At 76.3% G+C, this 57671-nt stretch carries 11 protein-coding genes and 1 pseudogene (1 of these 12 running past the window's edge); 8 read left to right on the top strand and 4 right to left on the bottom strand.

Features of this window, described 5'->3' with window-relative positions; genetic code table 11:
- The 5 genes and pseudogenes from LCD33_RS09785 to LCD33_RS09765 form a co-directional block, all read left to right on the top strand.
- Positions 1 to 17778, top strand: partial view of a type I polyketide synthase gene (locus LCD33_RS09785; protein ID WP_374228440.1) — the 3' portion only. The gene continues 9960 nt to the left of window position 1, outside the view; the window shows 17778 of its 27738 coding nt (coding positions 9961-27738); its start codon lies off the left edge, out of view; the stop codon is at positions 17776 to 17778.
- 27 nt (positions 17779 to 17805) lie between these two features.
- A complete protein-coding gene (locus LCD33_RS09780; RefSeq protein ID WP_224977748.1) occupies positions 17806 to 20565 on the top strand; it encodes a type I polyketide synthase in 2760 nt (919 codons plus the stop codon).
- Positions 20460 to 24713 (top strand): SDR family NAD(P)-dependent oxidoreductase, encoded by a 4254-nt coding sequence (locus LCD33_RS09775; protein WP_224977747.1) that lies wholly within the window; start codon positions 20460 to 20462, stop codon positions 24711 to 24713. Before LCD33_RS09780 ends, LCD33_RS09775 begins: the two co-directional genes overlap by 106 nt.
- A gap of 90 nt (positions 24714 to 24803) precedes the next feature.
- Positions 24804 to 30881 (top strand): annotated as a pseudogene (locus tag LCD33_RS09770) (SDR family NAD(P)-dependent oxidoreductase); the annotation flags it as partial.
- 81 nt (positions 30882 to 30962) lie between these two features.
- Positions 30963 to 32150 carry a cytochrome P450 gene (locus LCD33_RS09765; protein ID WP_224959397.1) on the top strand — a complete coding sequence of 396 codons (1188 nt, stop codon included), beginning with the start codon at positions 30963 to 30965 and terminating at the stop codon, positions 32148 to 32150.
- A gap of 383 nt (positions 32151 to 32533) precedes the next feature.
- On the opposite strand, the gene LCD33_RS09760 is transcribed toward LCD33_RS09765, so the two are convergent.
- Genes LCD33_RS09760 through LCD33_RS09745 form a run of 4 tightly spaced genes read right to left on the bottom strand, consistent with a single transcriptional unit; the run spans position 32534 to position 36412 of the window.
- Positions 32534 to 32731 carry a ferredoxin gene (locus LCD33_RS09760; RefSeq protein ID WP_224959396.1) on the bottom strand — a complete coding sequence of 66 codons (198 nt, stop codon included), beginning with the start codon at positions 32729 to 32731 and terminating at the stop codon, positions 32534 to 32536.
- 28 nt (positions 32732 to 32759) lie between these two features.
- Positions 32760 to 33926: a cytochrome P450 gene (locus tag LCD33_RS09755; protein WP_224966413.1), complete on the bottom strand. Its 1167-nt coding sequence runs from the start codon at positions 33924 to 33926 to the stop codon at positions 32760 to 32762.
- A 30-nt stretch (positions 33927 to 33956) separates the two neighbouring features.
- On the bottom strand, positions 33957 to 35009 hold the full coding sequence (locus LCD33_RS09750) for a DegT/DnrJ/EryC1/StrS aminotransferase family protein (protein ID WP_224959394.1): 1053 nt from the start codon (positions 35007 to 35009) through the stop codon (positions 33957 to 33959).
- Positions 35009 to 36412 carry a glycosyltransferase gene (locus LCD33_RS09745; protein WP_224959393.1) on the bottom strand — a complete coding sequence of 468 codons (1404 nt, stop codon included), beginning with the start codon at positions 36410 to 36412 and terminating at the stop codon, positions 35009 to 35011. Before LCD33_RS09745 ends, LCD33_RS09750 begins: the two co-directional genes overlap by 1 nt.
- Before the next feature lie 197 nt (positions 36413 to 36609).
- Between LCD33_RS09745 and LCD33_RS09740 the strand changes: the two genes are divergently transcribed.
- The 3 genes from LCD33_RS09740 to LCD33_RS09730 form a co-directional block, all read left to right on the top strand.
- Positions 36610 to 39774 (top strand): type I polyketide synthase, encoded by a 3165-nt coding sequence (locus LCD33_RS09740; protein WP_308011256.1) that lies wholly within the window; start codon positions 36610 to 36612, stop codon positions 39772 to 39774.
- 226 nt (positions 39775 to 40000) lie between these two features.
- The gene (locus LCD33_RS09735; protein WP_224977744.1) at positions 40001 to 49246 is read left to right on the top strand and encodes a type I polyketide synthase; all 9246 of its coding nucleotides are present in this window, start codon (positions 40001 to 40003) and stop codon (positions 49244 to 49246) included.
- A gap of 14 nt (positions 49247 to 49260) precedes the next feature.
- Positions 49261 to 57671: type I polyketide synthase (locus LCD33_RS09730; RefSeq protein ID WP_224977743.1), on the top strand; the 8411-nt coding region annotated here is incomplete at its 3' end.

Below are 57671 nucleotides of genomic sequence, written 5' to 3'. Positions count from 1 at the left end.
ACCTACGCCACGCAGGGCGGATTCCTGCACGACGCGGGCGAATTCGACCCGGCGTTCTTCGGCATCTCCCCGCGCGAAGCCCTCGCGATGGACCCGCAGCAGCGGCTGCTGCTGGAGACCGCGTGGGAATCCTTCGAGCGCGCGGGCATCGACCCCGGGGCGCTGCGCGGCAGCCGCACCGGCACCTACATCGGCTCCAGCTTCCAGGACTACGGCAGCGGCTCCGCCGACGGTTCCGAAGGCCACGCCGTCACCGGCACCAGCCCCAGCGTGCTGTCCGGCCGGCTGTCCTACCTGTTCGGGCTGGAAGGCCCCGCCGTCACCGTGGACACCGCCTGCTCGTCCTCGCTGGTCGCGCTGCACCTGGCCTGCCAGTCGCTGCGCACCGGGGAGAGCGACCTGGCGCTGGCCGGCGGAGCCACCGTGATGGCCGACCCGGCCGCGTTCGTCGCGTTCAGCCGCCAGCGCGCGCTGGCCCGCGACGGGCGCTGCAAGGCGTTCGGCGACGGGGCCGACGGCATGGCGCTGTCCGAAGGCGTCGGCGTGCTGCTGGTCGAACGGCTCTCCGACGCGCGGCGCCGGGGGCACCCGGTGCTGGCCGTGGTGCGCGGCAGCGCCGTCAACCAGGACGGCGCCTCCAACGGGCTCAGCGCACCCAACGGGCCCGCGCAGCAGCGCGTCATCCGGCAGGCCCTCGCCAACGCCGGACTGTCCACATCGGACGTGCAGGCGGTGGAGGCGCACGGCACCGGCACCGCCCTCGGCGACCCCATCGAAGCCCAAGCGCTGCAACGGACCTACGGCCACGACCGCGATCCGGACGCGCCGCTGCTGCTCGGCTCCGCCAAGTCCAACCTCGGGCACGCCCAGTCCGCGGCGGGCGTCGTCGGCGTGATCAAGGTGGTGCTGGCGATGCGGCACGGCCTGCTGCCGCGCACCCTGCACGCCGACCGGCCGTCCACGCACGTCGATTGGACCGCGGGCGGCGTGGAACTGCTGCACGAGAACACCGGCTGGCCGGAGACCGGCGGGCCGCGCCGCGCCGCCGTGTCCTCCTTCGGGATCAGCGGCACCAACGCGCACGCGGTCCTGGAGCACGAACCCGAACCCGAACCCGCGACCGAGCAGGCGCCCGCCGGGCCGGTGCCGTGGGTGCTGTCCGCCCGCACCGAACCGGCGCTGCGCGCCCAGGCCGCCCGGCTCGCCGCGATCGAGCACCCGGCCGCCGATGTCGCGCACTCGCTGCTCGGCACCCGCGCCCGGTTCGAGCACCGCGCCGTCCTCGTCGGCGACGACTCCGCCGCGCTGCGGGCCGCGCTCGCCGAGTTCGCCGCCGGCCGCCCCGCCACCGGGCTCGTGCAGGGCACCGCCACCGCCGCCGGGCGCACCGTGTTCGTGTTCCCCGGGCAGGGCTCGCAGTGGGCCGGGATGGGCGCCCGGCTGCTCGACGAATCGCCCGTGTTCGCCGCGCGGATCGCCGACTGCGCCGCCGCGCTCGCCCCGCACGTGGACTGGTCGCTGCTCGACGTGCTGCGCGCGGCACCCGACGCGCCGTCGCTGGACCGGGTGGACGTGGTGCAGCCCGCGTCGTTCGCCGTGATGGTGTCGCTCGCCGCGCTGTGGCGGCACCACGGGGTGCGGCCGGACGCGGTGCTCGGGCACTCCCAGGGCGAGATCGCCGCCGCCTGCGTCTCCGGGGCGCTCGACCTGGACGACGCGGCGCGGGTGGTCGCGCTGCGCAGCCGCGCCATCGCCGCCGGGCTCGCCGGGGCGGGCGGCATGCTGTCCGTCGCGCTCGGCGCCGACCAGGTGCGGGAGCGGATCGTCGATGGGGTGTCCATCGCCGCGATCAACGGGCCGGGCTCCACCGTCGTCTCCGGCGACCCGGACGCGCTCGACGCGCTGCACGAACGCCTCACCGCCGAGGAGGTGCGGGCCCGCCGGGTGGCCGTCGACTACGCCTCGCACTCCGCGCACGTCGAAGCCCTCGAAGCGGAACTGCTCGACGTGCTCGCCCCGATCCGCCCCGCCGCCGCCGAGGTCCCGTTCTTCTCCACCGTCACCGGGGACTGGCTGGACACCACCGGGATGGACGCGGCGTACTGGTATCGGAACCTGCGCGGCACCGTCGGCTTCGAACCCGCCGTGCGCGCCCTCGCCGAGCAGGGCCACGGCGTGTTCGTCGAGATCAGCCCGCACCCGGTGCTCACCGCCGCCGTGCAGGAGACCGCCGAGCAGGCCGCGACCGACGTGATCACCGGCGGCACGCTGCGCCGCGACCACGGCGGCCTGGACCGGTTCCTGCTCTCCGCAGGCGAGCTGCTGGCCCGCGGCGTCGAGGTCGACTTCACCCCGCTGCTCGGCGGGGCGCGCCGCGTCGAGCTGCCCACCTACGCGTTCCAGCACGAACACCTGTGGGCGCTGTCCGCCGCGCCGCGGACCGCCGCCGGTGAGGTCGGCGTCGCCGAAGCCGGGTTCTGGGCCGACGTCGAGCAGCAGGACCTCGCCGCGCTCACCGACCGGCTCGACGTGGACGCCGACTCGCTCGCCGCGGTGCTGCCCGCGCTGTCCAGCTGGCACCGCGGCCGCGCCGAAGCGTCCACAGCGGACTCCTGGCGGTACCGCGCCACGTGGACCCCGTTGCGCGGCGGCGGGAACGCCGAGCTGACCGGTACCTGGCTGGTGTGCGGCACCGGCGGTGCCGCCGACGCCGAGGTCGCCGCCGTGCTCACCGCGCACGGCGCCACCGCGCAGCGCGTCGAGCTGGACGACGGGCACCTCGACCGGGAACGCCTCGCCGCGCTGCTCGCCGAGACCGAGGCGGCTGGCGTCGTCTCGCTGCTGGCGCTGGACGAGACGCCCTGCCCCGGGCACCCCGAGCTCGCCCGCGGCCTCGCGCTGAGCCTCGTGCTCGTGCAGGCCCTCGGCGACGCCGGGATCGACGCCCCGCTGTGGGCGCTGACCCGCGGCGCCGTCGCCACCGGCCGCGCCGACCAGGTCACCCGCCCCGCGCAGGCGCAGGTGCACGGCCTCGGCTGGACCACCGCGCTGGAGCACCCGCAGCGCTGGGGCGGCGTCGTGGACCTGCCCGCGGAGCTCGACGAGCGCGCCGGGCAGCGGCTCGCCGTGGTGCTCGCCGGGACGACGGGGGAGGACCAGCTCGCGATCCGCGCCTCCGGCGTGCACGCGCGCCGCATCGTGCCCGCGCCCGTCGGCGACCGCGCCCCGGCCCGGAGCTGGCGGCCGCGCGGCACCACCCTGATCACCGGCGGCACCGGCACCCTCGCCCCGCACCTGGCGCGCTGGCTGGCGCGGCAGGGCGCCGAGCACGTGGTGCTCACCAGCCGCCGCGGCGCCGACGCGCCCGGGGCGGCCGAGCTGGTCGCCGAACTCGCCGAGCTCGGCACCGACGCCGAGGTGCTGCCCTGCGACCTCGCCGACCGGGACTCGGTGCGCGGCCTGCTGTGCGGGCTCGCCGCCGACGGCCGCACCGTGCGCACCGTGCTGCACACCGCCGCGTTCATCGGCCTGGAGCCCGTCGACGAGGCCACCCCCGAGTCCTTCGCCGACGTGCTGCGCGCCAAGGTCGTCGGCGCGCGGCTGCTGGACGAACTGCTCGACCCGGACCACCCCGACCAGCCCGCCGAACTCGACGCGTTCGTGCTGTTCTCCTCGACAGCGGGCATGTGGGGCAGCGGGCAGCACGCCGCTTACGTCGCGGGCAACGCCCACCTGGCCGCGCTCGCCGAGCACCGCCGCGCCCGCGGCCTGCCCGCCACCTCCGTGTCCTGGGGGATCTGGGCCGACGACCAGAAGCTCGGCCGCGTCGACCCGGAGGCGATCCGCCGCAGCGGCCTCGTGTTCATGCCGCCGGAGACCGCGCTGACCGGGCTGCGCGCCGCCCTGGACCACGACGACACCGCGCTCGCCGTCGCCGACGTGGACTGGGCGCGCTACCACCCGGTGTTCGCCGCGGCCCGGCCCACCGCGCTGTTCGACGAGATCCCCGCCGTGCGCGAGATCCGGCGGCAGCAGGCCGAGCAGACCGGCGCGGGCGGCGAGTTCGCGGCCCGGCTGCACGCGCTTCCCGCCGCCGAGCAGCGGCGGCTGCTGCTGGACCTGGTGCGCGCCGAGGCCGCCACCGCGCTCGGGCACACCTCCGCCGACGCGCTCGACGAGCAGCGCGCCTTCCGCGACATCGGCTTCGACTCGGTCACCGCCGTCGACCTGCGCAACCGGATCGCCGCCGCCACCGGGCTCGTGCTGCCCGCCACGATGGTCTTCGACCACCCGAACCCGCGGGCGCTGGTGGAGTTCCTGCGCGGCGAGCTCGCCGGTTCCGCGGGCACCGGCGGCCCGGCCGAGGTGCGGCCGGTGGACGACGAACCGATCGCCATCATCGGCATGAGCTGCCGCTACCCGGGCGGTGCGGCCACCCCGGAACAGCTGTGGGACCTGGTGCTGCGCGGCGAGGACGTGATCTCCGAGTTCCCCGCCGACCGCGGCTGGGACGCCGACGGGCTCTACGACCCGGACCCGGACCGGGCGGGCAAGACCTACTCCACGCGGGGCGGGTTCCTGCACGACGTCGCCGACTTCGACGCGGGCTTCTTCGGGATCTCGCCGCGCGAAGCGCTCGCGATGGACCCGCAGCAGCGGCTGCTGCTGGAGACCGCGTGGGAGGCGTTCGAGCGGGCCGGGATCGACCCGGCGGCGCTGCGCGGCAGCAGCACCGGGGCGTTCATCGGCGCCAGCTACCAGGACTACCAGGCGCACACCGCCGACGGCTCCGAAGGCCACCTGATCACCGGTGCGCTGTCCAGCATCCTGTCCGGCCGGTTGTCCTACCTGTTCGGACTGGAGGGCCCCGCGGTCACGCTGGACACCGCCTGCTCGTCCTCGCTGGTGGCGCTGCACCTGGCCTGCCGGTCGCTGCGCAGCGGGGAGAGCTCGCTGGCGCTGGCCGGCGGCGTGTCGGTGATGTCCACGCCGAGCGCGTTCGTCGGGTTCAGCCGCCAGCGGGCGATGGCCGCCGACGGCCGCTGCAAGGCCTACTCGGACGACGCCGACGGGATGAGCCTCGCCGAGGGCATCGGGCTGGTGCTGGTGGAGCGGCTGTCCGACGCGCGTCGCAACGGGCACGAGGTGCTGGCCGTGGTGCGCGGCTCCGCGATCAACCAGGACGGCGCCTCCAACGGCCTGACCGCGCCGAACGGCCCGGCGCAGCAGCGGGTCATCCGCGCCGCGCTGGCCGACGCGGGACTCGCACCGTCCGAAGTGGACGTGGTGGAGGGGCACGGCACCGGTACCGCGCTCGGCGATCCGATCGAGGCGCAGGCGCTGCTGGCGACCTACGGCCAGGAGCGGGAGCATCCGCTGCTGCTGGGCTCGATCAAGTCGAACATCGGGCACGCCCAGATGGCCTCCGGTGTCGCCGGCGTGATCAAGGTGGTGCAGGCGCTGCGGCACGGCCTCGTCCCGCGGACCCTGCACGTCGCCGAACCGTCCTCGCACGTGGACTGGACGTCCGGGGCGATCGAGCTGCCCGTCGACCAGGTCCCGTGGCCCGACAGCGGTCGCCCGCGCCGGGCCGCGGTGTCCTCGTTCGGGCTCAGCGGCACCAACGCGCACACCGTCCTCGAACAGGCTCCGCCCGTCGAGGTCGAGGCCCGCGAGCCGCGCCGCGGCGTGGTGCCGGTGCTGCTGTCCGGCCGGGGGGAGGCGGCACTGCGCGCCCAGGCGGACCAGGCCCTGTCCGTTGTGGACGGTGCGGAACCGCTGGACCTGGCCTACTCGCTGGCCACCGGGCGCGGCCGGTTCGAGCAGCGGGCCGCCGTGCTCGCGGCCGACCGGGACGAGCTGCGGCGCGGCCTCACCGCGCTGCGCGACGGCGCACCGGCCGCGAACCTGCTGCGCGGCGCGGATGCCGGAGCGGGGCGCACCGCGTTCCTGTTCACCGGTCAGGGCAGCCAGCGCCCGGGCACCGGCCGCGAGCTGCACGCGCGGTTCCCGGTGTTCGCCGACGCCTTCGACGAGGTGCTGGCGCACTTCGACGCCGTGCTGGACCGGCCGCTGCGCGACATCGCGTTCGCCGAGCCCGGCAGCCCGGAGGCGGAGCTGCTGGACCGCACCGACTGCACCCAGCCCGCGCTGTTCGCGCTGGAGGTGGCGCTGCACCGGCTCGTCGAGTCCTGCGGGATCGTGCCGGACCACGTCACCGGGCACTCCGTCGGCGAGATCGTGGCCGCGCACGTGGCCGGGGTGCTGTCGCTGCCGGACGCGTGCGCGCTGGTGGCCGCCCGCGGCCGGTTGATGCAGGCGCTGCCCGCCGGTGGCGCGATGATCTCGGTGCGGGCGGCGGAAGAAGAGGTCCTCCCGCTGCTGACCGCGCAGGTGTCGCTGGCCGCGATCAACGGCCCCGAGTCGGTCGTGGTCTCGGGCGCCGCCGCCGAGGCCGAGCGGGTCGCCGCGCACTTCGCCGAGCTGGGGCGCCGCACCACGCGGCTGCCGGTGAGCCACGCGTTCCACTCGCCGCTGATGGAGCCGATGCTCGCGGAGTTCCGCGCCGTCGCCGAGTCCCTCACCCACCACGCCCCGACGATCCCGGTCGTGTCCAACCTGACCGGCGCGCCCGCGCGGATCGACGCCGAGCACTGGGTGGCGCACGTGCGCGAAGCGGTGCGCTTCGCCGACGGCGCCCGGTGGCTCGCCGACGCGGGCGTGCGGACCTTCCTGGAGCTCGGGCCGGACGGGGTGCTCACCGCGCTGGCCCGGGAGGTGGTTCCCGCCGAGGCGGTGCTGCAACCGCTGCTGCGCCGGGACCGCGACGAGGTGGCCGCGGTCAGCACCGCGCTGGCCCGGCTGCACGTCACCGGCACCCCCGTGGAGTGGGGCGGGTGCTTCGCGGGCACCGGCGCGCGCCGGATCGACCTGCCCACCTACCCGTTCCAGCACGAGCGCTACTGGCCCGAACCGGCCGCCGCACCGGTGACCGCCGCCGACCCGGTGGACGCCGAGTTCTGGTCCGCCGTCGACCGCGCCGACACCCGGGCGCTGCGCGCGCAGCTCGACCTGGACGACGACACCGCGGCCGCGGTGGTGCCCGCGCTCGCCGAGTGGCGGCGCAAGCGGCGGGAGACCACGGCCGTCGACGGCTGGCGCTACCGCACCGAATGGCGTCCGGTCCGCGGCGACGGCACCGCACCGGCCGGGCCGTGGCTGGTGCTCACCGCGCAGGACGCCGACGCCGCCGCCACGGCCGGCGTGCTGGCCGCGCTCGGCGCGGACGCGGTGCGCGTCGAGGTGCACCGCGCGGACCGCGCCGAACTGGCGTGGCGGCTGCGCGCCGAAGCCGAGGACGCCGGATTCCCGGAGCGCGGCGCCGGATTCGCCGGAGTCGTCTCGCTGCTGTCCTGGGACGCGCCACCGCACCCGGACGCCCCCGAGGTGCCCGGCGGACTGCCGCTCACCACCGCCGCGGTGCACGCCCTCGCCGACGCCGACATCGACGCTCCGCTGTGGATCGTGACCCGGGGTGCGGTGCGGGTCGGCCGCGCCGACCCGGCCCCCGATCCGGCGCAGGCCGCGCTGTCCGGGCTCGGCCGCGTCCTCGCGCTGGAACAGCCCGCCCGCTGGGGTGGCCTGGTCGACCTGCCCGCCGACGGCGCGGGCGCCGACCGGCTCCGCGCCGCGCTCGGCGGACCCGAGGACCAGCTGGCGCTGCGCTCGGCGGGCACGTTCGCCCGCCGCCTGGTGCCCGCACCCGCCACCGGGGAGGCGGCACCGCCGATCGGTGCCGGGACCGTGCTCATCACCGGCGGCACCGGCGGGCTCGGCGGGCACGTCGCCCGCTCCTTCGCCGCCGCGGGCGCCGGGCACCTGCTGCTGCTCAGCCGCCGCGGCGCCGACGCGCCCGGCGCCGCCGAGCTGCGCGCCGAACTCGCCGGGCACGGCGCCCGGGTCACCATCGCCGCCTGCGACGTGGCCGACCGGGATGCGCTGGCCGCCGTCCTCGCCGAGATCCCCGCCGAGCTGCCGCTGCGCACCGTGGTGCACACCGCCGGGGTCGTCGCCGACGGCGTCCTCGACTCGCTCACCCCCGACCGGTTCGCGCAGGTCTGGGGCGCGAAGGTCCGCGCCGCCCAGCACCTCGACGAGCTCACCGCGGACGTCGAGCCCGACGCGTTCGTGCTGTTCTCCTCCACCGCGGGCACCTTCGGCGCCGCGGGCCAGGGCAACTACGCGGCCGCGAACGCCGCCCTCGACGCGCTCGCCGAAGCCCGCCGCGCCACCGGCCGCCCCGCGACCTCGCTCGCCTGGGGGCCGTGGGCCGAAGCGGGCATGGCCGCCGACGCGGACGGCGTGCGGCAGCGGGTGCGCCGTGGCGGGTTCACCCCGATGGAGCCGCGGCGAGCGGTCGCCGCGCTGCACCGGGCGCTGGAGCAGCAGGACACCGCGCTCGCCGTCGCCGACATCGACTGGGAGCGGTTCACCGCCGCGTTCCCCGCCTCCCGCGCGCTCGTCACCGAGATCCCCGCGGTGCGGCAGCTGGGCCGGCCCGAACCGGCGACCGCGCCGGACGCACCGGGACTGCGGGCCACCCTCGCCGCGCTGCCCGAAGCCGACCGCGGGCAGGCCGTGCTGGACCTGCTGCTCGCGCAGGTCGCCGCGGTGCTCGGCCACGCCACCGTCGCCGACGTCCCCGCCGACCGGGCGTTCCAGGACCTCGGTTTGGACTCGCTGACCACCGTCGAGCTGCGCAACGCGCTCAGCGCGGCGACCGGCCTGGCGCTGCCGGCCACGCTCGTCTACGACCACCCGAACCCGGTGGCGCTGCGGGACTTCCTGCTCGCCGAACTGCTCGGCTCGTTGCCCGCGTCCGCGCCGGTACCGGTCGCGCGGGCCGCCGCGGACGATCCGGTCGTCGTGGTCGGCATCGGCTGCCGCTTCCCCGGCGGGGTCCGCGGACCCGAGGACCTGTGGACGCTGCTGGCGGACGGGACCGACGCGATCGGGCCGTTCCCCACCGACCGCGGCTGGGACCTGGCCGCCCTCGCCGCCGGGGACTCCGCCACCCGGGAAGGCGGCTTCCTGGACGGGGTCGCCGACTTCGACGCGCCGTTCTTCGGGATCTCGCCGCGCGAAGCTCTGGCGATGGACCCGCAGCAGCGGCTGCTGCTGGAGACCACCTGGGAATCGCTGGAGCGCGCCGGGATCGCCCCGGACGGGCTGCGCGGCAGCGCCACCGGCGTGTTCATCGGCACCAACGGGCAGGACTACCCGCAGCTGCTGCGCGCCGCCGGGGCCGACGTGCGCGGGCACGTGGCCACCGGCAACACCGCCAGCGTGCTCTCCGGCAGGTTGTCCTACTCGCTCGGGCTGGAAGGACCGGCGGTCACCGTCGACACGGCCTGCTCGTCCTCGCTGGTGGCGCTGCACTGGGCGGTGCGGGCGCTGCGTTCCGGGGAGTGCTCGCTGGCGCTGGCCGGGGGCGTCTCGGTGATGTCCGGGCCGGACTCGTTCGTCGAGTTCAGCGCGCAGAGCGGGCTCGCCCCGGACGGGCGTTGCAAGGCGTTCGGCGCGAACGCCGACGGCACCGCCTGGTCGGAAGGCGTCGGCGTGCTCGTGCTGGAACGGCTCTCCGACGCGCGGCGGCACGGCCACGAGGTGTGGGGCGTGGTGCGCGGCGGCGCGGTCAACCAGGACGGCGCGTCGAACGGGCTCACCGCCCCGAACGGGCCGTCCCAGCAGCGGGTGATCCGGCAGGCCCTCGCCGACGCCGGGCTCACCGCCGCCGACGTGGACGCGGTCGAGGCGCACGGCACCGGCACCGCCCTCGGCGACCCGATCGAAGCCGGGGCGTTGCAGGCCACCTACGGCCGCGACCGGACCGAACCGCTGCACCTCGGCGCGATCAAGTCGAACCTGGGCCACACCCAGGCCGCCGCCGGTGTCGCCGGAGTGGTGAAGGTGCTGCTGGCCATGCGGCACGGGGTGCTGCCGAAGACGCTGCACGCCGAGCGGCCCAGCCCGCACGTGGACTGGGACGCCGCCGGGATGGCGCTGCTCGCCGAACCGCGGCCGTGGCCGGAGACCGGCCGGCCGCGCCGCGCCGGGGTCTCCGCGTTCGGCGTGAGCGGCACCAACGCGCACGTTCTCCTCGAACAGGCGCCCGAGCTCGAACCCGGACCGGAGGTGCTGGTGCGGCCGCGGATCGTGCCGTGGCCGGTGTCGGCCCGCACCCGGGAGGCGCTGGACGAACAGCTCGCGCGGCTCACCGGCCGCACCAGCGGAACCGATGCCTCCGCTGTGGACGTCGGCTTCTCGCTGGCCACCGGGCGCGCCGCGTTGCGGCACCGGGCGGTGCTGCTGGCCGGGCCGGACGGCGCGGTGGAGGTCGCGCGCGGCACCGACACCGGACCCGGCAAGCTCGCGTTCCTGTTCTCCGGTCAGGGCGCGCAGCGGGCCGGGATGGGACGTGAGTTGTCGGGCCGGTTCCCGGTGTTCGCGGCCGCGCTGGACGAGGTGTGCGCGCACTTGGACCTCGAACTGGAGCGGCCGCTGCGCGAGATCATGTTCGCCGAGCCGGGCAGCGCTGATGCGGCGTTGCTCGACGAGACCGGGTTCACCCAGCCCGCGCTGTTCGCGTTCGAGGTCGCGCTCTACCGGCTCCTCGAATCCTGGGACCTGCGGCCCGACCTGCTCACCGGGCACTCCATCGGCGAGCTGGCCGCCGCGCACGTCGCGGGCGTGTTCTCGCTGCCGGACGCCGCGAAGCTCGTCGGCGCCCGGGCCCGGCTGATGCAGGCGCTGCCCACCGGCGGAGCGATGATCGCGGTGCAGGCCACCGAGGACGAGGTGACCGCGCAGCTCACCGAGCGGGTCGCGATCGCCGCCGTCAACGGGCCCGACTCCGTCGTCGTCTCCGGCGACACCGCCGAAGCGCAGCGCATCGCCGCGCACTTCGGCGACCTCGGCCGCCGCACCCGCGGGCTCACCGTCAGCCACGCCTTCCACTCGCCGCTGATGGACCCGGTGCTGGACGAATTCCGCCGCACCGCCGCCGGAATCGAGTTCCACGCCCCGGAGATCCCGGTGGTCTCCGACCTGACCGGCACCGTCGCCGACCCGGCCGAACTGGGCAGCGCGCAGTACTGGGTGCGGCACCTGCGCGAGGCCGTGCGGTTCGCCGACGCCGTCCGCACCCTGCACGAGGCGGGCACCACCCGGTTCGTGGAACTCGGGCCGGACGGGGTGCTCGCCGCGCTCGCCCGGCAGTCGCTGCCCGCGGACGGGCCGCTGGTCGTGGCCACCCAGCGCGCCGACCGGGACGAGGAGACCGCGCTCGGCACCGCCGTGGCCCGGCTGCACGTCCACGGCCGCAGCCCGGACTGGGCGGAGCACTTCGCGGGCACCGGGGCGCGCCGGATCGCGCTGCCCACCTACCCGTTCCAGCGGGAGCGCTACTGGCCCGAACCGGGCGCCGCCACCGCCACCGACCCGGTGGACGCCGAGTTCTGGGCCGCCGTCGAGCGGGAGGACCTGGCCGCGCTGGCCGGTTCCCTCGACGTCGACGACGCGTCGCTGTCCGCGGTGGTGCCCGCGTTGTCGGCCTGGCGCCGCCACCGCCGCGAGCACGCCGCCGTGGACGGCTGGCGGTACGCGATCGGCTGGAAGCCGATCACCACCACCCGCCGGTCCACCGGCCCTTGGCTGGTGCTCGTCCCCGCGGCGGAGCGGGACGCCGATTGGACCACCGCGGTGCTGGAGGCCCTGCCCGGCGCCGACGTCCGCGACCCCGCCGCCACCGGCGGGCTCGGCGACGACTACGCGGTGGTCGTCGCCCTGCCCGGCACCGATCCGCTGGCCCTGCTGCCCGCGCTGCGCGAAGCCGGGATCACCGCACCGCTGTGGTGCCTCACCCGCGGCGCCGTCGCCGTCGGCCGCGCCGAGCTGCCCGAGGTCGAGGCCGCCGCGCTGTGGGGCCGCGGCCGCGTGCTCGCGCTGGACGAACCCGAAGCCTGGGGCGGGCTCGTGGACCTGCCCGCGACCGCCGACCGGCGCGCCGCGGACCGGCTGCCCGCCGTCCTCGGCGGCACCGAGGACCAGGTCGCGCTGCGCGCCGCGGGCGCCTACGGGCGCAGGCTCCAGACCGCGTCCGCGCCCGCCGACCCGTGGCGACCGCACGGCACCGTCCTCGTCGTCGGCGCCGACGACTCCGCCGAGCACCTGAGCCGCCGGTTCGCCGCCGACGGCGCCGAGCACGTGCTGCGCGCGGGCACCGCCGACCTCCGCGAAGTCCTCGACGCCGCGCCCGGCCCGATCACCACCGTCGTGCAAGCCGCCGCCGGGGACGACCCGGTCGCGGACGCCGAAGAGCTCGCCGCGCTGCTCGCCGGACAACCCCTCGACGCGTTCGTGCTCATGACCTCCATCGCCGCGGTGTGGGGAGTGCGCGGGCAGCAGCAGGCGGCCGCCGACGGCGCCCGGCTCGACGCGCTGGTGCACCGCCTGACCGCCGACGGCATCCCCGCCCGGCTGCTCGCCTGGAGCGCCTGGGAGTCCACATCGGACGGATCGGCGGCGCACCGCCGGGCCAACGGGCTCCCCGCGCTGGACCCGGACCTGGCCGCCACCGCGCTCGGCCGCGCCCTGGGCGGACCGGAGCGCTCGCTCGTGCTCGCCGACGTGCGGTGGGAGACCTTCGCACCCGCGTTCACCGCGACGCGGCGCAGCGCGCTGTTCGACGACATCCCCGCGGCCGCGCTCGGCGACACCGCGACCGAGGACGGCGGCTCGCTGCGCGAGGAGCTCGCCGCGCTCGGCGAACCGGAGCGCGCCGAGCGGCTGCTCGCCCTGGTGCGCACCGCCGCCGCGGACGTCCTCGGGCACGGCGGCGCCGACGCCGTCGAACCGGACCTGCCGTTCCGCGACCTCGGCTTCGACTCGCTCACCGCCGTGGACCTGCGCGGCGCCCTCGGCGCGGCCACCGGCCTCGCCCTGCCCGCCACGCTGGTGTTCGACCACCCGACGCCGGACGCGCTCGCCGCGCACCTGCTCGCCGAGCTCACCGGCACCCGTCCCGGCACCGAGCCCGTCGCGGCCGTCGCGGCACCGGACGACGACCCGATCGCCATCGTCGGCATGAGCTGCCGCTACCCGGGCGGCGTCCGCTCGCCGGAGGACCTGTGGCGGCTGCTGCTCGACGAGACCGACGCCATCGGTCCCGCGCCCACCGACCGCGGCTGGGACCTGACCGCGCTGGGCACCAAGGAAGGCGGATTCCTCCACGACGTCGCCGACTTCGACCCCGGCTTCTTCGGCATCTCGCCGCGCGAAGCGATGGTGATGGACCCGCAGCAGCGCATCGTGCTCGAAGCCGCGTGGGAGGCGTGGGAACGCGCCGGGATCGACCCGGCGCAGCTGCGCGGCACCGACGCCGGCGTGTTCGTCGGCGGCGGCTCCGGCGACTACCGGCCACCGGCGGGTCAGGTCGGGCACGCCCAGACCGCGCAGTCCGCCAGCCTCATCTCCGGGCGGCTCGCCTACACCTTCGGGCTGGAAGGCCCCGCCGTCACCGTGGACACCGCCTGCTCGTCCTCGCTGGTCGCCCTGCACCAGGCGGTGCAGGCGCTGCGCACCGGGGAGTGCTCGGTCGCGCTCGCCGGCGGCGTGACGGTGATGTCCACCCCGGTCGGCTTCGTCGAGTTCGGCGAGTTGGGCGCGTTGTCCCCGGACGGGCGCTGCCGCGCCTTCGCCGACACCGCCGACGGCACCGGCTGGTCCGAAGGCGTCGGGATGCTCGTCGTGGAACGGCTCTCCGACGCGCGGCGGCACGGGCACCAGGTGCTGGCGGTGCTGCGCGGGTCCGCGGTCAACTCGGACGGGGCCTCGAACGGGCTCACCGCGCCGAACGGGCTGTCCCAGCAGCGGGTGATCCGCAAGGCGCTCGCCGCCGCGGGCCTCGAACCGTCCGATGTGGACGCCGTCGAGGCGCACGGCACCGGCACCTCGCTCGGCGATCCGATCGAGGCGCAGGCGCTGCTGGCCACCTACGGCCAGGACCGGGACGCCCCGCTGCTGCTCGGCTCGATCAAGTCGAACATCGGGCACACCCAGGCCGCTTCCGGCGTCGCGGGCGTCATCAAGTCGGTGCTGGCGATGCGGCACGGCGAACTGCCGAGGACGCTGCACGTGGACCGGCCCTCCACGCACGTCGACTGGTCCTCGGGAGCGGTGGAACTGCTCACCGGACGCACCGGGTGGCCGAGCACCGGTCGCCCGCGCCGCGCCGCCGTGTCCTCCTTCGGCGCCAGCGGCACCAACGCGCACGTGGTCCTCGAACAGGCCCCGGACGCCGAGGCGCCGCCGGAACCGGTCGCGGACCCCGGCCCGCTGCCCGTCGTCGTCTCCGCGCGCACCCCGGAAGCCCTGCGGGCGCAGGCGGAACTGCTGCTGGGCACCGAGTCCGACCTGGCCGACCTGGCGTGCTCGCTGGCCACCACCCGCGCGCACTTCGAACACCGGGCCGCCGTGCTCGCCACCGACCGCACCGAGCTGCGCGCCGGGCTCACCGCGCTCGCCGGCGGCGGCACCGCGCCGAACCTGCTGCGCGGCGGCGGCGCCAAACCGGGCAAGCTCGCGTTCCTGTTCTCCGGTCAGGGCGCGCAGCGGGCCGGGATGGGACGTGAGTTGTCGGGCCGGTTCCCGGTGTTCGCGGCCGCGCTGGACGAGGTGTGCGCGCACTTGGACCTCGAACTGGAGCGGCCGCTGCGCGAGATCATGTTCGCCGAGCCGGGCAGCGCTGATGCGGCGTTGCTCGACGAGACCGGGTTCACCCAGCCCGCGCTGTTCGCGTTCGAGGTCGCGCTCTACCGGCTGTTCGAATCCTGGGGCGTGCGACCGGACTTCCTCACCGGGCACTCCATCGGGGAACTCGTCGCCGCGCACCTCGCCGGGGTGTTCTCGCTGCCGGACGCGGTGCGGCTCGTCGCGGCCCGCGCCCGGCTGATGCAGGCGCTGCCCGCCGGCGGCGCCATGATCTCGGTGCAGGCCACCGAAGAGGAGGTCGCGCCGCTGCTCACCGAGCGGGTCGCGATCGCCGCCATCAACGGCCCGGCCGCGCTGGTGCTCGCCGGGGACGAGCCGGACGTGCGCGAGCTCGCCGAACGGTTCGCGGCGAACGGGCGAAAGACTAGGCGTTTGCGGGTCAGCCATGCGTTTCACTCACCTCTGATGGACACCATGCTGGAGGAATTCGGCCGCACCGCGCGGGAAGTCGGCTACGCCGCCCCGGCGATCCCCGTCGTGTCGAACCTGACCGGTGGGGTCGCCACCGCCGAGCAGCTGTGCGACCCCGGCTACTGGGTGGACCACGTGCGCCACGCCGTGCGGTTCGCCGACGGCGTCCGCACCCTCGCCGACCGCGGCGTCGGCACCTGGTGCGAAGTGGGGCCGGACGCGGTGCTCTCCGCGCTGGTCACCGGAACCCTCGACGGCGAGGGCGACGTGGTCCCCGCGCAGCGCGCCGGGTGGGACGAGGCGCAGACCGCGATCACCGCGCTGGCCCGGCTGCACACCAGCGGGACCACGCCGCGGTGGACCGAGTTCTTCGCGGGCAGCGGCGCCCGCCGCGCCGACCTGCCGACCTACCCGTTCCAGCACGAGCGCTTCTGGCCGGAGACCACGGCTCCCGCGCCGGAGAACCCCGCTGCCGCGGCGGAATCCGATACCGCGTTCTGGAGCGCGGTCGCCGACGCCGACTACGACGAGCTCGCCGCCGAACTCGACGTGCCCGGCACCGCGCTGTCCGCGGTGCTGCCCGCGCTGTCCGGCTGGCGGGAACGGCAGCAGGAGCAGTCGATCGTCGACTCCTGGCGGCACCGCTTCGGCTGGAAGGCGCTCACCGCATCGACGGCACGGCCCACCGGGACCTGGCTGCTGGTGCTGCCCGCGGGCGGCGCCGAGCAGGTCGCCGACGTGCTCGGCGCGTTCGACGACGCGGTGCGCGTCGAACTCGACGACCCCGACCGGGCCGCCTGGACCGGCCTGCTCCGCGAGGCGACCGGCGGACGCGCCATCGACGGCGTGGTCTCGCTGCTCGCCACCACCGACACCGGGCGCGCCGCGCCGGTCGGGCCCGCGCGCACCGCGACCCTGCTGCAAGCGCTCGGCGACGCCGGACTCGACGCGCCACTGTGGACGGTCACCCGGGGTGCCGTCGCCACCGGGCGCGGCGAACCCGTGCCGCACCCGGCCCAGGCCGCCGCGTGGGGGCTCGGCCGCGTCGCCGCGCTCGAACACCCCGACCGCTGGGGCGGGCTGATCGACCTGCCCGCGGAGCTCGACGCGGACACCGCCGGACGGTTCGCGGCGGTGCTCGCCGGGCTCGACGGCGAGGACCAGGTCGCGGTGCGGCCAGGTGCCACCCTCGGCCGCCGGCTGCTGCCCGCGCCCGAACGGCCCGCGCAGCGGTGGAACCCCACCGGCACCGTGCTCGTCACCGGCGGCACCGGCGCCCTCGGCGCCCAGGTCGCCCGGCACCTCGCCGCGGCCGGCGCGCAGCACCTTGTGCTGCTCAGCCGCAGCGGTGCGGCCGCGCCCGGGGCCGTGGAACTCCGTGCCGAACTCGCCGAATTCGGCGCCTCCGCCGCCGTCGAAGCCTGCGACGTCGCCGACCGGGACGCGCTGGCCGCCGTGCTCGACGGCATCCCCGCCGCGCACCCGCTGACCGGCGTGGTGCACGCGGCCGGGGTGCTCGACGACGGGGTGCTCGACGGGCTCACCCCCGACCGGTTCGACGCGGTGCTGCGCACCAAGGTGACCGGCGCGCTGCTGCTCGACGAGCTCACCCGCGAGCACGAGCCGACCGCGTTCGTGCTGTTCTCCTCCGCCTCGGCCGCCGTCGGCAACGCCGGGCAGGCCGGGTACGCCGCCGCGAACGCGGTGCTCGACGCGCTCGCCGAGCAGCGGCACGCCGCCGGGCTGCCCGCCACCTCCATCGCCTGGGGCGCCTGGGCCGGTGCGGGGATGGCCGCCGGGCAGGACGCGGCGGACGGCGCGCAGCGCGGTGGCGTGGACGCCATGCGGCCCGACCTGGCGCTGCGGGCGCTCGACGAACTCGCCACCGGGCCGGAACCGGCACCGCTGGTCGCCGCGGTCGGCGAGCGGTTCGCCCGCGCGTTCACCGCGACCCGGCCCAGCCCGCTGCTGCGCGAACTGCCCGGCCACGCCGAGCACGCCGCACCGGCACCCGCCGACCGCGGCTCGCTGCGCGCCGAGCTCGCCGAACTGCCCGCTGGGCGCCGCCGGGACGTGCTGCTGGACCTGGTCCGCGAGCACAGCGCCGACATCCTCGGGCACCCCGGCCCGGACTCCGTCGGCCCCGACCGGGCGTTCCGGGAACTCGGCTTCGACTCGCTGGCCGCCGTGGAGCTGCGCAACCGGCTCGGTGCCGCGAGCGGCCTGCGGCTCGGCACGACGATGGTCTTCGACCACCCGACGCCCGCCGACCTGGCCGAGCACCTGCTCGCCGAGCTCGGCATCGGCGGCGACCCGGCCGCGGACGACGCGGAGGAGGCGCGGATCCGGCGGCTGCTGGCCACCGCACCGCTGTCCGCGCTGCGCGCCGCCGGCGTCCTGGAGGCGCTGGACGGGCTGGACGGGCCGGACGGCGAGCACGCCGACGGCACCCAGACCGGATCCGACGAGTCGATCGACGCGATGGCACTCGACGACCTCGTGCAGGCGGCGCTCGACGGTGCCGTCGAGACCGACTGATGTCGAGACCGACCCACGGAGTTGATGATGACCTCTGGCGAGCACGCCCCGGTGGACCGGCAGGCGCAGGTCGAAAAGGCACTCCGCGCGTCGATGAAGGAGACCGAGCGGCTGCGCAGGCAGAACCAGCGGCTCCTCGCGCAGCGGTCCGAGCCGATCGCGATCGTGTCGATGGGCTGCCGCTACCCGGGCGGGATCCGCTCCCCGGAGCAGCTGTGGGAACTGGTCGACTCGGGCGGTGACGCCATCGGCGAGTTCCCCGCGGACCGCGGCTGGGACCTGGCGGAGCTGCGGGACGCGGGCACCGACGCGCGCGGCAACGAGGTGACCCGACGCGGCGGTTTCCTCGACGGCGTCGCCGACTTCGACCCCGGCTTCTTCGGCATCTCGCCCCGCGAGGCGCTGTCCATGGACCCGCAGCAGCGGCTGCTGCTGGAGGTGTCCTGGGAGGCCGTCGAACGCGCCGGGATCGACCCGGCCGTGTTGCGCGGCACCCGCACCGGCGCGTTCATCGGCACCAACGGGCAGGACTACGCCTACCTGGTGGTGCGCTCGCTGGCCGACGCCGACGGCGACGTGGGCACCGGCATCGCGGCAGGTGCCGTGTCCGGCCGGTTGTCCTACGAGCTGGGGCTGGAAGGCCCGGCGGTCACCGTGGACACCGCCTGCTCGTCCTCGCTGGTGGCCGTGCACCAGGCGGTGCACGCGCTGCGGGCCGAGGAGTGCTCGCTGGCGCTGGCCGGGGGCGTGAACGTGATGTGCACGCCGGGCGCGCTGCTGGAGTTCAGCAGGCAGGGCGGGCTCGCCACCGACGGCCGGTGCAAGGCGTTCTCCGACGCCGCGGACGGCACCGGCTGGGCCGAGGGCGTCGGGGTGCTGGTGCTGGAGCGGCTCTCCGACGCGCGCCGCAACGGGCACCCGGTGCTGGCGCTGGTGCGCGGCTCCGCGGTGAACTCCGACGGTGCCTCGAACGGGTTCACCGCCCCGAGCGGGCGTGCCCAGCAGCGGGTGATCCGGCAGGCCCTCTCCGCCGCCGAACTGTCCACTTCGGACGTCGATCTGGTGGAGGCGCACGGCACCGGCACCTCGCTGGGCGACCCGATCGAGGCGAGCAGCCTGCTGGCGACCTACGGGCAGGATCGAGCCGAACCGCTGCGACTGGGGTCGATCAAGTCCAACCTCGGGCACGCGCAGGCCGCCGCGGGCGTCGCCGGAGTGATCAAGGTGGTGCAGGCGATGCGGCACGGCGTGCTGCCCCGCACGCTGCACTGCGATCCGCCGTCCTCGCACGTGGACTGGTCGTCCGGCGCCGTCGAACTGCTCGCGGCCGCCGAACCGTGGCCGGAGACCGGCAGGCCGCGCCGTGCGGCGGTGTCCTCGTTCGGGGTCAGCGGGACCAACGCCCACGCGATCCTGGAGCAGGCCCCGGAGGAGACCGCGGACGCCGCCGAAACGCCGCCGGACGACGCCCCGTCCGGGGACGGCCGAGCCGGTGCGCTCTCGGACGCCGGTTCCGCCGTCGCCGCGTCCGCTGGTGGTCCCGCCGCTGCCCCGCCCGGCCCGGTGCCGTGGCTGGTCTCCGGCCGCACCGAGCAGGCGCTGCGCGACCAGGTGGGCGCGCTGCTCGCGCACCTCGACGCGCACCCGGGCGCCCGCGCCGAGGACGTGGCGTTCTCGCTGGCCACCACCCGCACCGCCTGCGAGCACCGGCTGGCCGCGGTCGGTGCCGACCGGACCGAGCTGCGGGACGCGCTCGCCGGGTGGCTCGACGGCACCGCGGCCGGCGCGCACCGCGGGCTGGTGGAGCGACCGGCGAAGCTCGCCGTGCTGTTCTCCGGGCAGGGCGCCCAGCGCGCCGGCGCCGGGCGGGAGCTCGCCGCGCGGTTCCCCGCGTTCGCCGACGCGCTGGCGGAAGTGCTCGCCGAACTCGACCCGCACCTGGACCGGCCGCTGCGCGAGCTGCTGTTCGCCGAGCCCGGCAGCGCCGACGCCGCGCTGCTGGACCGCACCGGATACGCCCAGCCCGCGCTGTTCGCCGTCGAGGTGGCGTTGCACCGGCTGCTCGAATCCTGGGGCGTCACCCCCGGTTTCGCGGCCGGGCACTCCCTCGGCGAGATCACCGCGGCGCACGTCGCCGGGGTGCTGTCGCTGCCGGACGCCGCCGCGCTCGTCGCCGCCCGCGGCCGCCTGATGCAGGCGTTGCCCGACGGCGGCGCGATGCTCGCGGTCCGCGCCACCGAGGACGAGGTGGCGCCGCTGCTGACCGACCGGGTCGCGGTGGCCGCGGTGAACGCCCCCGGCTCGGTGGTGCTCTCCGGCGCCGCGGACGAGCTGGACGCGGTGCGGCAGCGGCTCGACGCGGACGGCCGCACGACCACCCGGCTCGCGGTCAGCCACGCGTTCCACTCGCCGCTGGTGGACCCGGTGCTCGACGAGTTCCGGGCCGTGGTGCGGCGCTGCACCTTCGGTCGGCCGCGGCTGCCGCTGGTGTCGAACCTGACCGGCCGGACCGCCACCGCCGAGGAGCTCGCCGACCCGGAGCACTGGGTCCGGCACGTGCGCGCCCCCGGGGGGGGGGGGGGGGGGGGGGGCGCGCGCCCCCCCGCCCCCCCCGCCGGGCGCGCCCCCCCGGGCAGACGGCGCCGCCCGCCGGGCCCCATCGGGGGCGGCCCGCGCACGGGGTGCGCGCGCTCGCCGCCGACGGCGCCTCGGTGTTCCTGGAGGTGGGGCCGGACAGCGCGCTGTGCTCGATGGCGCAGGAGACCCTGGACCCGGGCACCCCGGTGATCCCGGTGCTGCGCCGCGACCGCGACGACCGCACCGCCGCGGTGACCGCGCTGGCCCGGCTGCACGTGGCGGGGGTTCCGGTCGACTGGGCGGAGTTCTTCGCCGGTGGCGCCGAGCGCGTCGCGCTGCCGACCTACGCGTTCCAGCACGAGCGGTACTGGCCGGACGCCGCGCCGCGGGCCGGGGACGCCGCCGGGCTGGGGCTGGCCGAGGCCGAGCACCCGCTGCTGGGGGCCGCGGTGGACGAGGCCGACGGCGGCGGAGTGCTGTTCACCGGCAGGCTGTCGCTGGCCACCCACCCGTGGCTGGCCGACCACGTGGTCGGCGGGCAGGTGTTCTTCCCCGGCACCGGTTTCCTGGAGCTCGCGGTGCGCGCCGCCGACCAGGTGGGCTGCGCCCAGGTCGAGGACCTGACGCTGGCCGCGCCGCTGGTGCTGCCGGCGCGCGGAGCGGTGCAGGTGCAGTTGCGGGTGGACGCGGCCGACGACGCCGGCCGCCGCGAGCTGCGGCTGCACTCACGGCCCGCCGACGACCCGGGCGCGCCGTGGATCCGGCACGCGACCGGGCTGCTCACCGAGCCGGAGCACGTGCTCGACTTCGACGCCTCCGCCTGGCCGCCGCCCGGCTCGTCCGAGGTGGACATCGCGTCGCTGTACGACGACTACGCCGCGACCGGGCTCGACTACGGGCCGGTGTTCCGCGGGCTGCGCGCGGTGTGGCAGCGCGGCGCGGAGCACTTCGCGGAGGTGCGGCTGCCCGCGGAGGTCCGCGACGCCGAGTCCTACGGCCTGCACCCGGCGCTGCTGGACGCGGTGCTGCACGCCACGGTGTTCGCCGCCGCCGAGCACGACGGCCGCGGGCTGCTGCCGTTCTCCTGGAGCGGTGCCTCGCTGCACGCCTCCGGTGCCGCGGTGGGGGGGGGGGGGGGGGCCCCCCCCGCCCCCGCGGGGGGGGCGGGGGGGGGCGCCGGCCCCCCCCCGCCCCCCCGGGCGGGGGGGGGGGCCCCGGGGGGGGGGCCGGCCGGTGCCGCCCCGGGGGCGGGGGGGGGGGGGGGGGGCCCCCCCCCCCGCGGCCGGGATTCCGTGCGGCTGGTCGCCGCCGACCCGCAGGGCATCCCGGTGCTGTCGGTGGACTCCCTGGTGCTGCGCGAGGCCGGTCCGGCCGCGGCGGCATCCGCCGGGCAGGACGAGCTGAACTCGCTGTTCCACGTCGACTGGGTGCCGCACCGCGGCGCCGCCGCGACCTCGCCCGCCGCGCGCTGGGCGGTGCTGGGCCCGGACGAGTTCGGTCTCGGCGTCCCGGAGGTGGTCGCCTCCCTCGCCGAGCTGCCGGACCCGGTGCCGGACTTCGTGGCGGTCCCGCTGCGCGGTGCGCGGACGAGCCCGGACGAGGTGCGCGCGTTGAACGGACGGGTGCTGGAGCTGGTCCGGCAGTGGCTCGCGGAGGACCGGTTCGCGGCCGCCCGGCTGGTGTTCGTCACCCGCGGCGCGGTGGCCGACGGCCCCGGCGCGGACCTCGCGGCGGCTTCCGCGTGGGGCCTGGTGCGGTCCGCGCAGGCCGAGCACCCGGGCCGGTTCCTGCTGCTCGACCTGGACGACCAGGGCGGCTCCGGCGGCGCGGGCGACCTGAACGGCTCGGGCGAGCTGGGCGGCGCGGGCGAGCTGGGCGGCTCGGGCGAGCTGGGCGGCTCGGACGACCTGGGCACCGCGAGTGGCGCGGCGCGCAGCGGTGCCGGACCGGACGGCGCGGTGCCCGGCGGTTCCGCCGCCGCGGTGCCCGCGGTGGTACCGGGGCTGGTCGCCGCCGACGAACCGCAAGCCGTGCTCCGCGGCGGCGAACCGCACGTGGCGCGGCTGGCGCCGCTGGCCACCGCGGGCTCGCTCGTCCCGCCCGCCGGGACGCCCTGGCACCTGGACAGCGCGGCCGGGGGCAGCCTGGACGACCTCGAACTCGTCCCGTTCCCGCAGGCCGCGGAACCGCTGACCGGCCGGGACGTGCGGGTGCGGATCGAAGCCGCCGGGGTGAACTTCCGGGACGTGCTCAACGCGCTCGGCATGTACCCGGGCGAGGCGGGCCCGTTCGGCTCGGAGGCGGCCGGGGTCGTGGTGGACACCGGCCCCGAAGTCGTCGACCTGCGGCCCGGAGATCGGGTGCTGGGCATGGTCTTCGGCGGTTTCGGTCCACTGGGGACGGTCGACGAGCGGTTCCTGGCGCGGATACCCGCGGCGTGGTCCTGGCCGACCGCCGCTTCGGTCCCGCTGGTCTTCCTCACCGCCTACCACGGCCTGGTGGATCTGGCGGGCCTGCGCGCCGGCGAGAAGGTGCTCGTGCACGCGGGAGCGGGCGGCGTGGGCATGGCGGCGATCCAGCTGGCCCACCACCTCGGGGCGGAGGTGTTCGCCACCGCCAGCGAGGGCAAGCAGCACGTGCTGCGGTCGCTGGGCGTCGCGGACGACCACATCGCCTCCTCCCGCGACACCGCCTTCGAGGCGGCGTTCGCGCGGGTCGCCGGGGACGGCGGCATCGACGTGGTGCTCAACGCGCTGTCCGGGGAGTTCATCGACGCCTCGCTGCGGTTGCAGCCCAGCGGCGGCCGGTTCGTCGAGATGGGCAAGACGGATCTGCGCGCGGACGTGCCCGGGGTGCGGTACCGCTCGTTCGACCTCGGGCTGGTCGACCCGGACCGCATCCAGGAGATGCTGCGCGCGGTGCTCGGCCTGTTCGACTCCGGCGCGCTGCGGCCGCTGCCGGTGCGGACCTGGGACGTGCGGCGGGCGCCGGAGGCGTTCCGGCACATGAGCCTCGCCCGGCACACCGGCAAGATCGTGCTCACCGTCCCGCGCGGCTGGGACCCGGACGGCACCGTGCTGATCACCGGAGGCACCGGCGGGCTCGGGGCGGAACTCGCCCGGCACCTCGTCGCCGAACGCGGCGTCCGGCACCTGCTGCTGGCGAGCCGCCGCGGCCCGGAGGCGCCCGGGGCGGCGGAGCTGCGCGCCGAACTCGCCGAGCACGGCGCCGAGGTCGTCCTCGCCGCCTGCGACGTGGCGGACCGGGACGCCGCCCGCGAGCTGGTGGGCGCGGTGCCCGCCGCGCACCCGCTGACCGCGGTGGTGCACACCGCGGGCGTCCTCGACGACGGGATCGTCGACGCGTTGACCCCGCAGCGGCTGGACGCGGTGCTGCGACCGAAGGTGGACGGGGCGTGGCACCTGCACGAGCTCACCGCCGACCTGGACCTGGCGGCGTTCGTCGTCTACTCCTCGGTGTCCGGGGTGCTGGGCAGCGCCGGGCAGGCCAACTACGCGGCGGGCAACGTGTTCCTGGACGCCCTCGCCCGGTACCGCCGGTCGCGCGGGCTGCCCGCGACGTCCCTCGCGTGGGGGGCGTGGGAGCAGGGCGTCGGCATGACCGCGGGGCTCGACGAGCGGGACCTGCGCCGCATCGGCGACAACGGGATGCCGCCGCTGCCGGTCGAGCGCGGGCTGGCCCTGTTCGACACCGCGATCGGCGCGGACGAACCGCTGGTGGTGCCGCTGGGCATCGGCTCGGCCGCGCCCCGCGCCCAGGGAGAGGTGCCCGCGCTGCTGCGCGGACTGGTGCGCTCGACGCGCCGGTCGGCGGCGGCCGCGGACCCCGCCGCGGAGCGGGCCGGGCTCGCCGAGCGCCTCGCCGGACTGCGCGGCCCGGAGCGCGAGCAGGAGCTGGTGCTGCTGGTCCGCGATGCGGCCGCCGCGGTGCTCGGCCACGGCTCGGCGGCGGAGATCGGTGCGGAGCGGGAGTTCCGCCGCATCGGGTTCGACTCGCTCACCGCCGTGGAACTGCGCAACCGGCTCGCCGCGACGACCGGGGTGCGGCTGCCCTCCACGCTGGTCTTCGACCACCCGACGCCGCTCGCGGTGGCGGGAGTGCTCGCCGCCGAGCTGGACCACCTGGAGCACGCCCTCGCCGCCGCCGAGTCCGGCGCCGAGGTCCGCCGCGAGGTCACCACCCGGTTGCACGGCCTGCTGGAGCGCTACGGCGACACCGCGCGGCACGGCGACGAGGAGACCGCGGAACCCGCGGTGGGCGAGCGCATCCAAGGGGCGAGCGCCGACGACCTGCTGACGTTCATCGACAACGAGCTCGGCAGGCGCACCCAGCCCTGACCGCAGCCCGCCGACACCGAACCGGACCCGTGCCGTGGCGCCGCGCGCGCCACCGCGGTCGTTCGCAGAGAGGAACCGACGATGCCGGACGAAAGCACTCTCGTCGATTACCTGAAGTGGGTCACCGCTGATCTGCACGAGACGCGCCAACGCCTGCACGAGGCGGAGACCGGCAGGCACGAGCCGGTGGCGATCGTCGGCATGGCCTGCCGGTTCCCCGGCGCCGACTCGCCGGAGCGGCTGTGGGAGCTGCTGTCGGCGGGCGAGGACGCGATCTCCGGGTTCCCCGCAGACCGCGGCTGGGACCTGGCGGCGCTCGGCGAGGGGCGCAGCGCCACCGGCCGCGGCGGGTTCCTGCCCGGTGCCGCCGACTTCGACCCGGGCTTCTTCGACATCTCCCCGCGCGAGGCGCTCGCGATGGACCCGCAGCAGCGGCACGCGCTGGAGGTGTCCTGGGAGGCGCTGGAGCGGGCCGGGATCGACCCGAAGTCGTTGCGGGGCAGCCGGACCGGGGTGTTCGTCGGCACCACCGGGCAGGACTACATCCACCTGGTGCTCGCCTCCGGCGAGGACCTGGAGGGGCACGCGTCGACCGGGATGGCGGCCAGCGTGCTCTCCGGCCGGGTGGCGTTCGCGCTGGGGCTGGAGGGCCCGGCGCTGACCGTGGACACCGCCTGCTCCTCCTCGCTGGTGGCGTTGCACCTGGCCGCGCAGGCGGTGCGCACCGGGGAGTGCTCGCTGGCGCTGGCCGGCGGCGTCACGATCATGACGACCTCGGCGAACTTCTCCTCGTTCAGCAGGCAGGGCGGGCTGGCGCCGGACGGGTTGTGCAAGGCGTTCTCCACCGACGCGGACGGCACCGCCTGGTCCGAGGGCGTCGGGATGCTCGCGGTCGAAACCCTCTCCGAAGCGCGGCGGCACGGGCACCGGGTGCTGGCGGTGCTGCGGGGCAGCGCGGTGAACCAGGACGGCGCGTCGAACGGCCTGACCGCGCCGAACGGACCCGCGCAGCAGCGGGTGATCCGCCAGGCCCTCGCCGGCGCCGACCTGTCCACTTCGGACGTGGACGTGGTGGAGGCGCACGGCACCGGGACCCGGCTGGGCGACCCGATCGAGGCGCAGGCGCTGCTGGCCACCTACGGGCGGGACCGGGAGCGGCCGCTGCTGCTGGGGTCGATCAAGTCGAACCTGGGGCACACCCAGGCCGCCGCGGGCGTCGCGGGCGTGATCAAGGTGGTGCAGGCGATGCGGCACGGCGAGCTGCCGCCGACGCTGCACGTGCGCAGCCCGTCCGAGCACGTGGACTGGGACACCGGTGCCGTCGAGCTGGCGACCGGCCGCACCGCGTGGCCCGCCACCGGGCATCCGCGCCGCGCCGGGGTGTCCTCGTTCGGGATCAGCGGCACCAACGCGCACGTGGTCCTGGAGCAGGCACCGGAGCCGCCGGAACCGGAACCCGAGCAGGTGCCGCGCCCGGCCGCGGTGCCGTGGCCGGTGTCCGGCCGCACCCCGGCCGCGTTGCGGGCCCAGCTGGACCGGCTCGCCGACTTCCGGGCCGAGCACCCGGGGTGCGACCGCCTCGACGTGGCGCGGTCGCTGGCGACCGGCCGGTCCGCCTTCGAACACCGGGCGGTGCTGCTGGCCACCGACGACGGCGTCGAGGAGGTGGCGCGCGGGGCGGTGGCCGCCGATCCGGGCAAGCTGGCGGTGCTGTTCTCCGGGCAGGGTTCGCAGCGGCTCGGCATGGGCCGCGAGCTGCACGCCCGGTTCCCGGTGTTCGCCGCGGCGCTGGACGCCGTGCTGGCGGAGCTGGACCGGCACCGCGACGACCCCCTGCGCGAGGTGATCTGGGGCGACGACCCGGCGGCGCTGGCGGACACCGGCAACACCCAGCCCGCGCTGTTCGCCGTCGAGGTGGCGCTGTACCGGCTGGCCGAGTCCTTCGGCGTGCGGGCCGACCTGCTCGGCGGCCACTCGGTGGGGGAGATCGCGGCCGCGCACGTCGCTGGCGTGTTCGCGCTCCCGGACGCCGCGAAGCTGGTGTCCGCCCGAGCCCGGCTGATGAGCCGGTTGCCCGCCGGGGGCGCGATGGTCGCGGTGCAGGCGAGCGAGACCGAAGTCGCGCCGTGGTGCACCGGCGCCACCGCGATCGCCGCGATCAACGGACCGCGGTCGACCGTGGTGTCCGGTGACGAGCGGGGCGTGCAGCACGTGATCGACCGGGCGCGGGCCGACGGGCGCGCGGCGAAGCGGCTCCGCGTCAGCCACGCGTTCCACTCGCCGCTGGTGGACCCGGTGCTGGCCGAGTTCCGCGCGGTGGTGCGGGAGTTGTCGTTCGCCCCGGCGGAGATCCCGGTCGTGTCCAACCTGACCGGGGAGCGGGCCACCGCGGAGCTGAGCACCCCGGAGTACTGGGTGCGCCACGTCCGGGAGGCGGTGCGCTTCGCCGACGGGGTGCGGGCGCTGTCCGAGGCGGGCGCGCAGACCTTCCTGGAACTGGGGCCGGACGGCTCGCTGTGCGCGATGGCCCAGGAGTCGCTGCCCACGACCGCGGTGGAAGTGCCCGCGCTGCGCCGGGGCCGCCCGGAGGAGGCGGCGTTCATGACCGCGCTCTCCCGGTTGCACGTGCGCGGACTGCGGGTGGATTGGGCGGAGCTGTTCGCCGGAACCGGGGCGCGCCGCGTCGACCTGCCCACCTACGCCTTCCAGCACGAGCGGTTCTGGCCCGCGCCGTCGGCCGGAGCCGCGGACGCGGCCGGGCTGGGGTTGCGCGCGGTGCACCACCCGGTGCTCGGCGCCGCGGTGGGGCTGGCCGGTTCCGGCGCGGTGGTGCTGACCGGCCGGATCGCGGCGGACGCGGCGCGCGGCGTCGTGCCGGCGGCCGCGTTCGCGGAGCTGGCGCTGCGGGCGGCCGACGAGGTGGGCTGCGACCAGGTGGCGGAGCTGGTGCTGGGCGCCGAACCGGTGTCCGCGGCGGAACCGGTCGCGGTGCAGCTGCGGATCGAGGAGGCCGACGGGTCCGGCCACCGGGAGTTCGCGGTGCACACCCGGCCCGCGGCGGCCGAGGACGCCGAGTGGGTCGAGCGCGGCACCGGCGTGCTGGCCGCCGCGGCCGCACCGGAGGTCGACTTCGACGGGGAGCCGCCCGCCGGGGCCGAACCGCTGTCGCGGGACGAGCCGTTCGAGGTGCTGCACCGGGACGGAGCCGTGTTCGCCGAGGTCGCGCTGCCCGCGGGAGTGCCCGCCGCGGGCCACGACCTGCACCCCGCGCTGCTGGACGCGGTGGCCCGCGTCGCCGCGGCCGTGCCCGGTGCGGGCGGCGCGCGCGCCACCCGCTGGAGCGGGATGTCCTTGCACGCCACCGGTGCCGAGGTGTTGCGCGTGCGGGCGCGCCCCGGCGCGGACGGGGCCGAGGTCGTCGCCGTCGACGGCCGGGGGAACCCGGTGCTGGTGGTGGCCTCGCTGCACCACGACGGGGAAACCCCGGCCGCTCCCCGGGAACCGGACACCGCCGCGGCCGCCGCGGACGTGGACGTGTCCCGCTCGCTGTTCGGGCTGAACTGGGTTCCCGGCCCCGCGCCGAAGCCGGTCGGCGGGCGGCGCTGGGCGATCGTCGGCGGCGACGAGTTCGACCTGGCGTACGCGCTGCACCGCGCGGACGAGGCGGTGGTGGGCTACGGCGAGTCGCTGTCGGACCTGACGCGCGGCGGCACCGCACCGGACGTGTTCCTGGTCCCGGTGACCGGCGGTGCCGCGGCGGAACCGGACGCGGTGCACGAGCTGGCCCGCCGTGCGCTCGCCCTGCTCCAGGAGTGGCAGTCCGACCAGCGGCTCACCGGTTCGCACCTGGTGTTCGTCACCCGGGGCGCGGTGTCGGTGTCCGGCGAGGCGCTTGCGGACGTGGCCGCGGCGGCGGTGTGGGGCCTGGTGCGGTCCGCGCAGGCCGAGGAGCCCGCGGGGCGGTTGCTGCTGATCGATCTGGACGACGCGTTCACCTCGGCGGCGGTGCTGCCCGGGTTGCTGGGCGCCGAGGAACCGCAGCTCGCGGTGCGCCAGCGGGAGGTCCGGGTGGCACGCCTGGTGCCGCTGCCCGCGGCCGGGCACGCTGTGGAGTCCACAGTGGACGATTCTGGTGGCGGTGCGGGCGCGGTGAACGGCGGTGGCTCGACGGCCGCGCGGCGTCGCGACCCGGCGGCACCCGCGAACTGGCATCCCGAGGGCACCGTGCTCATCACCGGCGGCACCGGTGGGCTCGGCGCCGAACTGGCCCGGCACCTGGTCGCCGAGCACGGCATCCGGCACCTGGTGCTGGCGAGCCGCCGCGGTCCGGCGGCACCGGGCGCGCTGGAGCTGCGCGCGGAGCTCACCGCGCACGGCGCCGAGGTGCGGATCGCCGCCTGCGACGCGGCGGACGCGGCGGCGGTGGCCGGGCTGCTGGCCGAGATCCCCGCCGCGCACCCGCTCACCGCCGTGGTGCACACCGCGGGCGTGCTCGACGACGGCGCGATCGGCTCGCTCACCGCCGACCGGCTGGACCGGGTGCTGCGGCCGAAGGTGGACGCCGCGTGGCGGCTGCACGAGGCGACCCGGGACCGGGACCTGGCCGCGTTCCTGCTGTACTCCTCGGTCTCCGGCGTGATGGGCGGCCCCGGCCAGGGGAACTACGCGGCCGCCAACGCCTTCCTGGACGCCCTGGCGCAGCACCGCCGCGCGCAGGGCCTGCCCGCGCAGTCGCTCGCCTGGGGGCCGTGGGCGCCGGCGAGCGGGATGACCGCCGCGCTCACCGAGGCAGACCGGGAGCGGATGGCCGGGTCCGGGCTGCCGCCGCTGTCCGCGGCGCAGGGCCTGGCGCTGTTCGACGCCGCGCGCACCCGGGACGAGGCCCTGGTGGTGCCGATCCGCACGAACGCCACGGGCATGCGCGGGCAGGGGCACGTGCCGCCGGTGCTGCGGGAGCTGATCCCCGCGTCCCGCCGCCCCGCCGCGGCGGCGCGCGGTTCCGCGGGCTCGCGGGGCGAGCGGATCGCCGCGGCCGACGGCGCGGACCGGCACCGGCTGCTCACCGAGCTGGTGGTGGAGCACGCCGCCGCCGTGCTCGGGCACCGGGACGCGGCCGCGGTCGACCAGGAACGGGACTTCCTGGAACTGGGCTTCGATTCGCTGATCGCCGTCGAGCTGCGCAACCGGGTGGGGGAGGAGCTGGACCTGCGGCTGGCGGCTTCGGTCGTGTTCGATGCCAGGACCCCGGACGCGCTGGCCCGGTGGCTGGGCGGCGAACTCGACGCGCGGGTCGCGCCCGCCGCGGGCGGGGCCCGGTCCCAGGGCGGGCCGAACGACACCCTGGTGAACCTGTTCCTGTCCGGCGTGCACTGCGGCAAGCGCAAGGAGTCGATGCGGATGCTGGGCGCGGTCGCCGCGACCCGCCCGACCTTCGAGACGCCCGCCGAGCTGGCCGAGCTGCCCGAGCCGGTGACGCTGGCCGACGGCCCGACCGATCCGCGGCTGATCTGCGTGAGCTCGCCGGGCGCGACCGGCGGGGTGCACCAGTACGCGCGGATCGCCGCGCACTTCCGCGGGATCCGGCACGTCTCGGCGCTGCCGCTGGTCGGTTTCGGGTCGGGGGAGGCGCTGCCGGAGCACGGCGCGGCGGCGGTCCGCTCGGTCGCGGAGAGCGCGCTGCACGGCAGCGACGGCGATCCGTTCGTGCTGATCGGGCACTCCACCGGCGGCACCATCGCCTACCACGCGGCGGGCCTGCTGGAGGACACCTGGGGCGTGCGTCCCGAGGCGGTGGTCCTGCTGGACACGCTGAGCCTGCGCTACGACGACAACGACGACATCGACTACGACGAGGTGGCGAACTACTACCTGGCCGACATCGATTCCCCGTCGGTGAACCTCAACAGCGCCCGGCTCTCGGCGATGGTGCACTGGTACAACAAGGTCGCCGCGTTCGCGGACGCCCCGGTGACCACCGCGCCGACCTTGCTGGTGCGCTGCTCGGTGCCCGTCCCGGGCAGCCGCGGCACGAAGGCGCCGCCGGTGATCGACACCGATGCGGTGCGGACCATCGAGGCCGACCACCTCTCGCTGGCCAAGGAGCACTCGGAGCTGACCGCGCAGGTGGTGCGCGACTGGCTCGCCGAGCTGGTGCCCGCCCGAACCTGATCCCCTCGCGGGCCCGCCGCGCCCCGCGCGGCGCCCCGCAGGTTGTCCGCGCAGTCGATCCGTACAGCGGAGGAATCGCCCATGAGTCAATCCCTCGACCTGCCGAAGCTGGGCACCGGTCCCTCGGCCATGCTCCGCCCGCCGAAGGAGCTGCGGGACCTGCAGGAACAGGCTCCGGTCTGCAAGGTGCGCACGCCCGCCGGGGACGAGGCGTGGCTGGTGACCCGGCACGAAGAGGTCAAGCAGCTGCTCAAGGACGAGCGGATCAACCGCTCGCACCCCGATCCGCCCTCGGCGCCCCGCTACGTGGACACCCCGTTCTTCAACTTGCTGATCACCGATTCCGACCCGGCGGAGGCGACCCGGCTGCACCGGGAGATGCGGTCGCTGCTGACACCGAGCTTCTCCGCCCGCAGGCTGGCCCGGCTGCGCCCGAAGGTGGTGGAGCTGGCCGAGGAGATGGTGCAGGCGCTGGTGGACAAGGGTCCGCCGGTCGACCTGCACGCCGAGTTCTCCCAGCCGTTCGCGCTGCAGGTGCTCTACGAGCTGATCGGCGTGCCGCCGGAGGACCGGATGCACATCGTGCGGATGCTGGGCCGGATGGCGGTGCTCGGCGACCCCGCGGCCGCGGAGGAGGGCGCCGCCGAGCTGTTCGGCTACATCTCCGAGCTGGTGGGCCGCAAGCGCGGCGACCCGGGCGAGGACGTGATCTCCCGGCTCTGCGAGGCGGGCCTGGACGACGAGCGGATCGGCACCCTCGCCGCCGGCGTGCTGTTCGCCGGATTGGACAGCGTGATCAGCCACATCGACGTCGGCGTGCTGGTGCTGGCGGGCAACCCGGACAAGCGGGACGCCGCGATGCGCGACGCCGGCACGATGGCGATCGCGGTGGAGGAGGTGCTGCGCGCGGCGAAGGCGGGCAGCTCGATGCTGCCGCGCTGGGCGGCCGAGGACGTGGAGATCGGTGGGGTGACGATCCGGACCGGCGAGCTGGTGCTGCTGGACTTCACGCTGTCCAACTTCGACGAGCGCGCCTTCGAGGACCCGGAGCGCTTCGACGTGGGCCGGGTGCCGAACCCGCACCTGACCTTCGGGCACGGGGTGTGGCACTGCATCGGGGCCCCGCTGGCGCGCGTGGAGCTGCAGACGGCGTTCAGCACGCTGTTCGGCCGCATCCCGAACCTGCAGGTCGCGGTCGCGCCGGAGGACCTGAAGCTGGAGAGCGGCCAGCTCTCCGGCGGCGTCCTGGAACTGCCGATCACCTGGTGAGCGGGCGGGTGCCGCGGCGGAACGCCCCGCCGCGGCGCCCCCGGGCCGGCGCGGTGGCGCCGCGCGGCCGATGCGGACGCGGCCGCTGGATGCCCGGTCGGCGAGTGCCCAACCGACGGGTGCCCAGCCGACGGGTGCCCAGCCGGCGGGTGCGCGGCCGAAGAGTTCGCGGCCGACGGGTGCCCGGCCGAGGGCGGCAGGGCCGACGAGGGTGCGGGCGAAGGCGCGGACGAGGTGCCGCGCGGCGAGTGCGGTGCTCCGGAGATCCATACCTCCGATGCTGCCCGCGTCGAACACGGGTTCGCATCGCTGGATCGGGCGTGACTCGGACGGGGGACAACCCACCCGCCGCAACGGGTGGGCCGCCCACCTGCGGTGGAGCCTCAGGCCTCTTCGACGGTGATCGCCTGCGACGGGCAGATCAGGGCCGCCTGGCGCACGTCGTCCGCGTGCTCCGCGCCGGGCGTCTCGTCGAGCAGCGTCACGACGCCGTCGTCGTCCTGGTCGAACACGTCGGGCGCGGACAGCACGCACTGTCCGGCACCGACGCAGCGGTCCTTGTCCGCGGTGATCTTGAGCATGGCTGTCTCCTTCGGGAACGGTGCGTGGTCACCAGCGGACCGGCAGTGAGTGCAGCCCGAACAGCACGCCGTCGTACTTGAAGGGCAACTCCTCCACCGGTACCGCCGGTTCCAGCTTAGGGATGCGCTCGAACAGGACCCGGTACGCGAGGTCCATCTCCCCGCGCACCAGGTTCTGCCCGAGGCACTGGTGCACCCCGTAGCCGAAGGCCACGTGGTGCCGCGCGGCGCGCGTCGGGTCGAAGCGGTGCGGGCAGCCGAAGGCGGCCTCGTCGTGGTTGGCGGCGGCGACCAGCGGGACGATGCCCTCGCCCTTCGCGATGCGCTGGCCGCTGATCTCCAGGTCGTCGACGGCGACCCGCAGCGCCACCAGGTCGGCCACCGAGTGCAGCCGCAGCAGCTCCTCGACGATGCCGTCGGCGCCGATCCACTCGGGGTGCAGCAGCAGCGTCAGCACGCCCAGCGAGATGTTGTTCGCGGTCGTCTCGTGCCCGGCGATGAGCAGCAGCATCGCGACGCCGGACAGCTCGGCGGCGGACATGGTGCCCACCGCGAGCAGCCGGCTGATCAGGTCGTCGCCCGGCCGCTTCTCCTTGATCGAGATGAGCCTGCCGAGGTAGCGCAGCAGCTCCGTGGTGGCGGCCTCGCGCTCCTGGTCGGTGGCGGTGGTGCTGACCAGCGTCCGGGTCTTGGCCTCGAAGAAGTCCCGGTCCGCCTTCGGCACCCCGAGCAGGCTGGAGATCACCAGCGACGGCACCGGCAGCGCGAAGTCCGCCACCAGGTCCGCGGTATCGCCCGCGGCGAGCATGGCGTCCACCCGGTCCTGCACGACCTGCTCGATGGCGGGGCGCATGTCCCGGATGCGGCGCACCGAGAACTCGGAGATCAGCGTCTTGCGGAACCGGTCGTGGTCGGGCGGGTCGAGCGCCACGAACCAGCCGGGCATGGTGTCGGGGGAGGGCACGCCACCGGTCTTGCCGAGCAGGCTGGGGAACCCCTCGTGCGTCGGGTTGGAGCTGACGCGCGGGTCGGTGAGCACGGTGCGCACGTCCTCGTGCCGCGTCACCAGCCACACGACGGCGCCGGTGGGCAGCCGGGCGCGCACCAGCCCGGGCCGCGCGCGGAAGTCGGCGTACTCGGCGGGCGGGAACGACGCGCCGGGGCGGCGCATCGGGAAGTCGACCACGTCGGACATGATCCGCACTCCATCGTCGTCTGCTGGTGGTCAGTTCCGGCCGTAGAACTCGCGGATGCGGGCCACGACGTGCTCCTGGTCGGCGGCGGTGAGCCCGGTGTAGGTGGGCAGGTAGAGCCCGTCCGCGCTGAGCCGGGCGGCGTTGAGCTCGGGCCAGGCGGCGTCGAAGTAGCCGGGCTGGCGGCTCATCGGCTTGAAGAACAGCCGGGTCTCGATGCCGTGCTCGGCGAGGTGGGCGCGCAGCCCCTCGCGGTCGCGGGCGCGCAGGTCGTACATCCACAGCACGTCGCGCGGCGGCATCAGCCCGATGCCGTCGACGTCGCGCAACCCCTCGTCGTAGCGCTGCTCGATCTCCTTCCGCAGTGCGAGGATCTCGTCGAGCCGTTCGGTCTGGGCGAGGGCGACGGCGGCCTGCATCGCGGTCATCCGGAAGTTGTAGGCCAGCTTCTTGTGCAGGAAGCCGTGATCCGCGGTGAAGGCCATGCCGCGCAGGTGCGCGAGCTGCCCGGCCAGCCACGGGTCGCCGGTGAGGCAGATCCCGCCCTCCCCGGCCGTAATGATCTTGTTGGCGAACAGCGAGAAGCAGGCGATGTCGGCGACCGGCGGTACCCCGTGCGCTTCCGCGGAGTCCTCCACGACGCGCAGGCCGTACTGGTGCGCCAGCTCCATGATCGGGTCCATCGCGCAGCGCCTGCCGTACACGTGCACGGGCATGATCACCTTGGTGCGCGGGGTGATCTTCTCCTCGATGCGGTCCACGTCGATGTTCAGGTCGTCGCCGCAGTCCACGAACACCGGGGTCGCGCCGTGGTAGGTGACCGCCCAGGCGGAGGCGATCATGGTGAACTCGGGGACGATGACCTCGTCGCCGGGCCCGACCCCGAGCGCGCGCAGCGCCAGCGTCAGCGCCGTGGTGCCCGAGGAGCAGGCAACGCCGTGCGCGGACCCGTGCCTGCGGGCGAACTCCTCCTCGAAGCGCGGCACGAACGGGCCCTGCGAGGAGATCCAGCCCCCGGCGACGGCCTCGGTGACGTACTCCTGCTCGCGGCCCCGCAACCAGGGCTGGGAGACCGGAACGCGCATCACAGCCCCGCCTTCTGCGCGGCGAGCGCGGGCAGGCCGGTCAGCAGGTCCGCGGCCGCCTCCCGGCCACCCGCGTCGCGCAGCAGCTGCCCGAACACCTCGGCGCGGTCCCGGAACGACTGCTCGTCGAGCACCCGGGTGAGCTTGTCCAGCACGTCCGCGACGTCGATCGTCTCCGGCCGGTCCAGGGTGAGGCTCACCCCGAAGTCGCGGCCGCGCACCGCCTGGTCGTCGCAGTCCACCCACAGCGGCCGGACCACCAGCGGCTTGCCGAAGTGCAGGCCTTCGTGGAAGCCGTTGCCGCCCGCGTGGGTGAAGAACAGCCGCACCGAGGGGTGTGCGAGCACGTCCAGCTGCGAGGGCACCCAGGCCTCCACCCGCAGGTTCGCGGGCAGCTCGTCCGCCGGGGGCAGCAGGTGCTGCTGCTCGGCGGGCAGCTTCCACAGCACGTCGGTGCCGCGCTCGCCGAGCCTGCGGGTGACCTCCAGCAGCGAGCGCACCTGCTCGGCGGTGAGCCGCGTGATGGTGCCGAAACCCATGTACACCACGGAGTCACGCGCGGACAGCCAGGCGGCGAGCCCGTCGTCCTCGGGCGCCTGCGGCAGCGGCGGCACCATCGTGCCGACCAGCCGCAGGTGCTCGGGGGCGGAGAACGGGTAGTCCAGTTCGGGGACGGAGTAGCACAGCACCAGCTCCGCGTGCTCGATGCGGGACATGAACCCGCCCGCCTCCGGCGCGATGCCCAGCTCGTCGCGGATCCGCTGGTCCCGGGCGGCGCGTTCGCGCAGCTCCTTGGTGAGGAACATGCCGAGCGTGCGGAACTTGAACACCCGGTTCGCGAGCCGCTGCCACGGCGACATCTCGTAGGGCAACCCGGAGTGCGGGACGGGGAAGTCCGGTCCGGTGTAGGACTTCGCGAACGGGATGTGCGAGGTGAGCACGTTGCTCGGCATGAACGGCACGCCCAGCACGAACGGGATGCCCTTGGTGATGGCCAGTTCGCAGCCGTAGGAGCACATGCTCTCCACGACCAGCAGCGCCGGGCGGATCTCCTCGACGGCGGCCTCCAGCGCGCGGTACTTGTCGATGCGCGCCTCGGGGGAGAAGGTGTGCCGGATGACCGCGCGGTGCGCCTTGAAGCGGGACCGCTGCGTGACCTCCCGGTACACCTCGTCGTCCCAGGTGACCGCGGACATCTCCGGGACGACCGGGCCGAGCGGGACGAAGTGCACCGGGCTGTCCACCTGCTGCGCGGCCACCTCGTCGCGCCGGTTGTCGTCGGTGGCGAAGTGCAGGTCGGCGACACCGCGCCGGGACAGCTCCTGCGCCAGCACGAGCAGCGGGTTGAGCAGCCCGCTCTCCGGGTAGCTGACGAACAGGATCGGCCGCCGGGTCGATTCCATGGGCACACCCTCCAGAGTCGGCGTCCCGGCCGGGACGGGGAACTTTCTCCCACAGCGGGGTGCGGGGAATCCTTAGTCCTGCGCCCGCTTCCAGCCCCGCGACCTGCGGCTCTAGGGAAAAGTACAGCGAATCGGCACCTACGCTGCGCACTCGAATGGTGCAGTCCCGCCCGACTTCTCCTGAGGTGGTGCAGCGCATGACGATCCGGCGCACGACGAGCCCGACCGGTGCCGATCCCGGTGGCGCGGCCGATCCGATCGCGGTGGTGTCGATGGCGTGCCGGTTCCCCGGTGGGGTGCGGTCCCCGGAGGACCTGTGGGAGCTGGTGGGCTCCGATTCCGGTGCGGCGTCGGCGTTTCCGCTCGACCGGGGCTGGGACGTGGACGCGCTGCGCGCGGCCTGTGCGGTGGAGACCGGGGGTTTCCTGCCGGACGCGGCCGGGTTCGACGCGGAGTTCTTCGGGATCTCGCCGCGGGAGGCGCTGGCGATGGATCCGCAGCAGCGGGTGCTGCTGGAGGTCGTCTGGGAGGCGCTGGAGCGCGCCGGGATCGACCCGGAGTCGTTGCGTGGCAGCCGGACCGGCGTGTTCGCGGGCCTGCACGGCCAGGACTACGCGGTGGCCGCGGAAGGCGCGGCGGAGGACGTGAGCGGGCACGCGGTGACCGGGTTCTCGCCCGCGGTCGCCGCCGGCCGGGTGGCGTACCTGCTGGGGTTGTCCGGTCCGGCGCTGGCGGTGGACACGGCGTCCTCGTCGTCGCTGGTGGCGGTGCACGTGGCGGCGCGGTCGCTGGCGGCGGGCGAGTGCGAACTGGCGCTGGTGGCGGGGGTGTCGGTGATGTCCACGCCCGCCGCGTTCGTCGGCTACTCGCGGCAGGGCGGGCTGGCCGCCGACGGTCGCTGCAAGCCGTTCTCCGCCGACGCGGACGGCACGGCCTGGTCGGAGGGCGCCGGGGTGGTGCTGCTGGAACCGCTGTCGCGGGCGCGCGAGCACGGACACGAGGTGCTGGCGCTGCTGCGCGGGTCGGCGGTGAACTCCGACGGCGCCTCGACCGGTCTGACCGCGCCGAGCGGGGCGGCGCAGCGCGCGGTGATCCGGGACGCGCTCGCCGCCGCCGGACTCGAACCGTCCGATGTGGACGTGGTGGAGGCGCACGGCACCGGGACCCCCGTGGGCGATCCGGTGGAGGCCGAGGCACTGCTGGCGACCTACGGGCAGGACCGGGAGGTGCCGCTGCTGCTGGGATCGCTGAAGGGCCACCTGGGACACGCGCAGGCCGCCGCCGGCATGGCCGGGTTGATCAAATCGGTGCTGGCGCTGAGCCGGGACCGGCTGCCGGGCATCCGGAACCTGCGCGCCCCGACCACCGAGGTGGACTGGACCGCGGGTGCGGTGGAGGTGCTGGCCGGGCCCGCGCCGTGGCCGCGCACCGACCGGGTGCGCCGCGCCGGGGTGTCCTCGTTCGGCATCAGCGGGACGAACGCGCACGTCATCGTGGAACGACCGGAGCCGGTCGAGCAGGCGGAGCCGGCTGCCGAGATCGAGCCGGCGGCGGTGCCGCTGCCGGTGTCGGCGCGCTCGGCCGGGGCGTTGGAGGAGCTGGTCGCCCAGGTCGCGGACCTGGCCGACGGGAGCTCGGGCCCCCCGGTGGACCTGGGCTGGTCGCTGGCGACGCGGCGGCACCTCTTCGAGCGGCGCGCGGTGCTGCTGAGCACCGCGGACGGCACGGCCGAGGTGGCGCGCGGGACCGCCGAGGACGGGCCGCTGGCGGTGCTGTTCTCCGGGCAGGGTTCGCAGCGGCTCGGCATGGGCCGCGAGCTGCACGCCCGGTTCCCGGTGTTCGCCGCGGCCTTCGACGAGGTCCTCGCCGAGCTGGACCCGCACCTGGAGCGGCCGCTGCGCGAGGTGGTGTGGGGCGCCGACCAGGCCGCGCTGGACGGGACGGGGTGCGCGCAGCCCGCGCTGTTCGCGGTCGAGGTCGCGCTGTTCCGCCTCGCCGAGTCGCACGGCATCCGCCCCGGCCACGTGGGTGGCCATTCGGTCGGCGAGGTGACCGCCGCGCACGTCTCCGGTGCGCTGCCGCTGCCGGACGCGGCGGCGCTGATCGCGGCCCGGGGCCGGTTGATGCAGGCGCTGCCGCCCGGCGGCGCGATGGCCGCGGTGCAGGCGGCGGAGGCGGAGGTGGCCCCGCTGCTCACGGACCGGCTGGGTGTGGCCGCGGTGAACGCGCCGGACGCGGTGGTCGTCTCCGGTGACGCCGAGCAGGTGGCCGCGCTGGCCGAGCATTTCACCGAGCTGGGCCGCAAGGCGAACCGGCTGCGGGTGTCGCACGCCTTCCACTCGCCGTTGGTGGAACCGGTGCTGGCGGAGTTCCGCGAGGTCGTCGCGGGCCTGTCGTTCGCCGAGCCGTCGATCCCGGTGGTGTCCAACCGCACCGGTGCCCTCGCCGGGCCGGGCGAGCTGTCCGATCCGGAGCACTGGGTGCGGCACGTGCGGGAACCGGTGCGGTTCGCCGACGGTGTCGCCGCGCTGCACGCGGCGGGGGTGCGGCGGTTCCTGGAGCTGGGGCCGGACGGCGTGCTGTCCGGGCTGGTGCCGGAGTCGGTGCCGGACGGCCGCGCGGTCGTCGTGCCCGCGTTGCGCCGGGATCGGGACGAGGAGGCGGCGTGGGTGACCGCGCTGGCCCGGCTGCACGTCACCGGCGTCCCGGTGGACTGGTCCGCGGTGTTCGCCGGTACCGGGCCGCGTCCGGTGGCGCTGCCGACCTACCCGTTCCAGCACGAGCGGTTCTGGCCGACGAGGACGACCGCGGGCCCGGTCGCGGCGAGCGCTGCGGGAACCACGGCGCCGCAACGGGTTCCGGAGGTGCCGGACCGGTTCGCCGAGCTGCCGGAGCGCAAGCGGGTGCCGTTCCTGCTGGACCTGGTGCGCGCCGAGGCCGCCGCGGTCCTCGGGCACCGCGACCTCGACCGGGTGGGCGCGGACCGGGTGTTCAAGGAGGCGGGCTTCGAGTCGCTGACCGGCGTGGAGCTGCGGGACAGGCTGGGCGCCGCGACGGGCCTGCGGCTGCCGACCTCGCTGGCGTTCGACCGCCCCACCCCGCGCGCGGTGGCCGAGCACCTCGCCGGGCTGCTCGCCGCCGATCTCCCGACGACGGACCTGACCGCCGAGCTGGCCGACTGGGAACGCCGCCTGGCCGACGTTCCCGCGGACCCGGCGGAGCGGGAACGACTGGCGGCCCACCTGGACCGCCTCGCCGCGCGCCTCCGCGGGGCCCCGCCGAACGACACCGCCGACGACGACGTAGCCGAAGCCTCCCTGGACCGCCTCCTCGACCTCATCGACGAGGAGTTCGTCGCCTGACCCCTTCCTCTCCGTCGTCCCGTCAGCGGCGCAGCCGCTGAGCAGCCGACCACCGCAGCAACAGGACCACCAGCGGGTTCTCAGCGGTGTCCTCGTGAGGACAGCGTTTTCACACGTGGCGGAGCCACCGGTGAGAACGATCCCGCAGCGAGGGCGCCGCTGAGGTTCCGCCACCGGACCCGCGAAGCACGACGAGTTCGGAGATCGCCGAGCAAAGGACTGACCGGTGCAGGATGACCAGCAGGACAAAGTCGTCGACTACTTGCGGCGGCTCACCGTCGACCTGCGCCACGCGCGCAGGCGCATCGAGGAGCTGGAGGACCGCGAGCGGGAACCGATCGCGGTGGTCGGCATGGCGTGCCGCTACCCGGGCGGGGTCCGTTCGCCGGAGGACCTGTGGGAGCTGGTGGCGGCGGGCGCGGACGCGGTGTCGGACTTCCCCGCGGACCGCGGCTGGGACCTGGCGGCGCTGCGCCGCGACAGCACCACCACGACCGGCGGTTTCCTGGACGACGCGGCGGGGTTCGACGCGGAGTTCTTCGGGATCTCCCCGCGCGAGGCGCAGGCGATGGACCCGCAGCAGCGGTTGCTGCTGGAGGTGTGCTGGGAGGCGGTGGAGCGCGCCGGGGTGGTGCCGGCGGCGTTGCGCGGCACCCGGGCCGGGGTGTTCGTCGGCTCCTACCACTGGGGCCGGTCGCAGGCGGTGGCCGCGGACCTGGGCGGACACACGATGACGGGCACGGCGGCGAGCGTGCTGTCCGGCAGGCTCGCGTACGCGCTGGGCCTGGAGGGCCCGGCGCTGACGGTGGACACGGCGTGCTCGTCGTCGCTGGTGGCGCTGCACCTGGCGGCGCGGTCGCTGCGCGCGGAGGAGTCGTCGCTGGCGATCGTCGGCGGGGTGACGGTGCTGTCGGACCCATCGTTGTTCGTGGAGTTCAGCAGGCAGGGCGGATTGTCGGCGGACGGGCGCTGCAAGGCGTTCTCGGCGGACGCGGACGGCACGGGCTGGGCGGAGGGCGCCGGGGTGCTGGTGCTGCAACGGCTCGCCGACGCGCGTCGGGAGGGGCGCGAGGTGCTGGCGGTGCTGCGCGGCAGCGCGGTGAACCAGGACGGCGCGTCGAACGGGCTGACGGCGCCGAACGGCCCGGCGCAGCGGCGGGTGATCGAGCGGGCGCTGGCGAGCGCCGGGCTCGAACCGTCCGATGTGGACGCCGTCGAGGCGCACGGCACGGGTACTCCGCTGGGTGATCCGATCGAGGCGCAGGCGCTGCTGGAGGCCTACGGGACCGGCCGGGACCGGCCGCTGTGGCTGGGTTCGTTGAAGTCGAACATCGGGCACGCGCAGGCCGCCGCCGGCGTCGGTGGCGTGATCAAGGTGGTGCAGGCGATGCGGCACGGCGTGCTGCCGCGCACCTTGCACGCGGCGGAACCGTCACCGCACGTGGACTGGAACTCCGGTTCGCTGCGCCTGCTGACCGAGCAGGTGGACTGGCCGGGCACCGATCGGCCGCGGCGGGCCGCGGTGTCCTCGTTCGGGGTGAGCGGCACCAACGCGCACGCCGTGCTGGAGCAGGCGCCGCCGGTGGCGGCCGGCGAGCCCGGCGACGCGGCACCGGAGTCCGGTGGCACCGTCCCGTGGGTGCTCTCCGCCCGCACCGAGCGGGCGTTGCGCGCGCAGGCCGAGCGGCTGGCCGACCACCTCGGCTCCGCCGAGCCGGATCCGGTGGACGTCGGGCATGCGCTGCTGCGCACCCGCTCGTCGTTCGAGCACCGCGCCACCGTGCTCGGCGCGGACCGGGAGCGGCTGCTGTCCGGGTTGCGCTCGCTCGCCGCGGACACCCCGGACCCGTCGGTCGTGCGGGGCGTCGCGGACGTCGGCGCCGACGGCGGGATCGTGTTCGTCTTCCCCGGCCAGGGCGCCGCGTGGGCCGGGATGGGTCGCGCGCTGCTGGTCGAGTCGCCGGTGTTCGCGGCGCGCATCGCCGAGTGCGAGCAGGTGTTCGCCGAGTTCGTGGACTGGTCGCTGGTGGCGGTGCTGCGCGGCGAGGACGGCGCCCCGTCGCTGGAGCGCGACGACGTGCAGCAGCCGGCGACGTTCGCGGTGATGGTGGCGCTGGCCGAGCTGTGGCGGTCCCGCGGCGTCGAACCCGATGCGGTGGTGGGCCATTCGCAGGGCGAGATCGCGGCCGCGGTGGTGGCCGGGGCGCTGTCGTTGCGGGACGGCGCGCAGCTGGTCGCGCGGCGCGGGAAGGTCATCGGCGAACGGCTCGCGGGGACCGGCGGCCTGCTCTCGGTGGCGCTGCCGCGCGACGACGCGCAGCGCCGGATCGAGGGCCGGGAGCTGTCGCTGGCCGCGGTGAACGGCCCGGCGTCGGTGGCGGTCTCCGGTTCGGAGGCCGAGCTGGACGCGCTGGCCGCGGAGCTCGTCGCGGAGGACGTGCGGGTCCGCCGGGTCCCGATGGACTACCCGTCGCACTCCGCGCACGTCGAACCGCTGCGGGCGGAACTGCTCGCCGGGTTCGCCGGGATCACCCCGCTGGTGCCGCGGGTCCCGTTCCGCTCCACCGTCACCGGCGAGTGGTGCACCGCGGCGGACACCGGCCCCGAGCACTGGTTCCGGAACATGCGCGGCACCGTGCTGTTCGCCCCGGCCGTGGACGCCCTGCTGGCGGACGGTTTCCGGGTGTTCCTGGAGATCGGGGCACACCCGGTGCTGACCGCGGCCGTGCAGGACCTGATCGAGCGGCACGAGGTGCCCGCCGTCGCCCCCGGCACGCTGCGCCGCGACGACGGCGGGCTCGACCGGTTCCTGACCGCGGCGGCCGAGGTGTTCGTCCGCGGCGCCGGGGTGGACTGGTCCCGCGACCTGTCCGGTGGCCGGGTGGTGGACCTGCCGACCTACGCCTTCCAGCACCAGCGGTTCTGGACCGGGCCGTCGCGGGCGGGCGATGCGGTGGACGCGGAGTTCTGGGCGGCGGTGGAGCAGCGGGACGCGCGGGCGCTGACCGCGAACCTGGACGTGGACGAGCGGGCGCTGGCCGCGGTGCTGCCCGCGCTCTCGGCGTGGCGGGAGCAGCGCCGCGCGGCCTCGGCGGCCGACGCGTGGCGCTACGAGGTGGGCTGGACACCGGTGGACGACCTGGGCGGGGTCCCGCCGGGCCGCTGGCTGCTGGTCGGCACCGGCGAAGACGACGAGGTGGCGGACGCGCTCGCCGCGTGCGGCGTCCAGGTCGAGCGGCTGGTGCTCGACGAGTCCCACCTGGACCGGGACGTGCTCGCCGCCGGGCTGGCCGATGCGGGCGGGGTCGCGGGCGTCGTCTCCACGCTCGCCGGCCACGAGGAGCCGGGGGAGCGGTACCCGGACCTGCCGCTGGGCTTGGCGTTGACCGTCTCCCTGGTGCAGGCGCTCGGCGACGCGGGTCTCGACGCTCCGATGTGGACGGTCACCCGGGACGCGGTGGCCGCGGCCGCGGACGACGCGGTGGCGAACCCGGTGCAGGCGCAGGTGCAGGGCGTGTCCTGGACGGCGGCGCTGGAACATCCGCTGCGCTGGGGCGGGACCGTGGACCTGCCCGCACGACCGGGCGAGCGGGACGCGTCGCTGCTGGCGGCGGTGCTCGCCGACCCGCGCGGTGAGGACCAGCTGGCCGTCCGGGACGGCGCGGTGCTGGCCCGCCGCGTGGTGCGCGCCGCCGCACCGCGCCCGGTGCGCAGCTGGGAACCGCGCGGCACGGTGCTGATCACCGGCGGCACCGGCGCGATCGGGCCAGACCTGGCGCGCTGGCTCGCCGAGCGGGGTGCGGGGCGCATCGTGCTCACCTCGCGGCGCGGCCCGGATGCCGAGGGCGTGCCGGAGCTGGTCGCGGAACTGGCCGAGCTCGGCACCGAGGTCACCGTCGAGTCCTGCGACGTCGCCGACCGGGACGCGCTCGCCGCGCTGCTGGACCGGCTCGCCGCCGCGGGCCACGAGATCCGCACCGCGGTGCACGCGGCCGTCACCATCGAGCTGGGCGCGCTCGACGAGCTCGACCTGGACTCGGTGCAGCGGGTGGTGCGCGCCAAGGTCGCCGGGGCGCGGCACCTGGACGCGCTGCTCGGCGCCGAGCTGGACGCGTTCGTGCTGTACTCCTCGATCGCCGGGATGTGGGGCAGCGGGTCGCACGCCGCCTACGCGGCCGGGAACGCCTACCTGGCGGCGCTGGCGCAGCAGCGGCGCGCCCGCGGGCTGACCGCCACCTCGCTGCACTGGGGGAAGTGGCCGGACTCCCCGGAGCTGGCCGCCGCCGACCGGCACGGGGCGCGCCGCAGCGGGCTGCGCATCCTCGACCCGGCCACCGCGTTCACCGCGCTGCACCGGGCGCTGGACGAGGACGCCGCGGTGCTCGCGCTGACCGACGTGGACTGGGCCGAGTACCACCAGGTGTTCAGCGCCGCCCGGCCCACCACCCTGTTCGACGACCTGCCCGAGGTGCGGGACCGGGCGGACGCCCCGGCCGAGACCGGCGGGTTCGCCGAGCGGCTGCGCGCGCTGCCCGCCGAGGAGCGGGCCGCGCTGCTGCTGGACCTGGTGCGCGCCGAGGCGAGCGCCGCGCTCGGCGGCTCCGGTGCGCTCGCCGACCACCGCGCGTTCCGCGAGGTCGGCTTCGACTCGGTGACCACCGTGGAGCTGCGGAACCGGCTGGTGCGCGCCACCGGACTCGCGCTGCCCAGCACCGTCGTGTTCGACCACCCGTCGCCCGCGGCGCTCGCCGACCACCTCGGGACCTGGTTCGACGGGGCCGGGGGGGCCCGCGTCGAGGTCCGCGGGCCTGCGGACGAACCGATCGCGATCATCGGCACCGGCTGCCGGCTGCCCGGTGGCGTCACCGGTCCCGACGAGCTGTGGCGGCTGGTGCGCGACGGCGTCGACGCGATCGGGCGGGCGCCGCGGGACCGCGGCTGGGACCTGGCCGAGCGCTACGACCCGGACCCGCAGCGGGCCGGGCGCACCTACTCGCTGCTCGGCGGTTTCCTGGACGACCCGGCGGGGTTCGACGCGGAGTTCTTCGGGATCTCCCCGCGCGAGGCGCAGGCGATGGACCCGCAGCAGCGGCTGCTGCTGGAGACCGGCTGGGAAGCGCTGGAACGCGCCGGGATCGACCCGGCGTCGCTGCGCGGCACTTCCACCGGCACCTTCGTCGGCGCCACCCACCAGGGCTACAGCGCGAGCACCTTCGGCATCGACGACGGCACCGAGGGCCAGTACATCACCGGTGCCGCGGCGAGCGTGCTCTCCGGCAGGCTCGCCTACCTGCTCGGCCTGGAGGGCCCGGCGCTGACCGTGGACACCGCGTGCTCGGCGTCGCTGGTGGCGCTGCACCTGGCGTGCCGCTCGCTGCGCTCCGGGGAGAGTTCGCTGGCGCTGGCCGCCGGATCGACCGTGATGGCCGGGCCGCAGGACTTCCTCGGGTTCAGCAGGCTGGGCGCGCTGGCCGCGGACGGGCGCTGCAAGGCGTTCGCGGCGGACGCCGACGGGATGAGCCTCGCCGAAGGCGTCGGCGTCCTCGTGCTGGAACGGCTCTCCGACGCGCGCCGGAACGGGCACCCGGTGCTGGCGGTGGTGCGCGGCTCGGCCACGAACCAGGACGGCGCCTCGAACGGGCTGACCGCGCCGAACGGGCCCGCGCAGCAGCGGGTCATCCGCGCCGCCCTCGCCGACGCCGGACTCGAACCGTCCGAAGTGGACGCCGTCGAGGCGCACGGCACCGGCACCGCCCTCGGCGATCCGATCGAGGCGCAGGCGCTGCTGGCCACCTACGGCGCGGCCGAGCGGACCTCGCCGCTGTGGCTGGGGTCGCTGAAGACGAACATCGGGCACTCGCAGGCCACCGCGGGCATCGCGGGCGTGCTCAAGGTGGTGGAGGCGATGCGGCACGGCGTGCTGCCGCGCACCCTGCACGCCGCCGAACCGACCGGGCACGTCGACTGGTCCGCGGGACGGGTGCGGCTGCTCACCGACGAGGTCGAGTGGAACCCGGGACGGCCGCGGCGGGCGGGCGTGTCCGCGTTCGGCATCAGCGGCACCAACGCGCACGTCGTCCTGGAGCAGGCCCCGGCGGAACCCGCCGCCGAGCAGGAACCGCCCGGCAGCCGCGACGGGATCGTGCCGTGGGTGCTGTCGGCGAAGTCCGAGGCCGCGCTGCGCGAGCAGGCCGCCCGGCTCGCCCCGGTCGCGCCCGACACCGACCCGGCGGAGCTCGCGTGGTCGCTGCTGACGACCCGCGCCCGGTTCGAGCACCGCGCGGTGGTGCTCGGTGCGGACACCGGCGAACTGGCCGCCGGACTGGACGCGCTCGCCACCGGCGGCGCCGGGGACGCGGTGCGCGGCAGCGACGTCGGCGGGCCCGGCCCGGTGTTCGTCTACCCGGGTCAGGGTTCGCAGTGGCGCGGCATGGGGCGCGCGCTGCTCGCCACCTCCGCGGTGTTCGCGGACGCGGTCGACGAGTGCGAGCGCGCGCTGGCGCCGCACGTGGACTGGTCGCTGCGCGAAGTGCTCGACGGGACCGCCGACCCGGAGCTGGCCGAGCGGGTCGACGTGGTGCAGCCCGCGCTGTTCGCCACCATGATCGCGCTCACCGAGCTGTGGCGGGCGCACGGCTGCACGCCGTCCGCGGTGATCGGGCACTCGCAGGGCGAGATCGCCGCGGCCTGCGCGGCGGGCGCGCTGTCCCTGCCGGACGCGGCGCGGGTCGTGGCGCTGCGCAGCAAGGCGCTGCTGGCGCTGGCCGGGCAGGGCGGCATGGTGTCGCTCGCCCTGTCCGCGGAACGTGCCACCGAACTGCTCGAACCGTGGGCGGGGCGGGTGTCGCTGGCCGTGGTCAACGGGCCGTCCTCGGTGGTGGTGTCCGGCGAACCCGGCGCGCTGGAGGAGCTGCTCGCCGAGTGCGGGCGCCGCGAGGTCCGCGCCCGGAAGGTCAACGTGGACTACGCCTCGCATGGCCCGCACGTCGAGCAGGTGCGGGCGGAGCTGGCCGAGGTGCTGGCCCCGATCACCCCGCGCCCGGCGGCGATCCCGTTCTACTCGACCGTCACCGGGCAGCGGCTGGACACCACCGGCCTGGACGCCGGCTACTGGTTCGCGAACCTGCGCCGAACGGTGCGGATGGCCGAGGCGACGCGCGCGCTGCTGGCCGACGGCCGCCGCGCGTTCGTCGAGATCAGCCCGCACCCGGTGCTGGCCGCGGCCGTCGAGGAGACGATCGAGGACGCCTGCCCGGATCCGGCGGTCGTGCTCGGCACGCTGCGCCGCGACGACGGCGGCCCGCACCGGTTCCTGCGCTCGCTGGCGGAGGCGCACGCGCACGGCGTCGAGGTGGACTGGACGCGCACCCTCACCGGCGCGCCCGCCCGGGCCGTGCCGCTGCCGACCTACCCGTTCCAGCACCGGCAGTACTGGTGGGCACGGCGCGCGGAACGCGGCGGCGCACCCGATTCCGCGTTCTGGGAGCTGGTCGACCGCGGCGATCCGGCGGCGCTGTCCGCGGAACTCGGCGTGGACGGCGCGGCGGTGCTACCCGCGCTGGCCCGCTGGCGGGATCGGTCCCGGCACCGCGCCGAGGTCGAGGAGCTGCGCTACCGGATCGGCTGGACCCGGCTGCCCGCGGCCGAGCGCGCGGGCACCCGGCTGGTGGTGGTGCCCGATTCCGCGGACGAGTGGACGTCGGCGGTGCTCGACGCGCTCGGGCCGGACGTCGACGTGCTCCGCACCAGCGCCGCGGACCGCGCCGAGCTCGCCGCCGAACTGCGCGCGGCCACCGCGGACCGCGAGTTCCGCTCGGTGCTCTCGCTGCTCGCCGCGGCCGCGCACGACCCGGTGCGCGCCGCGCTGGTGCAGGTGCAGGCGTTCGCCGACGCCGGTCCGGCCGCGCCGCTGTGGTGCGCGACCCGCGCCGCGGTGTCCGTGGCCGGTGAGGACGTGCGCCCCGAGCAGACCGCCGCGTGGGGCCTGGGCCGCGTCGCCGCGCTGGAGCTCCCGGACCGGTGGGGTGGCCTGCTGGACCTGCCGGCGGAGCTGGACGAGGCGACCGCGCGGCTGCTGCCCGGCGCCGCGTCCGGGGCGGAGGACCAGGTGGCGCTGCGCGGTGGACTCGCGCACGGCCGCAGGTTGCTGCGCCCCGCCCCCGCGTCCGGCGACGGGTTCCGCACCGGCGGGACCGCGCTGATCACCGGTGGCACCGGTGGCGTCGGCTCGTTCGTCGCGAAGTGGGTCGTGGAGCGCGGCGCCGAGCACGTGGTGCTCGCCGGCCGGCGCGGCCCGGCCGCGCCCGGTGCGGACCGGGTCGCCGCCGAGCTGCGGGAACTGGGCGCGCGGGTCACCGTCGCCGCCTGCGACGTGGCCGACCGGGACGCGCTGGGGAAGCTGCTGGCCGAGGTCGGCGAGCTGCGCTCGGTGTTCCACGCCGCCGGTGTCGCCGACGGTGACGCCCCGGTGCTCGAACTCACCGGGCAGCGGCTGGACGCGTTGCTGCGCGCCAAGCGGGACGCGGCGCGGCACCTGCACGAGCTCACCGCCGGGCACCCGCTGGACGCGTTCGTGCTGTTCTCCTCCGGCGCCGCCGCCTGGGGCAGCGGCGGGCAGCCGGGGTACGCGGCGGCGAACGCCTTCCTCGACGGCCTGGCCGAGCACCGCCGCGCGCGCGGGCTGCCCGCCACGTCGGTGGCCTGGGGCACCTGGGGCGAGTCCGGGATGGCGGCCGACGACGCGACGGGCGACCGGTTGCGCAGGCAGGGGGTCCCCGCGATGCGGCCGGACGTCGCGCTCGGCGGACTCGACAGGTCCATCGTGGACGGTGCGGCGACGGCGGTGGTCTCCGCGCTGGACTGGGAGAAGTTCGCCCCCGGCTTCACCGCTGCCCGGCCGAGCCCGCTGCTGGCCGAGCTCCCCGAGGCCCGCGCGGTGCTGGACGCCGCACCCGCGGCCGCCGACTCCGGCGGGCTGCGGGACCGGTTGCGAAGCCTGCCCGCCACCGAACGGGCCAAGGCGCTGCTGGAGGTGGTGCGCGGGGAAGCCGCCGCCACCCTCGGTCACGACGGCGCGCACGCCGTCCCCGCGTCCCGCGCGTTCAAGGACGTCGGCTTCGACTCGGTGACCGCGGTCGAACTGCGCAACCGGCTGCGCACCACCACCGGGCTGCCGCTGCCCGCGGCGCTCGTGTTCGACCACCCGACCCCGTCGGCGCTGGCCGCGCACCTGGCCGCCGAGCTGTTCGGCGACGCCGCGGACCGGCCGGCCGATCCGGACGACCACATCCGCGAGGTCCTCAGCACCATCCCGCTCGGCAGGCTGCGCCAGGCGGGCCTGCTGGACGTGGTGCTGCGGCTGGCCGAGGACGACCCGGAGCCCGCCGCGGCCGAACCCGCCGCGGCCGCAGACTCCATCGACGACATGGACGCCGAGAGCCTGCTGCGGCTGGCGACCGGCACCAGCGAGTGAACCGGGGGAACGGGATGACCGACTCCAACGCCCAGTACGTCGAAGCGCTGCGCTCCTCGCTGAAGGAGGTCGAGCGGCTGCGCGAGCAGAACCAGCGGCTGGTGTCCGCGGCGGCCGAGCCGATCGCCGTCGTCGGCATCGGCTGCCGGTTCCCCGGCGGCGTCGGTACGCCCGAGCAGCTGTGGGACCTCGTCGCGGCCGAACGCGACGCGATCGGGCCGTTCCCCACCGACCGCGGCTGGGACCTGGAGCGGCTGCGCGGCGAGGGGCCCGGTTCCAGCCTCGCGCTCGAAGGCGGATTCCTGGACGGCATGGCGGAGTTCGACGCCGAGTTCTTCGGCATCGCCCCGCGCGAGGCGGTCGCGATGGACCCGCAGCAGCGGCTGCTGCTGGAGACCGCGTGGGAGGCGCTGGAACGCGCCGGGATCGACCCGGCGGCGCTGCGCGGCTCGGCGACGGGTGTGTTCGCCGGCACCACCGGGCAGGACTACGGCAAGGTCCTGGACGCCTCCGACGAGGACGTGGAGGTGTACTCGACGACCGGGCACGCGGCCTGCGTGCTGTCCGGGCGGTTGTCCTACCTGCTGGGTCTGGAGGGCCCGGCGATCACGGTGGACACCGGCTGCTCGTCCTCCCTGGTGGCGCTGCACCAGGCGGTGCAGGCGCTGCGGTCGGGGGAGTGCTCGCTGGCGCTGACCGGCGGTGCCTCGGTGATGGCGACTCCGGGCCCGTTCACCTCGTTCACCGCGCAGCACGGGCTGGCCGCCGACGGCCGGTGCAAGCCGTTCGCGGCGGGTGCCGACGGGACCGGCTGGGGCGAGGGCGCCGGGGTGCTGGTGCTGGAGCGGCTGTCCGACGCGCGCAGGAACGGCCGCGAGGTGCTGGCGGTGGTGCGCGGCAGCGCGGTCAACCAGGACGGCGGTTCGAACGGGCTGACCGCGCCGAACGGCCCGGCGCAGCAGCGCGTCATCCGCGCGGCGCTGGAGAACGCCCGCCTCGCACCGTCCGATGTGGACGTGGTGGAGGCGCACGGGACCGGGACCTCGCTGGGCGATCCGATCGAGGCGCAGGCGCTGCTGGCGGCCTACGGGCAGGACCGGGACGAACCGCTGTGGCTGGGCTCGGTGAAGTCGAACATCGGCCACACCCAGGCCGCCGCGGGCGTCGCCGGCGTGATCAAGGTGGTGCTGGCGATGCGGCACGGCGTGCTGCCGCGCAGCCTGCACGCCGACGCGCCCTCCGGCGACGTGGACTGGTCCGCGGGCGAGGTCCGGCTGCTCACCGAACGCCGGGACTGGCCGCAGCGGGACCGGGCGCGCCGCGCGGGCGTGTCGTCCTTCGGGATCAGCGGCACCAACGCGCACGTCGTCGTCGAGCAGGCCCCGCCGGTCGAGCCCGCCCCGCGCGAGCAGCGGGTGGCGCCGGAGGTGGTGGCGCTGCCGGTGTCCGCCCGCGACCCGGAGGCCCTGTCCGCGCAGCTGGACCGGCTCGACGCGCACCTCGCCGCGCACCCCGGCCTGGCGCCGCTGGACGTGGCGCTGACCCTCGCGTCGGCGCGGTCCGCGTTCGAGCACCGCGCGGTGCGGCTCGCCGGACCGGACGGCGTGGTCGCGGTCGCGGAGGGCGAAGCGGCGCCGGAGTGCGCCTCCGCCTTCCTGTTCGCCGGGCAGGGTGCGCAGCGGCTCGGCATGGGCCGGGAGCTGCACGCCCGATTCCCCGCGTTCGCCGAAGCGCTCGACGCGGTGTGCGCCGAGCTCGATCCGCACCTGCCGCGCCCGCTGCGCGAGGTGATGTGGGGCGAGGACGCGGAGTCGTTGCAGCGCACCGAGTTCGCCCAGCCCGCGCTGTTCGCCGTCGAGGTCGCGCTGTTCCGGCTGCTGGAGAGCCACGGCGTGCACCCGGACCACCTGGTGGGCCATTCCATCGGCGAGATCGCCGCCGCGCACGTGGCCGGCGTGCTGTCGCTGCCGGACGCGGCGAAGCTCGTCGCCGCCCGCGGCCGGGTGCTGCAGGCCCTGCCCGCCGGGGGCGGGATGCTCGCGGTGCGGGCCACCGAGGACGAGGTCGCGGAGCTGCTCGACGAGCGGGTGGGCATCGCCGCGATCAACGGACCCGACTCGCTGGTGCTCTCCGGCGACGCCGCGCGCCTCGACGAGATCGCCGCGCGCTGGGCGGAGGATGGGCGCAGGACGACGCGGCTCGCGGTCAGCCACGCGTTCCACTCTCCGCTGATGGACCCGGCGCTCGCCGAGTTCCGGGCCGTCGTGTCCGAGCTCAGCTTCGGCACCCCGCGGCTGCCGATCATCTCCACGCGCACCGGCGGCACCGGTGCCGACTTCGGCGACGTCGAGCACTGGGTGCGGCACGTGCGCGAACCCGTGCGGTTCGCCGACGCCGTCGGTGTGCTGGGCGGGCGCGGCGTGCGCGCCTTCCTGGAGCTCGGCCCGGACGGCGCGCTGTCCGCCCTGACCGCCCGGTTGCTGCCGGACGCGGTGGCGGTGCCGCTGCTGCGCGCCGACCGCGGTGAGGAGCGCACCGCGTTGACCGCGCTGGCCCGCGCGCACGTCGCGGGGGTGCCGGTGGACTGGGCCGCCGTGCTGGACGGCACCGGTGCCCGGCGGGTGGACCTGCCGACCTACCCGTTCCAGCGCCGCCGCTTCTGGCCCACGACCTCCCGGACCCGCGGTGGTGCCGCACCCGCCGCGGGTCCGGGATCCCACCCGCTGCTGGGGGCCCGGGTGGAGCTCGCCGGCGGCGACGAGGTGCTGTTCGAGTCGGTGCTGTCGGTGGCGGCGCAGCCGTGGCTGGCCGGGCACGTCGTCGGCGGCCGGATCCTGCTGCCGGGCACCGCGTTCCTGGAACTGGCGCTGCGTGCGGCGGACGAGACCGGGTGCGCGGGGGTGGCGGAGCTGGCGCTGGCCGCGCCGCTGGTGCTGCCTGCCGATGGCGCGGTCCGTGTGCAGGTGCGCGTCGCCGCGCCCGGGGCGGACGGCAGCCGCACCGCGGACGTGTTCGCCCGCGCCGACGAGGACGCGCCGTGGATCCGGCACGCCACCGGTGTGCTCGGAGCCGCCATCGATCGCGGGGTGCCGCTGACCGAGTGGCCGCCCGCGGCGGAACCGGTGGACCTGGCCGGGTCGTACGAGCGGCTGGCGGAGCTCGGATTCGACTACGGTCCCGCGTTCCGCGGGTTGCGGCGGGTCTGGCGCGGCGACGGCGAGGTGTTCGCCGAGGTCGAGCTGCCGTCCGATGTGGACGCCGACGAGTTCGGCCTGCACCCGGCGCTGCTGGACGCGGTGCAGCAGGCGGCCGCGTTCGCCGACCTGGGGCCGATCAGCCGGGGCGGGCTGCCGTTCGCCTGGGAGGGCGGCGCGCTGCACGCGACCGGCGCCGCCGCGGTCCGCGCCCGCCTCGCCCGCGCCGGCGAGGACGCGGTGTCGGTGGTCGTCGCGGACGGGCGGGGCGCACCGGTCGCCACCGTGGATTCCCTGCTGGCGCGGGAGGTTCCGGCCGAGGGCGTCGGTGCCGCCGCCACCGCGCGCGAGGCGCTGTTCCGGCTCGACCACGAACCGGTCCGCGCCGAGGAGCGGCCGGAGCGGGTGACTGCGCTGGCGCCGATCGGGGCGGCGTGGGACCTGGCGGGCCTGCTCGGCGCGCCGGAGGTCCCGGACCTCGCCGCGCTCGCGGACGAGCCGGGGCCGGTCGTGGTCCCGGTGCGCGGTGGCCCCGACCTGGCGATCTCCGCGCACGAGCTCACCGCGACCGCGCTGGCGCTGGTCCAGGACTGGCTCGGCCGGTTCGACGACTCGCGACTGCTGTTCGCCACCGCTGACCCGGCGGCCGATCCGGCGGCGGCCGCGGTGCACGGCCTGGTCCGCGTCGCGGCGACGGAGCACCCGGGCCGGTTCGGCCTGCTCGTGCTCGACGATCCGGAGCCGGACGCGCTGGCCGCCGCGATCGCGACCGCGGAACCGGACGTGCTGGTGCGCGGCGACCGGGTGCTCGCGGCCCGGCTGGCCCGCGCCGACGTGCCCGCCGAACCGGCCACCTGGGATCCGGACGGCACCGTGCTCATCACCGGTGGCACCGGTGGGATCGGCGCCGAGCTGGCCCGGCACCTGGTGCGGGAGCGGGGCGTGCGGCACCTGCTGCTGCTGAGCCGCCGCGGCCTCGACGCCGCGGGCGCCCCGGAACTGGCCGCGGACCTGCGCGAACTCGGTGCGGACGTGGTGGTGGCGGCCTGCGACGCGGCCGATCGCGCGGCGCTGGCGGAGGTGCTGGCCGGGGTTCCCGAATCGCACCCGCTGCGGGCCGTGGTGCACGCGGCGGGCGTCGTCGACGACGGCGTGCTGGCGGCGCTCGACGCGGAGCGGCTGGCGGCGGTGCTGCGGCCGAAGGTGGACGCGGCCTGGAACCTGCACGAGCTGACCGGGGACCTGGACGCGTTCGTGCTGTTCTCCTCGGTCGCGGCCGCCTTCGGCAGCGCCGGGCAGGGCAACTACGCGGCGGGCAACGCGTTCCTGGACGCGCTGGCCCGGCACCGGCACGCCGCCGGACTCCCCGCGACCGCGCCGGCCTGGGGGCCGTGGACGCGGGACGTGGGCATGACCGGGGTGCTCGGCGACGACGACGTGGCGCGCCTCGCCCGCTCCGGGATGCCGCCGCTGGACGTCGCCGACGGCCTCGCGCTGTTCGACGCGGCCGTCGCGGGCGACGACCCGGCACCGCTGACCGTGCGCCTGGACCTCGCGGGCCTGCGCTCGCGCGGGGAGGTCGCGCCGCTGCTGCGCGGCCTGATCCGCACCCCCGGGCGCCGCACCCGCGCGGCGGGTGGCGCGTCGAGCGGGTTCGCCGCCCGGCTCACCGGTCTGACCGAAGTGGAGCGCCGGGAGGCGCTGCTGGAGCTGGTGCGCGGCCGGGTCGCCGTGGTGCTCGGGCACTCCGGCGCGTCCGCGGTGCCCGCGAGCAGGCGGTTCCAGGACCTCGGGTTCGACTCGCTGACCGCCGTGGAGCTGCGCAACGGCCTCGGCGCCGACACCGGGATGCGGCTGCCCGCGACGCTCGTGTTCGACCACCCGACCCCGGAGGCGCTCGCCGGTTTCCTGCACGAGGAGCTGTTCGGCGCCGAACCCGAGGTCACCGCCGCGGTTCCGGTGAAGTCCGATGTGGACGATCCGGTGGTGGTCGTCGGCATGGCCTGCCGCTACCCAGGCGGGGTGTCCTCGCCGGAGGACCTGTGGCGGCTGGTGTCCGAGGGCGCCGACGGCATCACCGGGTTCCCCACCGACCGCGGCTGGGACCTCGACCGGCTCTACGACCCGGACCCGGACGTGCCGGGCCGCACCCACGTGCGCGCGGGCGGTTTCCTGCACGAGGCCGCCCGGTTCGACCCGGCGCTGTTCGGGATGAGCCCGCGGGAGGCGCTGGCCACCGACTCCCAGCAGCGGCTGCTGCTGGAGACGTCGTGGGAGGCCCTGGAGCGCACCGGGATCGACCCGATGTCGTTGCGCGGCAGCGGAACCGGCGTGTTCGCCGGGGTGATGTACAACGACTACGGCACCCTGCTGCCCGGCGCCGAGTTCGAGTCGCACCGCGCCAACGGCAGCGCGCCGAGCGTCGCCTCCGGCCGCGTCGCCTACACCTTCGGCTTCGAAGGACCGGCCGTCACCGTCGACACCGCCTGCTCGTCCTCCCTGGTGGCGATGCACTGGGCGGCGCAGGCGCTGCGGTCGGGGGAGTGCTCGCTGGCGCTGGCGGGCGGGGTGACGGTGATGTCCACGCCCGGAACCTTCGTCGACTTCTCCCGGCAGCGCGGCCTCGCCGCGGACGGGCGCTGCAAGTCGTTCTCCGCCGCGGCCGACGGCGTCGGCTGGGCTGAGGGCGTCGGGATGCTGGTGCTGGAGCGGCAGTCCGACGCCGAGCGGCACGGGCACGAGGTCTTGGCGGTCCTGCGCGGGAGTGCGGTGAACCAGGACGGGGCGTCGAACGGGCTCACCGCGCCGAACGGGCCGTCGCAGCAGCGGGTGATCCGGCAGGCCCTCGCCGTCGCCGGACTGTCCACTTCGGACGTGGACGCGGTGGAGGCGCACGGCACCGGTACCACCCTCGGCGACCCGATCGAGGCGCAGGCGCTGCTGGCGACCTACGGGCAGGACCGGGACGAACCGCTGTGGCTCGGTTCGGTGAAGTCGAACCTCGGGCACACCCAGGCCGCCGCGGGCGTCGCCGGGGTCATCAAGACCGTGCTCGCCATGCGGCACGGCACCCACGCCCGCAGCCTGCACGCCGCGGACCCCAGCGGCCACGTCGACTGGGACGCGGGAGCGGTGCGGCTGCTCGCCGACGCGCGCCCCTGGCCGGCGGACGCGCACCCGCGCCGCGCCGGGGTGTCCTCGTTCGGCATCAGCGGCACCAACGCCCACGTCATCCTCGAACAGGGCCCCGCGCCGTCCCCGGCGGAGCGGCCCGACGAACCCGGCGTGCAGCCCTGGGTGCTGTCCGGGCACACCCCGCAGGCGTTGCGCGCCCAAGCCGCCCGGCTGCTCGCCCGGGTGCAGGCCGGGTCCGGATCCCGCGCCGACCTCGGCTACTCGCTGGCCACCACCCGGGCCGAGCTCGAACACCGCGCGGTGCTGCTCGCCGCCGAACCGGACGAACTGCTCGGCGGGCTCGCCGCGCTCACCACCGGCGAACCCGACCCGCGGGTCGTCGCCGGTGCCGCGACCGGCGGCAAGCTCGGCGTGCTGTTCTCCGGGCAGGGCGCGCAACGCCTCGGCACCGGCCGCGAGCTGCACGCCCGGTACCCCGCGTTCGCCACCGCCTTCGACGCGGCCGCCGCCGAGCTCGACCGGTACCTGGAGCGCCCGCTGCGGGAGGTGCTGTGGGGCGAGGACGCCGACCTGCTCGACGGCACCGGGTACGCGCAGCCCGCGCTGTTCGCCGTGGAAGTGGCGCTGTTCCGGTTGCTGGAATCCTGGGGCGTGCGGCCGGACCACCTCGCCGGGCACTCCATCGGCGAGGTCGCCGCCGCGCACGTCGCCGGCGTGCTCGACCTGCCCGACGCGGCCCGGCTCGTCGGCGCCCGCGCCCGGCTGATGGGGGCGCTGCCCCCGGGCGGGGCGATGATCGCGGTGCAGGCCACCGAGGACGAGGTGCGGCCGCTGCTGGACGAATGCGTCGACCTCGCCGCGATCAACGCGCCCGGCTCGGTCGTGCTCTCCGGCGAGGCGGAGGTGGTCGAGCGGCTCGCGCGGCGGTTCGCCGACGACGGCCGCCGCACCCACCGGCTGCGCGTCTCGCACGCCTTCCACTCGCCGCTGGTGGAACCGGTGCTCGACGAGTTCGCCGCCGAACTGGCCGAGCTCACCTTCCACGCGCCGCGCATCCCGATCACCTCCGACGTCACCGGCGCCCTCGCCGGGCCCGAGATCGCCACCGCCGAGTACTGGGTGCGGCACGTCCGCGCCTGCGTCCGGTTCGCCGACGGAGTGCGGACCCTGCACGAGCACGGGGTGCGCACCTTCCTGGAGGTCGGGCCGGACGCGGCGCTGACCGCGCTCGTGGCCGAAACCCTCGCCGATGAGGACGCCACCGCGCTGCCCGCGCTGCGCCGCGACCACGACGAGCAGCGCGCCCTGCTCACCGCGCTCGCCCGGCTGCACGTCCGGGGCGTCCCGCTGGACTGGGCCGCGCTGTTCCCCGGCGCCCACCGCGTCGAGCTGCCCACCTACGCGTTCCAGCACGAAGTGTTCTGGCCCGCGCCCGCCACCCCCGCGGGCGACGCCACCTCGCTCGGGGTGCGGCCGGCGGAGCACCCGCTGCTCGGCGGGACCGTGGAGCTCGCCGACACCGGGGAGACCCTGTTCACCGGCAGGCTCTCCACCGCCGCGCAGCCGTGGCTCGCCCAGCACGCCGTGCACGGGGCCGTGCTGCTGCCCGGCACCGCGTTCCTCGAACTGGTCACCCGCGCCGGGGACGAGGTCGGCTGCGACCGGGTCGACGACCTCACCATCGGCCGCCCCCTCGCGCTGCCCGCCACCGGGGCGCTGCAGCTGCAGGTGCGGCTCGGCGCCGAGCAGGCCGGGCGCCGCGTCGTCGAGGTCCACACCCGCCCCGAAGGGGACCCGGAACTGCCGTGGACCCGGCACGCCGCGGGCACCCTCACCACCGGTGCGGACGCCGAACCGGCCGTGCTCACCGAATGGCCGCCGGCCGGGGCGGTCCCGGTGGACCTGGAGGGCTGCTACGACGCGCTCGCCGACGCCGGGTTCGAGTACGGCCCGCTGTTCCGCGGGCTGACCGCGGCGTGGGGGGGGGGGGGCGCGGGGGGGGGCGCGGGGCGGGTGGCGGGACCCGCGCGCGCCGCCGCCCCCCCCCCCGGGGGGCCCCCCCCGCCCGCCCCCGCCCCCCGGCCCCCCCCCGCGCC

The organism is Saccharopolyspora sp. 7B, from assembly GCF_020177435.1.
GTDB classification, from domain to species: domain Bacteria; phylum Actinomycetota; class Actinomycetes; order Mycobacteriales; family Pseudonocardiaceae; genus Saccharopolyspora_C; species Saccharopolyspora_C gregorii.
Note: the sequence above shows the minus strand (reverse complement) of the source record. Positions and strands in the feature narration are given on the sequence as shown.

What these genes read in the sequence shown, in the direction of transcription:
- LCD33_RS09780 (WP_224977748.1), top strand. Translation starts at nt 17,806, where the DNA reads ATGACCTCTGGCGAGCACGCCCCGGTGGACCGGCAGGCGCAGGTCGAA.
- LCD33_RS09760 (WP_224959396.1), bottom strand. Translation starts at nt 32,731, where the DNA reads ATGCTCAAGATCACCGCGGACAAGGACCGCTGCGTCGGTGCCGGACAG.
- LCD33_RS09740 (WP_308011256.1), top strand. Translation starts at nt 36,610, where the DNA reads ATGACGATCCGGCGCACGACGAGCCCGACCGGTGCCGATCCCGGTGGC.
- LCD33_RS09765 (WP_224959397.1), top strand. Translation starts at nt 30,963, where the DNA reads ATGAGTCAATCCCTCGACCTGCCGAAGCTGGGCACCGGTCCCTCGGCC.
- LCD33_RS09750 (WP_224959394.1), bottom strand. Translation starts at nt 35,009, where the DNA reads ATGCGCGTTCCGGTCTCCCAGCCCTGGTTGCGGGGCCGCGAGCAGGAG.
- LCD33_RS09755 (WP_224966413.1), bottom strand. Translation starts at nt 33,926, where the DNA reads ATGTCCGACGTGGTCGACTTCCCGATGCGCCGCCCCGGCGCGTCGTTC.
- LCD33_RS09745 (WP_224959393.1), bottom strand. Translation starts at nt 36,412, where the DNA reads ATGGAATCGACCCGGCGGCCGATCCTGTTCGTCAGCTACCCGGAGAGC.